Annotated in this window: 52 protein-coding genes (2 of these 52 running past the window's edge); 23 read left to right on the top strand and 29 right to left on the bottom strand. The window is 56.9% G+C overall.

Going from position 1 to position 57,671, the window contains the following annotated elements; translation table 11 throughout:
• Positions 1 to 1,752, bottom strand: the 5' end (the start) of a protein-coding gene (treS, locus tag NC979_RS13515) for a maltose alpha-D-glucosyltransferase (RefSeq protein WP_190522146.1). 1,821 nt of this gene lie to the left of the window's left edge; only the first 1,752 of its 3,573 coding nucleotides appear in the window; its start codon is at positions 1,750 to 1,752; its stop codon lies beyond the left edge, outside the window.
• Positions 1,753 to 2,122: 370 nt separating this feature from the next.
• On the opposite strand from treS, the gene malQ reads away from it, so the two are divergent.
• Both malQ and NC979_RS13505 read left to right on the top strand, forming a co-directional pair.
• Complete coding sequence (gene malQ / locus NC979_RS13510) at positions 2,123 to 3,631, top strand: 4-alpha-glucanotransferase (RefSeq protein ID WP_190522144.1); 1,509 nt, start codon at positions 2,123 to 2,125, stop codon at positions 3,629 to 3,631.
• A 4-nt stretch (positions 3,632 to 3,635) separates the two neighbouring features.
• Positions 3,636 to 4,877: a sensor histidine kinase gene (locus NC979_RS13505; protein WP_199308961.1), complete on the top strand. Its 1,242-nt coding sequence runs from the start codon at positions 3,636 to 3,638 to the stop codon at positions 4,875 to 4,877.
• Here the strand turns inward: NC979_RS13505 and NC979_RS13500 are convergent.
• Positions 4,851 to 5,999: a glycosyltransferase gene (locus tag NC979_RS13500; protein WP_190522142.1), complete on the bottom strand. Its 1,149-nt coding sequence runs from the start codon at positions 5,997 to 5,999 to the stop codon at positions 4,851 to 4,853. The two genes, NC979_RS13505 and NC979_RS13500, sit on opposite strands and share 27 nt — an antisense overlap.
• A gap of 250 nt (positions 6,000 to 6,249) precedes the next feature.
• Here NC979_RS13500 and NC979_RS13495 point away from each other — a divergent pair, with 250 nt between their 5' ends.
• From NC979_RS13495 to NC979_RS13485, 3 genes are all read left to right on the top strand, one after another.
• Positions 6,250 to 6,660 carry an ACT domain-containing protein gene (locus NC979_RS13495; RefSeq protein ID WP_190522140.1) on the top strand — a complete coding sequence of 137 codons (411 nt, stop codon included), beginning with the start codon at positions 6,250 to 6,252 and terminating at the stop codon, positions 6,658 to 6,660.
• Positions 6,661 to 6,739: 79 nt separating this feature from the next.
• The gene (locus NC979_RS13490) at positions 6,740 to 7,537 is read left to right on the top strand and encodes a DODA-type extradiol aromatic ring-opening family dioxygenase (protein WP_190522138.1); all 798 of its coding nucleotides are present in this window, start codon (positions 6,740 to 6,742) and stop codon (positions 7,535 to 7,537) included.
• Positions 7,538 to 7,631: 94 nt separating this feature from the next.
• Positions 7,632 to 8,597, top strand: coding sequence for a glutathione S-transferase family protein (locus NC979_RS13485; protein ID WP_190522136.1), 966 nt, complete (start codon positions 7,632 to 7,634; stop codon positions 8,595 to 8,597).
• Here the strand turns inward: NC979_RS13485 and NC979_RS25370 are convergent.
• The 4 genes from NC979_RS25370 to cysH all read right to left on the bottom strand — a co-directional run bounded on the left by NC979_RS25370 (position 8,594) and on the right by cysH (position 11,044).
• Positions 8,594 to 8,836 (bottom strand): Rossmann-fold NAD(P)-binding domain-containing protein, encoded by a 243-nt coding sequence (locus tag NC979_RS25370; RefSeq protein WP_242024136.1) that lies wholly within the window; start codon positions 8,834 to 8,836, stop codon positions 8,594 to 8,596. The genes NC979_RS13485 and NC979_RS25370 overlap by 4 nt on opposite strands.
• 12 nt (positions 8,837 to 8,848) lie before the next feature.
• Positions 8,849 to 9,361: an SDR family NAD(P)-dependent oxidoreductase gene (locus NC979_RS13480; protein WP_242024135.1), complete on the bottom strand. Its 513-nt coding sequence runs from the start codon at positions 9,359 to 9,361 to the stop codon at positions 8,849 to 8,851.
• 162 nt (positions 9,362 to 9,523) lie between these two features.
• A complete protein-coding gene (locus NC979_RS13475) occupies positions 9,524 to 10,168 on the bottom strand; it encodes a glutathione binding-like protein (protein ID WP_190522134.1) in 645 nt (214 codons plus the stop codon).
• Between the two features lie 105 nt (positions 10,169 to 10,273).
• A complete protein-coding gene (cysH, locus tag NC979_RS13470) occupies positions 10,274 to 11,044 on the bottom strand; it encodes a phosphoadenosine phosphosulfate reductase (protein ID WP_190522132.1) in 771 nt (256 codons plus the stop codon).
• Between the two features lie 314 nt (positions 11,045 to 11,358).
• On the opposite strand from cysH, the gene NC979_RS13465 reads away from it, so the two are divergent.
• Positions 11,359 to 11,946: a TetR/AcrR family transcriptional regulator gene (locus NC979_RS13465; RefSeq protein ID WP_190522130.1), complete on the top strand. Its 588-nt coding sequence runs from the start codon at positions 11,359 to 11,361 to the stop codon at positions 11,944 to 11,946.
• On the opposite strand, the gene NC979_RS13460 is transcribed toward NC979_RS13465, so the two are convergent.
• Positions 11,943 to 12,767 carry a TlyA family RNA methyltransferase gene (locus tag NC979_RS13460; RefSeq protein ID WP_190522128.1) on the bottom strand — a complete coding sequence of 275 codons (825 nt, stop codon included), beginning with the start codon at positions 12,765 to 12,767 and terminating at the stop codon, positions 11,943 to 11,945. The two genes, NC979_RS13465 and NC979_RS13460, sit on opposite strands and share 4 nt — an antisense overlap.
• An 11-nt stretch (positions 12,768 to 12,778) precedes the next feature.
• Entirely contained in the window at positions 12,779 to 13,216 is a 438-nt protein-coding gene (locus tag NC979_RS13455; RefSeq protein WP_190522126.1) for a hypothetical protein, read from the bottom strand.
• Between the two features lie 174 nt (positions 13,217 to 13,390).
• Between NC979_RS13455 and NC979_RS13450 the strand changes: the two genes are divergently transcribed.
• The 5 genes from NC979_RS13450 to NC979_RS13430 all read left to right on the top strand — a co-directional run bounded on the left by NC979_RS13450 (position 13,391) and on the right by NC979_RS13430 (position 22,639).
• The gene (locus NC979_RS13450; protein WP_190522124.1) at positions 13,391 to 14,221 is read left to right on the top strand and encodes a FecR domain-containing protein; all 831 of its coding nucleotides are present in this window, start codon (positions 13,391 to 13,393) and stop codon (positions 14,219 to 14,221) included.
• Between the two features lie 513 nt (positions 14,222 to 14,734).
• Positions 14,735 to 15,091, top strand: a complete 357-nt coding sequence (locus NC979_RS13445; protein ID WP_190522122.1) for a hypothetical protein — start codon at positions 14,735 to 14,737, stop codon at positions 15,089 to 15,091.
• A gap of 517 nt (positions 15,092 to 15,608) precedes the next feature.
• On the top strand, positions 15,609 to 17,996 hold the full coding sequence (locus tag NC979_RS13440; protein WP_190522120.1) for an alpha/beta hydrolase family protein: 2,388 nt from the start codon (positions 15,609 to 15,611) through the stop codon (positions 17,994 to 17,996).
• A 62-nt stretch (positions 17,997 to 18,058) separates the two neighbouring features.
• Positions 18,059 to 18,967: an alpha/beta fold hydrolase gene (locus NC979_RS13435; RefSeq protein WP_190522118.1), complete on the top strand. Its 909-nt coding sequence runs from the start codon at positions 18,059 to 18,061 to the stop codon at positions 18,965 to 18,967.
• Positions 18,968 to 19,378: 411 nt separating this feature from the next.
• Positions 19,379 to 22,639 (top strand): glycoside hydrolase family 15 protein, encoded by a 3,261-nt coding sequence (locus tag NC979_RS13430; protein ID WP_190522116.1) that lies wholly within the window; start codon positions 19,379 to 19,381, stop codon positions 22,637 to 22,639.
• Positions 22,640 to 22,749: 110 nt separating this feature from the next.
• Here the strand turns inward: NC979_RS13430 and NC979_RS13425 are convergent, their stop codons facing one another.
• From NC979_RS13425 to NC979_RS13415, 3 genes are all read right to left on the bottom strand, one after another.
• On the bottom strand, positions 22,750 to 23,160 hold the full coding sequence (locus NC979_RS13425) for a type II toxin-antitoxin system VapC family toxin (RefSeq protein WP_190522114.1): 411 nt from the start codon (positions 23,158 to 23,160) through the stop codon (positions 22,750 to 22,752).
• Between the two features lie 12 nt (positions 23,161 to 23,172).
• Complete coding sequence (locus tag NC979_RS13420; protein WP_190522111.1) at positions 23,173 to 23,448, bottom strand: hypothetical protein; 276 nt, start codon at positions 23,446 to 23,448, stop codon at positions 23,173 to 23,175.
• A gap of 61 nt (positions 23,449 to 23,509) precedes the next feature.
• Positions 23,510 to 24,724 (bottom strand): MFS transporter, encoded by a 1,215-nt coding sequence (locus NC979_RS13415; RefSeq protein ID WP_190522109.1) that lies wholly within the window; start codon positions 24,722 to 24,724, stop codon positions 23,510 to 23,512.
• 11 nt (positions 24,725 to 24,735) lie between these two features.
• Here NC979_RS13415 and NC979_RS13410 point away from each other — a divergent pair, with 11 nt between their 5' ends.
• Complete coding sequence (locus tag NC979_RS13410; protein ID WP_190522107.1) at positions 24,736 to 25,728, top strand: endonuclease/exonuclease/phosphatase family protein; 993 nt, start codon at positions 24,736 to 24,738, stop codon at positions 25,726 to 25,728.
• A 182-nt stretch (positions 25,729 to 25,910) separates the two neighbouring features.
• Positions 25,911 to 26,933 carry an MBL fold metallo-hydrolase gene (locus NC979_RS13405; RefSeq protein WP_190522105.1) on the top strand — a complete coding sequence of 341 codons (1,023 nt, stop codon included), beginning with the start codon at positions 25,911 to 25,913 and terminating at the stop codon, positions 26,931 to 26,933.
• A gap of 21 nt (positions 26,934 to 26,954) precedes the next feature.
• On the opposite strand, the gene NC979_RS13400 is transcribed toward NC979_RS13405, so the two are convergent.
• From NC979_RS13400 to NC979_RS13390, 3 genes are all read right to left on the bottom strand, one after another.
• Positions 26,955 to 27,623, bottom strand: coding sequence for an endonuclease III (locus NC979_RS13400; protein ID WP_190522103.1), 669 nt, complete (start codon positions 27,621 to 27,623; stop codon positions 26,955 to 26,957).
• Positions 27,624 to 27,798: 175 nt separating this feature from the next.
• The gene (gene cysK / locus NC979_RS13395; RefSeq protein ID WP_190522101.1) at positions 27,799 to 28,761 is read right to left on the bottom strand and encodes a cysteine synthase A; all 963 of its coding nucleotides are present in this window, start codon (positions 28,759 to 28,761) and stop codon (positions 27,799 to 27,801) included.
• Between the two features lie 9 nt (positions 28,762 to 28,770).
• Positions 28,771 to 29,205 (bottom strand): RrF2 family transcriptional regulator, encoded by a 435-nt coding sequence (locus tag NC979_RS13390; protein WP_190522099.1) that lies wholly within the window; start codon positions 29,203 to 29,205, stop codon positions 28,771 to 28,773.
• A gap of 261 nt (positions 29,206 to 29,466) precedes the next feature.
• Between NC979_RS13390 and NC979_RS13385 the strand changes: the two genes are divergently transcribed.
• Positions 29,467 to 30,588: a peptidase M42 gene (locus tag NC979_RS13385; protein ID WP_190522097.1), complete on the top strand. Its 1,122-nt coding sequence runs from the start codon at positions 29,467 to 29,469 to the stop codon at positions 30,586 to 30,588.
• A gap of 32 nt (positions 30,589 to 30,620) precedes the next feature.
• Here the strand turns inward: NC979_RS13385 and rsmI are convergent, their stop codons facing one another.
• On the bottom strand, positions 30,621 to 31,499 hold the full coding sequence (gene rsmI / locus NC979_RS13380; protein ID WP_190522095.1) for a 16S rRNA (cytidine(1402)-2'-O)-methyltransferase: 879 nt from the start codon (positions 31,497 to 31,499) through the stop codon (positions 30,621 to 30,623).
• 195 nt (positions 31,500 to 31,694) lie between these two features.
• Between rsmI and NC979_RS13375 the strand changes: the two genes are divergently transcribed.
• The 4 genes from NC979_RS13375 to thyX all read left to right on the top strand — a co-directional run bounded on the left by NC979_RS13375 (position 31,695) and on the right by thyX (position 36,848).
• Complete coding sequence (locus NC979_RS13375) at positions 31,695 to 32,279, top strand: hypothetical protein (RefSeq protein ID WP_190522093.1); 585 nt, start codon at positions 31,695 to 31,697, stop codon at positions 32,277 to 32,279.
• A 196-nt stretch (positions 32,280 to 32,475) separates the two neighbouring features.
• On the top strand, positions 32,476 to 33,561 hold the full coding sequence (locus NC979_RS13370; protein WP_190522091.1) for a DUF6765 family protein: 1,086 nt from the start codon (positions 32,476 to 32,478) through the stop codon (positions 33,559 to 33,561).
• A gap of 161 nt (positions 33,562 to 33,722) precedes the next feature.
• Positions 33,723 to 34,775 (top strand): hypothetical protein, encoded by a 1,053-nt coding sequence (locus tag NC979_RS13365; RefSeq protein WP_190522089.1) that lies wholly within the window; start codon positions 33,723 to 33,725, stop codon positions 34,773 to 34,775.
• An 18-nt stretch (positions 34,776 to 34,793) separates the two neighbouring features.
• On the top strand, positions 34,794 to 36,848 hold the full coding sequence (gene thyX / locus NC979_RS13360; RefSeq protein ID WP_190522087.1) for an FAD-dependent thymidylate synthase: 2,055 nt from the start codon (positions 34,794 to 34,796) through the stop codon (positions 36,846 to 36,848).
• 91 nt (positions 36,849 to 36,939) lie between these two features.
• On the opposite strand, the gene NC979_RS13355 is transcribed toward thyX, so the two are convergent.
• The 4 genes from NC979_RS13355 to NC979_RS13340 form a co-directional block, all read right to left on the bottom strand.
• Positions 36,940 to 38,163, bottom strand: a complete 1,224-nt coding sequence (locus tag NC979_RS13355) for a hypothetical protein (protein WP_190522085.1) — start codon at positions 38,161 to 38,163, stop codon at positions 36,940 to 36,942.
• A gap of 351 nt (positions 38,164 to 38,514) precedes the next feature.
• Positions 38,515 to 40,143 (bottom strand): mechanosensitive ion channel family protein, encoded by a 1,629-nt coding sequence (locus NC979_RS13350; RefSeq protein ID WP_242024134.1) that lies wholly within the window; start codon positions 40,141 to 40,143, stop codon positions 38,515 to 38,517.
• Positions 40,144 to 40,296: 153 nt separating this feature from the next.
• Positions 40,297 to 41,007, bottom strand: coding sequence for a TVP38/TMEM64 family protein (locus tag NC979_RS13345; RefSeq protein WP_348253688.1), 711 nt, complete (start codon positions 41,005 to 41,007; stop codon positions 40,297 to 40,299).
• A 370-nt stretch (positions 41,008 to 41,377) separates the two neighbouring features.
• A complete protein-coding gene (locus tag NC979_RS13340) occupies positions 41,378 to 41,506 on the bottom strand; it encodes a hypothetical protein (protein ID WP_255524857.1) in 129 nt (42 codons plus the stop codon).
• A 198-nt stretch (positions 41,507 to 41,704) separates the two neighbouring features.
• Between NC979_RS13340 and NC979_RS13335 the strand changes: the two genes are divergently transcribed.
• Complete coding sequence (locus NC979_RS13335) at positions 41,705 to 42,493, top strand: ABC-2 family transporter protein (RefSeq protein ID WP_190522081.1); 789 nt, start codon at positions 41,705 to 41,707, stop codon at positions 42,491 to 42,493.
• On the top strand, positions 42,493 to 43,275 hold the full coding sequence (locus NC979_RS13330) for an ABC transporter permease (protein ID WP_190522079.1): 783 nt from the start codon (positions 42,493 to 42,495) through the stop codon (positions 43,273 to 43,275). Before NC979_RS13335 ends, NC979_RS13330 begins: the two co-directional genes overlap by 1 nt.
• A 5-nt stretch (positions 43,276 to 43,280) precedes the next feature.
• Here NC979_RS13330 and NC979_RS13325 read toward each other — a convergent pair whose 3' ends face one another.
• The 7 genes from NC979_RS13325 to NC979_RS13295 form a co-directional block, all read right to left on the bottom strand.
• Complete coding sequence (locus NC979_RS13325; RefSeq protein ID WP_190522077.1) at positions 43,281 to 44,024, bottom strand: toll/interleukin-1 receptor domain-containing protein; 744 nt, start codon at positions 44,022 to 44,024, stop codon at positions 43,281 to 43,283.
• Between the two features lie 243 nt (positions 44,025 to 44,267).
• Positions 44,268 to 45,623, bottom strand: a complete 1,356-nt coding sequence (locus NC979_RS13320) for a leucine-rich repeat-containing protein kinase family protein (RefSeq protein ID WP_348253685.1) — start codon at positions 45,621 to 45,623, stop codon at positions 44,268 to 44,270.
• Between the two features lie 107 nt (positions 45,624 to 45,730).
• Positions 45,731 to 46,387, bottom strand: coding sequence for a hypothetical protein (locus tag NC979_RS13315; protein ID WP_190522075.1), 657 nt, complete (start codon positions 46,385 to 46,387; stop codon positions 45,731 to 45,733).
• Positions 46,388 to 46,405: 18 nt separating this feature from the next.
• Positions 46,406 to 46,693 (bottom strand): hypothetical protein, encoded by a 288-nt coding sequence (locus NC979_RS13310; RefSeq protein ID WP_190522073.1) that lies wholly within the window; start codon positions 46,691 to 46,693, stop codon positions 46,406 to 46,408.
• A gap of 72 nt (positions 46,694 to 46,765) precedes the next feature.
• Positions 46,766 to 47,011: a hypothetical protein gene (locus NC979_RS13305; protein ID WP_190522071.1), complete on the bottom strand. Its 246-nt coding sequence runs from the start codon at positions 47,009 to 47,011 to the stop codon at positions 46,766 to 46,768.
• A 54-nt stretch (positions 47,012 to 47,065) separates the two neighbouring features.
• Complete coding sequence (gene hemJ, locus NC979_RS13300) at positions 47,066 to 47,656, bottom strand: protoporphyrinogen oxidase HemJ (RefSeq protein ID WP_190522069.1); 591 nt, start codon at positions 47,654 to 47,656, stop codon at positions 47,066 to 47,068.
• A gap of 200 nt (positions 47,657 to 47,856) precedes the next feature.
• Positions 47,857 to 50,109: a tetratricopeptide repeat protein gene (locus NC979_RS13295; RefSeq protein WP_190522067.1), complete on the bottom strand. Its 2,253-nt coding sequence runs from the start codon at positions 50,107 to 50,109 to the stop codon at positions 47,857 to 47,859.
• Between the two features lie 152 nt (positions 50,110 to 50,261).
• On the opposite strand from NC979_RS13295, the gene NC979_RS13290 reads away from it, so the two are divergent.
• Together NC979_RS13290 and dnaK are read left to right on the top strand one after the other, a co-directional pair.
• Positions 50,262 to 50,717: a hypothetical protein gene (locus tag NC979_RS13290; protein WP_190522065.1), complete on the top strand. Its 456-nt coding sequence runs from the start codon at positions 50,262 to 50,264 to the stop codon at positions 50,715 to 50,717.
• A 303-nt stretch (positions 50,718 to 51,020) separates the two neighbouring features.
• Positions 51,021 to 52,928: a molecular chaperone DnaK gene (gene dnaK / locus NC979_RS13285; RefSeq protein ID WP_190522063.1), complete on the top strand. Its 1,908-nt coding sequence runs from the start codon at positions 51,021 to 51,023 to the stop codon at positions 52,926 to 52,928.
• A gap of 143 nt (positions 52,929 to 53,071) precedes the next feature.
• On the opposite strand, the gene NC979_RS13280 is transcribed toward dnaK, so the two are convergent.
• A complete protein-coding gene (locus NC979_RS13280; RefSeq protein ID WP_347403963.1) occupies positions 53,072 to 53,950 on the bottom strand; it encodes a hypothetical protein in 879 nt (292 codons plus the stop codon).
• 157 nt (positions 53,951 to 54,107) lie between these two features.
• Positions 54,108 to 55,184 carry a magnesium-protoporphyrin IX monomethyl ester (oxidative) cyclase gene (acsF, locus tag NC979_RS13275; protein ID WP_190522265.1) on the bottom strand — a complete coding sequence of 359 codons (1,077 nt, stop codon included), beginning with the start codon at positions 55,182 to 55,184 and terminating at the stop codon, positions 54,108 to 54,110.
• A 314-nt stretch (positions 55,185 to 55,498) separates the two neighbouring features.
• Here acsF and NC979_RS13270 point away from each other — a divergent pair, with 314 nt between their 5' ends.
• On the top strand, positions 55,499 to 56,296 hold the full coding sequence (locus NC979_RS13270) for an E3 ubiquitin ligase family protein (RefSeq protein WP_190522061.1): 798 nt from the start codon (positions 55,499 to 55,501) through the stop codon (positions 56,294 to 56,296).
• Positions 56,297 to 56,412: 116 nt separating this feature from the next.
• Here the strand turns inward: NC979_RS13270 and NC979_RS13265 are convergent, their stop codons facing one another.
• On the bottom strand, positions 56,413 to 57,671 hold the 3' portion of the coding sequence (locus NC979_RS13265; protein ID WP_190522059.1) for a M48 family metalloprotease. Its footprint extends 502 nt past the window's final position; only the last 1,259 of its 1,761 coding nucleotides appear in the window; its start codon lies off the right edge, out of view — the gene reads right to left on this strand; its stop codon occupies positions 56,413 to 56,415.

Raw genomic sequence — 57,671 nt, 5'->3', positions numbered from 1 at the left:
CTGCAGCATCGGCAGCTCTACCTTGGGTTTGACCTCGGGTAGGGGCACAACCTGGGGCTTGAGCATAAACCAGTAGACCGCGTAGGCCCCAATGCTCAAGAAGTAGGGCGACTCATCAATGGGGGGAAACTCGGTGCGCCCAAAGATTTCGACCGGCACCCACCCCTTCAACCCCGGTAGATCGAGCTCAACGGTTTGCACAAAGCGAGATAGGTTTGCCACCACCAAAATTCGCTCGTCTTCGTAGGTGCGGGTAAAGGCCAGCACCTTGCGGTTGTCGGGATGCAGAATTTGAAAATCGCCGCTGCCCAAAGCACGAAAGTGATTGCGCATGGAGATCAGCCGCTTGGTCGCGTTGAGCAGCGAGCTGGGGTTGGCCCGCTGGGCCTCAACGTTGACCGTGGCGTAGTGGTACTCAGCCTCGACAATCAGAGGCAAAAACAGCCGCTGGGGGCTAGCGTTGCTAAAGCCGGCGTTGCGGTCAAAATTCCACTGCATGGGGGTGCGCACGCCGTTGCGATCGCCCACATAGACGTTGTCGCCCATGCCAATTTCGTCGCCGTAGTAGAGCACGGGCGTGCCCGGCAGCGACAGCAGCAGGCTGTTGAGCAGCTCGATCTGGCGGCGATCGTTGCCCAGCAGCGGTGCCAGCCGCCGCCGAATGCCCAAGTTCACCCGCATTTCGGGGTCTTGAGCATAGACGCGATACATAAAGTCGCGGTCTTCATCAGTGACCATTTCCAGCGTCAGCTCGTCGTGGTTGCGCAGAAACAGGCCCCACTGGCAGTTGTCGGGAATGGCGGGGGTCTGCTGCAAAATATCGGCGATCGGAAAGCTGTCCTCCATGCGCAGGGCCATAAACAGGCGCGGCATTAGGGGAAAGTGAAAATTCATGTGGCACTCGTCGCCGTCGCCATAGTAGGCGGCGGCATCTTCAGGCCACTGGTTGGCCTCAGCCAACAGCATGCGGTTGGGAAATTTTTCGTCGACGTGCTTGCGCAGCTTTTTCAAGAAAGCGTGGGTTTCGGGCAGGTTTTCGCAGTTAGTGCCGTCGCGTTCGTAGAGGTAGGGCACAGCATCCATGCGCAGCCCGTCAACGCCCATTTCTAGCCAAAAATCCATGACGTCAAAGACGGCCTGCTGCACCGCCGGGTTGTCATAGTTCAAGTCGGGCTGGTGGGAATAAAAGCGGTGCCAAAAATAGGCGTTGGCCACCGAGTCCCAGGTCCAGTTGGAGGTTTCAAAATCCTGGAAGATGATCCGCGCTTCCTGATACTTCTCGTAGGTATCGCTCCAGACGTAGAAGTCGCGCTCGGGGCTGCCCTTGGGCGATCGCCGCGCCCGCTGAAACCAGGGGTGCTGGTCGGAGGTGTGGTTAACGATCAGCTCAATAATGACGCGAATGCCCCGCTGGTGCGCCGCCTGGAGCAGATCCTTGAAGTCGTCCAGGGTGCCGTAGATCGGGTTGACATTCACATAGTCGGCAATGTCGTAGCCGTCGTCTCGCAGCGGCGACGGAAAGAAAGGCAGCAGCCAAATGGCGGTGACACCCAGGTCTTGAAGGTAGTCTAGCTTGCCAGTCAGGCCGCGAAAGTCGCCAATGCCGTCGCCGTTGCTGTCGGCGAAGGCCCGCACAGGCACTTCGTAGATGATGGCATTCTTAAACCACAGGGGCTCATTCTTCAAGGTCAACCTACCCGCTAGCAACGCAATGTCCGCCCCCACGGTAGCGGAATTCGCCAGGAGCGTCATCGTCCCCAAGTAAGAGCGATCCCGCGATCGCACCCCAGGCTATGGCGTTGGTTTGAACCTATAACTGATCGCCGAAAGCTTTGAATCTTCAACAGAGTGAGCACAGCACCATTTCCCGCTGCGGCGCATAAGACTGCGCAGCGACACGTTCACAGAATTCACAGGAAGGCCAAGAACGTAAATAGAAGGCTAAGAATGCGCGCTCATCCAAGTATTCGGGAACCAACCACCCCCACCCCTTAGGAGGATGCGTGTGACAGACATTTGCTTCTATCAATAGCATTGCTGATGGTGTGGCAACACACTGTTTCAGCTTGGCTGCTCAATGCAGCCTAAATTACTCTTTTGCAAGTGCGATCGCCGAACCCCTATGAGCTTTCAACGTGCCAGTGGCGTTTTACTGCATCCCACCTCGTTTCCCAGCCGCTACGGCATTGGGGATTTGGGCCCAGCCGCCTATACCTTTGTCGATTTTTTGGCGAAGAGTGGCCAAACGCTGTGGCAAATTTTGCCCCTAGGGCCCACTGGCTACGAGCATTCGCCCTACATCATGAACTTCAGCACCTTTGCCGGCAACCCGCTGCTGATCAATCTAGATCAGCTGGCCGACGAAGGTTTGCTGAAAGAGGACGAACTGGAGCCCCTGACCGATGTCGATCCAGAGAAGGTCGATTTTGAGAAGGTGATTGCCCACAAAACGCAGTTTCTCAAGCAAGCCCACGAGCGCTTTTTGACGACGCGATCGCCCGAGCAGCAGGCCAAGTTTGACCAGTTCTGCCAGGAGCAAGCCTCCTGGCTGGATGACTTTGTGCTGTTTATGGCCCTGCTGGAGGCCCACGAGGGCAAAAGCTGGAATTTTTGGGATCCGGCGATCGCCTGCCGCGAACCGGAGGCACTGCAAGCTCAGCGGGAGAGGCTGAAAGCCCAGATTCAATACCATCAGTTTGTGCAGTTCAAATTCTTTGAGCAGTGGCAGAATCTGCGCCAGTATGCCAACGACAAGAACATTAAAATTGTTGGCGATATTTCAATTTACGTGTGCCACAACAGCTCCGACGTTTGGGCCGCCCCCGAGCTGTTTAAGCTCGACCCCGACACCTTTGAACCCGCCTTTATCGCTGGCGTGCCGCCCGACTATTTCAGCGAGACCGGCCAGCTCTGGGGCAACCCGGTCTACAACTGGGATAAGGCCGAAAAAACCAATTTTGCCTGGTGGATTAAGCGCTTTCAGGTAACGTTGCAGTACGTCGATATTGTGCGGGTCGACCACTTTCGCGGCTTTGAAGCCTATTGGCAAGTGCCAGCGGGCGAAGAAACCGCCATCAACGGCGAATGGATTGAAGCCCCCGGCGAAAAGTTTTTTACCGCCCTCGGCAAAGCTCTAGGGACGCTGCCGATTATGGCGGAAGACCTGGGCATCATTACGCCCGAGGTTGAGGCGCTGCGCGATCGCTTCGACTTTCCCGGCATGCGCATTTTAATGTTTGCCTTTGGCGATGACCCTGACAACGCCTACCTGCCCCACAACTACACCCGCAACACGGTGGTTTATCCCGGCACCCACGACAACGACACGGCGATCGGGTGGTGGCAGCAGGCCAGCGACACCGAGAAACAGTTTGTGGCTCGCTACTCAGGCTACAGCTCGCCCGAGGCGATCGAAGATATTAACTGGCTACTGATTCGCACGGCGCTAGCTTCGGTGGCCGATCTGGCGATTATTCCGCTGCAAGACCTGCTGGATTTAGACGGGCGATCGCGCATGAATGACCCCAGCCGCAACGACGGCAACTGGCGCTGGCGCTACCGCAGTTCGGCGTTGCTGACTAATGCTTTGAGCGATCGCCTCCGGACCCTGACTCAGCTCTATAGTCGCTAATGCTGTGAAAATTGATTTCAGCACCATTTTGAATCAAAAACGCGACACGATTATTGAGTTGTGGATCAACGCGGTTTTTAACGATCAGCAAATTGAAGCCACCAATGAATTAACTTTCAATGCGGTCCGCGACAGTTTGCCCAGGGTGCTCGAATCTCTCGCCGCCATGATGGCCGACAGCGAGGCAGAAAATTTTGAGACTATCGATGATGCCAGTCTAGAACACGGGCTGATTCGCGCTGAGCAAGGGTTTGAACCGGCAGAAATTGCGCGCGAGTATCGTCTGCTGCGATCGGTGATTTTTTCAGAGCTAGAAGCCGATTTGGTGCAGGCCGAACCCAAGGATGTGCTGTGGGCGATTCGGCTGATTGATGCGGTAATTGACGAGGCGATCGCCCGCTGTTTTGACAGCTATACCCAAACCCGCATGGAGGAGCTAGACCAGCTCCGAGCTCAAATGCAGCTCACCAATCAAGAGCTGACGCGTTTAGTGCGGGCCAGCCACGACAACATGTCAAAACTGACCCACGAGCTTAAAACTCCGCTGACCTCAATTATTGGCTATGCCGACTTATTTCTGCGCCAGCAGCAGCAGACCGAAATCAAAGATTCCTATGCTCATCTAGAAAGTATTGAGCGCGTATTGCGCAGCGGTCGGCTTTTGCTGCGGTTGATCAACGACACTCTCCAACTTCAGAAAGGTGATGGCCAAATTAAGCTCAAGCTCGTCACGATCGACCCTCACGAGCTGATTCAGTCGGTCATCGAGATTATTGAACCGCTAGTGCGCAACAAGGGGTTGGAGCTGAAGGTGGCGTGCGATCGCATTCCCCCAGTGGTGCAAACTGACCCCCTGCGCCTACAGCAGATCATTACCAACCTGCTGAGCAACGCGATTCGTTATACTGAGACTGGCCATGTCTCTATTGCGGCCGAAACCCTGAGCGATGGCCGCTGGTCAATTACCGTCACCGACAGCGGCATCGGCATCACTGAGGCTGAGCAAAAACATATTTTTGAACCCTACTACCGGGTTAGCCATCGCCCTACACCTGATACCGAACAAGGCACAGGCTTGGGCCTAGCCATTGTGGCCCAGCTGGTGAATTTGATGCAGGGTGAAATTTTGGTGTCATCACAATCAGGCCAAGGCTCCACCTTTACAGTGATCTTCCCAATCGAACAGCATGGGCTTAAGCAGGGGGAGCCGCCCGCTCCGTCAGTCGCGGGGGCGGGGAACCCGTAGCCGGGGCGATCGCGGTGAGGCCAGCAGCTGTCGCCAAATCTGTTCGTAGCGCTGGGCCATCGCCTGAGCCGTAAACTGCGCCACCGCCACCGCTCGACCCCGCTGACCCATCTGCTCACACAGGGCAGCATCATTTTTGAGGCGACGCAGGGCGTTGACTAGCCCCATGACATCATTTTTCTCAATCAGTAGCCCTGTTTCCTGCTCAATGACGGCTTCTGCTACACTGCCCACGCGCGTGGCAATCACGGGTCGGGCCGCCAGCATGGCTTCCACAATGGCTAAGGGAAAGCCCTCAGAGCGCGACGGCAAGACAAAAATATCGACGTTGGGCAAATGGGCGCGGGGGTTGTCGACCCATCCCGGCAGAGAAACGCGATCGCTAATGCCCAGATCATGAGCCAGCTGTTCCAAGGCTTGGCGTTCTGCCCCATCGCCCCACACGACCACGTGGGTATCGTCAACTTGAGCGATCGCGCGCAGCAGAATATCATGGGCCTTCATCGCATCTAAGCGGCCCACGCTGCCCACCACCAGCATGGGCTCTTTTAAGACTGGGCCTGGGGCAGGCTCAACTTCGATGTCGGGCACGCCGTTGGGCACAGAGATGACCGTGTTGCGACCCAGGGCATAGAAATCCTCCATTCGCCGGGCCGAGGCCTCGCCCACTGCGACGTGGGCATCGACCCGCAGCGACAGCGATCGAGTCCGCCATAGGGCGATCGCATCCGTGGTGCGCAACGGTAGCTGATCGACCCGCACAACCCGCGCTTGGGGCAGGGTCAGGGCCGCCGCCAGCCCCGTGGCTCCGGCCCAGGGCGTACACAGATTGAGATGCACAATGTCGGGTCGCAGCCGATGCAGAGTAGCGAGATGGGCGGCGATAGAGGCAAACCCTGTAGGGGGTAAGACAATTTTTTCGGCACCGGGCCGCTGGCTGGCGATCGCATCGACCACGGTAGCCGAGACCCCCATCACCGTAATGGCAATATCCCCCGACATCGCTGCCACCAAATGACCCAGGCTAAACTCCGCTCCCCCCATTCCTAAAGAATCTGTGTAGACCACAACTCGCGGAGCAGGTTGAGCATCACGGTCTAACGACGAGTCTGCATTGATCATTCATTCATGGCATCCCTACGCTATTTATTCAGCAGCGTTTCGCTGGCTGCGTCCTCTCCACTGGGGCAGAAAACTCCAGACAGCGCGGAGTCAATATTCCGTCGGCAACATTGTTTCCAAATTCTCAGGCGTTGCTGAATAGCGTATGATTTGCCAAAATTGACCCTCTCCCTAGCCCTCTCCCGAGAGGAGAGGGGACAAGAGTTTGGCTCCCTACTCTTCAGGAAGAACCAGCAGCAGGTAACAACAGATGGTCGGCGAAACCAACCTCACGCGGCTGTTATCGTCTATGCAGCCCACTCTTCGCGAGGGGGAATATGTGTTTTGTACCGTTGCAGCTCCAAGCGGTCTCAACCTCGACCCCATAGGGTTTTTTAGAGAAGAGGAGGGGGCCACGCTGATCTTGTTGCGGCATCAGGCCGAGGCGGTGGGCCTGCCTTACTCAGCCACCTTTGCCATGGTTACGCTCTCGGTGTATTCCAGTTTGGAGGCGGTGGGGTTTTTGGCGGCGATCGCCACCAAACTCGCCAGCCACGGCATTAGCGTCAACCCCGTCTCAGCCTTTTACCACGACCACCTGTTTGTGCCCGTGGCTCAGGCTGAAGCCGCGATCGCCCTACTCCACGAGCTTGCAGCAGAAAGCGACACCAGCAGCCCTTAAGCATCGGCTTGTCGGTTTCAAGACGGAAGTGCTAGTCTTACATCAGATAGTTCTAGTTAAAACTATCTAAATTAAAACTATGGCTTCTCTACCCAGTCTGTTTGTTTCCCATGGGGCACCCGACCTACCTCTGCGTAGTGGCCCAACCCAAGACTTTCTGCGATCGCTCTTGCAGACCCTGCCAAAGCCAGAGGCGATTCTAGCGATCTCGGCCCACTGGCTCACGGCGCAGCCCACCGTCAGCGCTACCGAGCAGCCCAAGACAATCTACGACTTCGGCGGCTTTTCCCAGGCACTCTACGAGCTGAACTACCCCGCTCCAGGCAATCCAAAACTGGCAGAGCAGGTGGCATCTAGACTCGATGAAGCTGGGTTCTCGGCTCGTGTGGATCGCGATCGCGGCTTCGACCACGGCGTTTGGACGCCGCTGCTTCTGGCAGCCCCAAAGGCCACCATCCCCGTCGTGCAGCTCTCTTTGCAACCCCACGAAACGCCGCTGTACCACTACCAACTCGGCAAAGCCCTCGCCCCCCTGCGCGATGAAGGCGTACTGATTTTTGCCAGCGGTGCCGCCACCCACAACCTAGGGGCCTTTGACGGCAACTACGATGCCCCACCGCCCGCTTGGGCCGTAGCCTTTGATGACTGGCTGGCAGAGGCGATTACCCAGGCGGGTAGGTCTTCAACCAACGCCGCCAACGATATCCAAGCCCTGCTCGACTACCGTCAGCACACCCCCTACGCCGCCAAAAACCACCCCAGCGAAGAGCACCTGCTGCCCCTGTTCGTGGCCCTCGGCGCTGGCGGCCCCGGCAAACAAATTCACCACGGCTTCACCTACGGAGCCTTCAGCATGGCCGCCTACCAATTCAATTAGTTTTGAGTTCTAAGTTTTGAGTGTTGAATTCACTCCACAACTTAGAACTCAAAATTCAAAATTCAAACCTTTCCCCTCACCCCAGGACATCCCTATGGCACTCGGCAGATTGATCAACGGCAAATGGTCCACAGAATGGACAGAGCGCAGCGAATCGGGCGAATTTCAGCGCATGCCGACCCTGTTTCACGACTGGGTCACGGCGGATGGCTCTAGCGGCTTTAAGGCCGAGCCGGGGCGCTACCACTTATATGTATCGCTGAGCTGTCCCTGGGCGCACCGTACGGTGCTACTGCGATCACTCAAAGGGCTGCAAGGGGCGATCGGTCTCTCCATTGTTGACCCGGTCATCAGTGACCAGGGCTGGAAATTTTCTGAGCGCTTTGGCAGCATTCCCGACAGCCTCTACGGGGCCGAATACCTGTGGCAACTCTACACCCGCGCTAAGGCCGACTACACCGGACGCGTCACCGTGCCTGTCCTGTGGGATACGCAGACCCAAACCATCGTCAACAACGAATCGCGTCAAATCATTCAAATGCTGAACTCGGCATTCAACGAGTTTGCAGAATTTCCTCAGCGCGACTTTTACCCCGAAGAGCTGCGTCCCCAAATTGACGCGGTGATGGATGCTATCTATCAGCCAATCAACAACGGCGTGTATCGCAGCGGCTTTGCGGCTTCCCAGGCGGCCTACAATGACGCGGTAACGGAACTGTTCGAAGCGCTGGATCACTGGGAGGAGGTGCTGGGGCAGCAGCGCTATCTGGTGGGTGACCAAATCACCCTGGCTGACTGGTGCATGTTCACAACCTTGTTTCGCTTTGATTTGGCCTACTACGGGCTGTTCAAAACTAACCTTAAGCGCCTGGTGGACTATCCCAACCTGTGGGACTACTGCCGCGAGCTTTATCAGCAGCCGGGGGTGGCCGAATGGTGCAGCGCGGAGCACGTCAAGCAGCTCTACTACGCGGGCCTGCCCGAGCTTAACCCCAGCGGCATTGTGCCTGCTGGGCCAGCGATCGATTACGGGCAACCCCACGATCGCGATCGAATTTAGCCTTCCACCAGTCTGACCTCGACCACGTTGGTGGCAAAGCTGGCGTAGGCAGCGCCAACTTGCTTGGCCATGGTGTCGGGGAAGAGGTGAAATTTGCCATCCTTTAGCGCCGTGACAATGCCTTCGCCTACGAGAGCCGGTGACTCAGCGATTTCTCCTAAGCCGGCACTATCGGCCATATCGGTGGCAACGGGGCCGGGGTGTACGCTGACCACGGCGGTGCCCTGAGCGCCCAGCACCTCCCGCAGCGCCTAAGTGATTGAGTAGGCCGCCGCCTTTGATGCCGCATAAGTAGCAAAGTCAGCAAAGCTCTTGAGCGAGGCTACTGAGTTGAGCTGCACAAAAGCACCACCACCGTTGGCTTTGAGCACCGGGGCAAAGGCCTGGGCCATCCGCATCAGGCCAAACACGTTCATGTCAATCTCGTACTGCAGCGCCGCGATCGCATCTCCAGCCAGCGGCCCGGCATTGCGCAGCACCCCGGCATTGTTGACCACTAGCGCTACATCGGTGGCAGTTTGGGCGGCCTCGGCAATGGTCTCGGGCTGGGCTAAGTCAAAGCGCAGGGGAATGACGCGATTCGCGGAGCGATCCGTTCCGGAATCGCCATAGGTCGCAACCAGCGGAGCGGCGGAATCGAGGTTCCGCACCGCGGCGTAGACCTTGGTGGCTCCGTGCTGCAGGAGAGAGGCTGCGATCGCTTTACCAATGCCGCGATTGGCACCCGTGACCAAAGCTACTTTGCCGTTGATATCAAAATACATGGAAATAACTCCAGAAAGGAATATCAGAACAAGCGACCAGGAAAAACTAAAGCCAGGAACTGAGATTGGGCTTAGAAATGTCAAACGAAGCTGACAATTTGCCGGTGGGGTGCAGGGCTAAAAAAGAGCTGGCAGCCACTCTGGGGTCCGCCAGCAAGCCCCTTAGGCCACGACGCCCAACTGGCTCTCAAAGGTTGGCTGCAACACATCCATGCCAGCTTTCACGGCCGGACGCGCCGCGATCGCCTCAACCCAGCGCTGCACATGGGGAAACTCATCGAAGGACAGCTCCATGTAGGGGCTTTGAGCCGCCGCTACCCAGGGATAGGTGGCGATATCGGCAATGGAGTAGTCGCCTGCTAGAAAGGGGGTTTTAGCTAGCTGCCCTTCCATCACGCCCAGCAGCCGCAGGGTTTCTTTTTCGTAGCGGTTGATGGCGTAGGGCAGCTTTTCTGGAGCAAAGTTGCGAAAGTGGCCAAATTGGCCAAACATGGGGCCAACACTCGCCATTTGAAACATCAGCCACTCGATCGCCTTGATGCGCTCCCCAGTTTCTGTAGGCAGCAGCTTACCCGCTTTTTCCGCCAGGTAAATCAAAATGGCCCCCGACTCAAAGATCGCCAGGTCGGTATCGCGATCGACAATGGCCGGAATTTTGCTGTTGGGGCTAATGGTCACAAACTCGGGGGCAAACTGCTCGCCCTTGCCAATGTTGACCGAGTGAATGGTGTAAGGCATCTCCAACTCTTCAAGCAGAATAGCGGGCTTGCGACCGTTGGGAGTCGTAAAGGTGTACAGGTCAATCATTGAGGTTAGCTCCAGGTATAGTGTCTTTCCTAGGGCAAACGGTCGTTTGCTCTAGCCAAACTGATGCTGAAATTTAGAAGAATCTAGATCTCCAACCAGGCGCCACTACGCCAGGTGAATGCCGCACTCTTGCTTCAGCCCCTGGAAGCGGGTGTCGCGCTCATCCAAATCGCTGGCCATAAGCGGACGGCTAGAGTGCCAATCGCCGACGGTGACGTAGCCCTGGTCAAAGAACGGGTGGTAGGGCAGATCGTGGGCTTGCAGGTACTCGTAAACATCCTTGGAGTTCCAGTGCAAAATGGGCAAAATTTTGTGAATGCCGTGCTGCTGACCCACCACATCGAGTGTTTTGCGGTGGTCAGTTTGCTGCGATCGCAGCCCCGCTAACCAGGCCGTTGCCCCCAGATCCCGCAGTGCCCGCCCCATGGGTTCGACCTTGCGAATCTGGTCGTACTGATTTAGGGCCTCAACGCTGCCTGTGGCCCACAGTTTGCCGTAGAGGGCCTCCATGTGGGCGGGGCTGAGGGGCGACTGGTAGAACTTGAGGTTTAGATTTAGCCGCTGGGTGAGCTGGTCAGCAAAGCGGTAGGTTTCCTCGGGAAGGTAGCCCGTATCGACCCAGATAACAGGAATATTGGGGATAACCTCAGTGACCAGGTGCAGCATCACCGCCGCCTGAATACCAAAGCTAGTGCTCATCACCAGCCCAGAGCCAAAGGCATCGGCGGCCCATTCGACAATGGCGGCAGAGGTCGCAGGAGTTGCCGCTGCGCTTGGCAAACTGGGCCAGGCTGGCGAGGAAGTAACGGAGCGCAACCCTTTGGCCAAGGCGGTCAAACGTTCTGCGCTGGCAGTTAGAGCAAGGGTAGCAGTCATGCAAACGCCTCCTTAAAAGGCTGAGATTCGGGTTGCAGGGTGAAACAACCTGAGTAGAACGGTCTGTATACTTTTGATTATGTAGACAGGTCTGTATATTGTCAAGCTGCTGAGAACATTCTTGTTTAAGAGCCTGGCTAAACATTGTTAGAAGAGTAGCCAAAAGCCTTGGGGCAAAAGCAGCCCATCCGTCTTGCTGCACTAGCTGGAGAAATTCTGTAGGCAGACAAACAAGGCTTGGCCCGGTAACGGCGTTTAGGCAAAAAGCTGTCACCCAGGTTATTATACAGACAGACCTGTATATTGTGCACTTCATGGCTCGCTCATCTGCTTCGCGCCCCTGCGCCCGCGATCGCATCATGGCGGCGGCCTCTGAGCTGTTCTACAAAGAGGGCGTCCACAGCGTCGGCATCGATCGCATCATTGCCGAGTCGGGGGTGGCTAAAATGTCGCTCTACAACCACTTCAAATCAAAAGACGCTCTGATCGCCGCTTGGCTCGATGAGCAGCACCACAGCTGGCGTGAGTGCTTCCAAAACGCGATCGCTCGCCACGCTGCTGCCTCTGGCGAATCACCGCTGCTGGCTATTTTTGACGTCTTGCGGGAGGGGATTGAGAAACCCAACTTTCGCGGCTGCGCCTTCATCAACTCAGCGGTAGAACTGGTCGATGCCGAGCATCCTGGCTACCAGATTACCCTCGCCCACGAGCAGGCCGTCGCCGACTACATTCTCAACCTGGTCAAAGAAGCTAACCTGCCCAACCCCGAAGCTCTGGCCCAGCAGCTGCTGATTTTGATCCAGGGAACCACCATCGTTGCCATGATGCACGGCTGCCCCAATGCTGCTAGCCAGGCCAAAGCCGCTGCGACCACTCTCATTAAGGCCGCAGCCCAAGGCTAATTTTCCAGGCTGAGGCGGGCGTTGATCGCCAGGGTCTTCAGGTCATCGAGGCTAGGTACCGGGCGGCTCTCTTCCGTCTGTGGCTGGCTCAGCCACAGCAGGTATTCGATGTTGCCAGCGGGGCCGAGCAGGGGCGACCAAGTGAGACCCTGGTATAGCCAGCCCAAGGATTGGGCAGAAGCCAGCACGCTGGCGATCGCATCGGCCTGATCCCCAGCGTCGCGCACGACGCCCTTTTTGCCGACGCGATCGCGCCCCACCTCAAACTGCGGCTTCACCAGCAGCACCACCTCGCGTGGCGGCACTAGCAGCGCCCAAAAAGCGGGCAGCACCTTGGTCAGCGAAATAAACGACACATCCATCACCCCCAGGTCAGGCCGAGGATCATTCTCGCCATAGAGCTGCTCGGGGGTAAGGTGGCGCAGGTTGGTGCGCTCGCGCAGCACTACACGCGGATCCTGGCGCAGCGCCCAGGCCACCTGGCCGTAGCCCACATCAATGCCGTAGACCTGCTCGGCCCCGGCTTGCAGCAGACAGTCGGTAAAACCGCCGGTCGAAATCCCCCCATCCAGCGCAATCCTTCCCTTAGGCTCAATTGGGAACTCACTTAGGGCTTTGGCCAGCTTCTCGCCACCGCGCGAGACAAAGGGCGATCGCGCCTTCACCAGCAATTCCACATCCTCGGCAAAGGCCGTGCCCGGCTTATCCACAACGGCGTGGTTCACCTGCACCTCCCCAGCTCTAATTAACCGCTGGGCCTGCTGCCGCGATTCGCACAAGCCCCGATCTACCAGCAGGGCATCTAGACGCTGTTTAGCCATCGGTAAATCCCCTAAGCAGCGGTGCTGGGTTTGAGGCCCCGGCGGCTGGCGATTTGTTCGAGCTGCTGCTTGACCAGATCGAGTCGGGGCTTGGTGCTTTGGCGATCGTATAGCTCGCTGGCTTTGAGTAACGCCTGCACAGCCTGCCCATCGGTACCCATGTTGGCGTAGGCCAGTCCACCGTTGTGGAAGGCTTCGGCACAGTTGGGCTCGGCCACCATCACGGCGGTGAACTGGTCGATAGCAGCCGGGTAACGGCCCTTAGCAAAGGCCGCACAGGCCGCCTCAAATTGAGTTCTAGCATCGTCACCAATGGGAATAGATAGTTCCATCACCGGGGCCGGAAAGAGGGCGCTGTTGCCTAGAGGGCGGCGATAAGCCCGCACCATCACCCCCATGCCAAAGCCCAGCACAGCCAGCACCACCGATAGCCAAATCACCAGTTCCACGGGGTTCAACCTCCAATAAGTAGACCAACAACCGTTTTGACGCCTTTGCCAAAGGCCGAGGTCGCACCAACAATATCACCGACTCGCTGCCTCACCCTGCCGGAAAATCAGCGTCTCAAACTGAATAACCTAAAGGTACGACTTAGCCCTCTCACACTTAGCCCCACCCTAACTATGCAACATGTTTTAAGAGGAATCGCGTTGGCCCTGCGGGGCCGCTCTTTAACCGTCGCCCTCAAGGGGCAATCTTTAACCATTGCCCTTGTAATTGCCGGGGGCATGGCCCTAGCGGGATGCGATTCGCAGAGCGATCCGTTCCGGAATCGCGCCTCCACCCCTGAGACACCGGTTGAGTCAGCCCAAGAATCACAACCGGCAACCGGCTCGGAGGAGCAGACTGAGGCAATCGCTACCATTCAAGCCATTGTCGCCAACCCCGTCTCGGTCACCCTTGGCCAGGGAGAGCCTGAGTCAGCCCAAATCAACCAGACCATGGCCTACGGCGACCAAATTCGCACCGCCGATCAGGCTCTAGCAGAGGTGGGTTTAGTCAATGGAGCGATGTTTCGCATCGGCGGCAATGCGGCCCTTACGCTGCAACCCAGCCAGCTCCGGCTCGACGCCGGACAAATGATTACCTGGGTTGAAGGCGCATTGGCAGAGCCCATAGAGATCGTTACCCCGGCAGGCATTGCCGGCATTCGGGGCACCACAGTGTTTGTCAACATCGAAGACGATCCCAATGCCCCGGTCGAAATCTTTTCCTGGGAAGGAGAGGTAGCCTTTCGGCTCGCTGACGGCGAGAACGAGGTAGTTTTAACCAGTGGCGAACAGCTGTTTATATACCCAGGCGAGCGAGACATCGAAGCGCTAAGTCAGCAAGTGCAGCCGCTCGATCGGGCCGCAGCGCAGGAGCGCTTGGAGGAAAGCCCGCTGATCAACGGCTTTAGCAGCCCGCTACCGACGCGACCTGAGATCGAAGCCACCGTTGATGCTCTGGAATAATCAGCCCAACATCAATGAAAGTTGTCACCCACAACCGGGTTTCTTTTGCAAAATAGAAGACCATCACCCTAGCGCAGCAGCTTGGCTTCGCTCTAGTCAGTGGCGTCGATCGCATTCATCGCCCCGCTCATAGAGTTCATCGGCATGATCTAAAGGAAGATGCCGGTGTTTATTGTGAATAGGTTCTTGTTGATTGAATTCATGGGGATGACTATGGAATTCATCATCTCATTCATAAGGATCACTTTCATGACCCAAACAAAAATGAAAGTGTTTATTATGAATGGGTTCTTATTTATGAAATTCATTTGCCTATTTTCAACGAACGTCCTCTTTTTATCAGAAAACACCGTCCTCATTAGCTGAAATGCTGGCCCTCTTCTTCAAAAATGACGGCAAAATTACTGAGCCTTTTGGCCTAGCAAGCACATGTCAACTCCCGCAGAACCATCAGTTTCAGGACATTAGCTACTGTGCCATTTTGAAAGGGCCAACCCTATGGAGGTGCATCTCATGCCTCGACAGAAAAGAAGCTCACCCGTGCTCGAAAAGGGCGTTCGCCGCGCCGCTGCGCTCAAATCAATCAGCGCCAGCCTAAACTTGGGCGACGGGCTGACCCTAGACAACTATCAGCTAGAGCTAGATAAGCTGCAATCGCAGCTAGCTACCTATAACGAATCGCTATCGTTTGTAGACCGCGCCCTTAGCGTCGTGCGCGACACCGAAAAAGACATTAGAGTGCTTTCAGAACGCATGCTGATTGCTGTGGCGGCTAAGTATGGCAAAGACAGCTATGAGTATGAAATGGCGGGCGGCACTCGCAAGAGCGATCGCAAGCGCCCCACCCGCAGGGTAGACAGCGTAGCCTGACCCGATTGCCTATTAAACTTCCAGCATCCCCTCGGCAGGCCTAACCTACCGAGGGGTTTTGCATTCGGTCCACTATTTGGCCTACTTGAAGAGACAGTGCAAGCCTGCTAACGAATTGGTAGACCCCAAGTACGGCTTCGAGCCTCATCAACAATCTTCATGCAGAGGCGAGAGGCACTTCGATCTCGCCAAGCCGCACAGGACAAGGTCGTATAGATATCCTCTAACTCCAAGTAGGGCTAGGTTTGAAGACTAGTATCTATGGCTCGCCCCTCTCCAGCAGGCCAACAGCGGTTACCAACAGTAATCCTCAGTTCGTTGAAATAAATGGGGCTATGTGACGGCTGACTCTAAAATGGGGCTAACCTTGAGCAATCTGCTTACCCTGCTCTCAACGTAGGTTGAGTGAAGTGCCAACAGAACCCCAACAAAATTCTGTGACTGTTGGGGTTTACTTCATTTCACCTAACCTACCTCTGCCCCCGTTAAATCTCCTAAACGCCGCCAGAAACTAACCATGAGTGCATCGTTACTTTTCATTCAAAAACTTAAGCATTCAGAGAAATTTCCAGGTTATTTTGTAGCCAGCACCGCCCCCCACAACGTCGAAGACGACCCCCTCGATTACAGCACCTCATCCAATGCCCCTATCTCTGCAACCCCCGAATCCTACGTTGAAGAGATGGCCAGATATCTCAAAGAACACAGGGGCAATGCAGAAATTCTGGTTGTGATCCACGGCTACAACACCAACAAAGACTCTGTCAAAGAATGGTTTGACAGCATTCAAGAACACATTGCCCTCCACCACCCACGCCGATCTAAAGGCTTCGTGTTAATTGGCTATCGCTGGCCTTCTGAGCAGATTGTCCCCAGCGAGTTAACAAAATCAGGGCAGAATAAGTTAAAGGTTTTAAGCAGACAGCTAAAAAACTATAGAAACGCGTTACCTTTTTTGCCTGGGTTGCTGCTTTTAGTGGGCTTTGTAGGGTTGCTAATTAGCTTAGTATCCTGGTTTTTTGGTCTTTTTTCAACTGCTGCTCAGATTCCGGGTACAGTCCTATCTTTGATTATTGCTGGCTTAGCAACGGCTGTTGCACTCTTATTCTTTGCTCCTATATTTACCATTATCCTACTGCGGTTCGTTGTTTACTTTCGAGACAACTATCGGGCTAACAACTTTGGCACTCCAGATCTTGTGGAGCTGATGCGCCAGATTGACAATACCCTAACCAAAGATGTCCCCGAGCCAGAAAAAGACTGGGGCAAAAGCCGCATCAAGCTATCATTTATCGGCCACAGCATGGGGGGCTTTGTGGTCACCAATACCGTGCGAATCCTTTCGGATGTGTTCGACTCAAGATCTGTCGGCACTATGAGCACAGCCGACCCTCAGAAAAAACCCTCGCCCGCTGTTGGCAATGTGTTTTGCCTCAGCCGTTTGGTGCTGGTTTCACCGGATATCCCTGCCGAAACCATTATCTCTGGAAGGGCTAACTTTCTTCAGTCCTCCCTACGCCGGTTTGAAGAGGCCTATCTGTTTAGTAATGAAGGCGATATGGCACTGCGTTTGGCCTCTACAGCAGCCAACTATTTCAGCTATCCTTCGAGAACTCAAGACGGCGGCTATCGCCTCGGCAATGTTACCGTTAGAAGCTCTGGAATAGAGACAAAAGAAGAGGGAAAAGAACAGTCTGAAGACTACGGCATTCTGGCGAGACTTCCCAATGGGCTATTAGTTAAACTACAGGATACGCTGACCAGCCAAGGGCACGTAAAAAGCGCTATCTGTGGCGGACAGCTAGCAAAAGTTGAGGGCAGTGCGATCGCCAACCTGCAAGGTGAGATGCTCACTTACTCTGAGCAGGGGGAAACGGCCCCTCTCTACGAGGTGCTGCACGATTTTCTTGAGCCTTACAATCTTCAGGCTAGCAAGATCGACTGTTTGCAGCAGGGGCAGATTGTTAAGCTCCCCAGTGGAGAAGTTGTTTCGCTTCAGAACAAAGCCAATAGCTACTGGTATTTTGAAGCAGTTCAAGAAAATCATCTTTGCCGAGTTCAGGGTGACAAACTATTTGACTTTGACGACGATCAGTTCGTCATATTTGAGCGTGGGCATATCGCCAGAATCAAAGGCGAAAAACTAGAAATTCTTGACAAAGCCGAGGATCAATCCTGGGCCTCAGCCTATGGAGAACCCCTCAAGGTCAGCGGTGATCAGCTTGCCATATTTAAAGGCGGGAAATTTGTCAAATACCAACACCAAGAGGAGCCTGCTGGAGAACCCTTAGCTATTGGGGGCAGGGTCTCTATCACCTGGCGTTTTCCCCTCGACTACCTCTACATCCGTGACAAAACCCCGCTATCTGAGCGGCAAAGAAGTGTTGCTTTAGCGCCTGGAGAGACCCCCATCGGTGAGCTGTTTAGCTTCTTTGATTGCACAGACTACATCGAGCCCAACGCAGATAGAAAACTCGTAGGCGTACTCAGCCACGCAAAACGGAAAAAATCTTTGAGTATCGGAGATTATTTTTCGTTGACCAAAGACTACTTTGGCGGACGCATCGATACCCACGGTGGATACTTCAATAACCTTGATCAACAGCGTCCCTACAAACCTGAGGCGATCTCCTCTAAGTTCGTTATCTATGGATTGGCCTGCGTAGGGTTTGAGAAGCTTTTAGATGAACTGGGTGAGCAGACCGCCGTCCAGCAAGATCCACATCTGACCACTCTTTACGCCCAAACTTTGAGTGATTTGACAGAGCAGAGCCCCAACTCCTCAGCAGAACAACGCAGGAGAATTGCCCTAACTCAAGTACTGTCTAGCATTTGTCAGAAAAAGCAAATTCAAGTGCTGCTATCGAGAAAATGCTACGAGGAAAACGTTTTGGGACTTGAATGAAAACCAGTAAACCTAGGACGGCTGTATTATGAGTACAGTCACACTTCGTTACATCTCTGACTATGGTTGCCGAACTGGTTTCCCTCTCGTTGGCGTCAATCGAAAAGCACACCTGGACCTGGCGGGGCTATGCGATCGCCTACACCGTCGCAGGCGAAGGAACACCCATTGTTCTCATCCACGGGTTTGGGGCCTCCCTTGGTCACTGGCGCAAAAACATTCCCGCTCTGGCAACAGCAGGGCATCGGGTTTATGCGATCGATCTGCTGGGGTTTGGCGATTCAGATCAACCCGAAATACCCTACACCCTCGACCTCTGGCAAGACCTGCTGGCCGACTTCTGGGCTGAATTCATCCAAACTCCCGCTGTTTACGTCGGCAACTCCATCGGCGGGCTGCTGACCCTGATGATGCTGGCCAACCACCCCGACAAAGCCAGGGCCGGGGCTGTGCTCAACTGTGCCGGCGGCCTCAACCACCGCCCTGAAGAACTCTACCCGCCGCTGAACTGGGTGATGGGAGCCTTTACCTGGCTGGTGAGTTCGCCCCGAGTTGGGCCACTGGTGTTTAACCAGGTGCGCCGCAAGGGTCGCATTCGCAACTCGCTCAAGCAGGTGTACCGCAACTCCGCCGCCATCACCGACGAACTGATCGAGATGATCTACACCCCCGCCTGCAAGCCCACAGCGCAGAAGGTGTTCGCCGCCATTGTCACCGCACCGCCGGGGCCAAAACCCGAGGAACTGCTGCCCAAGATTGCCCAACCGCTCCTGGTGCTCTGGGGCGAAAACGATCCCTGGACGCCGATCAAAGGCGCTGAGGTCTACCGTAAGCTGGCCGAAGATATAGCTCGCCCCAGCCTAGTTACTTTCCACGGCATTGCCGACACTGGTCACTGCCCGCACGACGAGCGCCCCGAGGTGGTCAATCCGCTGCTGCTAAACTGGCTAAATACACTGCCCAAAGGTTAGCTGCAAAGCAAATCGTAGGTTCAGTAGATCGTAAGGTCCCGGCTAGCCCACCCTATGGGGAGCAAGCTACATTCCCCAGCACCTCTCCCAGGGAGGAGAGGGGAGCCGGAAACCTTTCAAAGTCCCTATCCCAGATTGGGAGAAGTATTTGGGGTGCGGGCTAGAGCTTGTCAGGAAGGATTGTTTCCGAGCCACTAAGGTTGGGTAAAACGAAATGAAATCCAACAACGGACTAGGGTTTGTTGGGTTCTGCTAGTGCGCCATCTAACCCACACCTGCCTTGCAATGCACCATGCTCAATCATCAGAATTCTGTAATCTCCATGACTATTACTTGACCGATCGCCCCTACAGTGGGTTAAAACTCGATTAACTCTCACTGTCCGCCGTCGTTTCCTTATCGTCACTGTCTATGTCCTCAGCTTCCCTTCAGGAGCGGCTCGATCGCTACTACCAGCAGGTCAAAACCGTGATTTTGTCGCGGCAGCACCCGGTTAGCGGCCTCTTGCCTGCCAGCACGGCAGTGAACGTCCACGGCAACTACACCGATGCCTGGGTGCGCGACAACGTCTACAGCATTTTGGCGGTGTGGGGGGTAGGCCTAGCCTACCGCCACCTCGACGACGACCGGGGCCGCACGGTGGAGCTAGAGCAGAGCGTCGTCAAGCTCATGCGCGGCCTACTCACGGCCATGCTGCGCCAGGCTAGAAAAGTTGAGCACTTTAAAGAACGACAGGATCCGCTTCAGGCGCTGCACGCCAAGTACGACACGGGCACTGGGCTCCCAGTAGTGGGAGACGACGAGTGGGGTCATCTGCAAATCGACGCCACCTCGGTGTTTTTGCTCATGCTGGCTCAGATGACGGCCTCGGGGCTGCAAATTATCTACACCCAGGATGAAGTCAACTTTGTGCAGAACCTGGTCTACTACATCGGCCGCGCCTACCGTACCCCCGACTACGGCATCTGGGAACGGGGCAACAAAATGAACCACGGCAAGCCTGAGCTCAACGCCAGCTCTGTGGGCATGGCCAAGGCGGCTTTGGAAGCGCTGCGGGGATTTAACCTGTTTGGCATGCGTGGGGGGCAGTCCTCAACTATTCACGTGCTCACCGACGAGATTGCCCGCGCCCGCATTACCCTAGAGTCGCTGCTGCCCCGTGAGTCGGGGTCTAAGGAAATTGATGCGGCGCTGCTGAGCGTAGTGGGCTACCCAGCCTTTGCCATCGACGATGAGCAGCTGGCCCAAAAAACTCGGCAAAAAATTATTGACAAACTTCAAGGCCCCTACGGCTGCAAGCGGTTTCTGCGCGACGGTCACCAGACCGTGATTGAAGACACCAACCGACTGCACTACGAACCCGAGGAACTGCGGCAGTTTGAGCACATTGAGTGCGAGTGGCCGCTGTTTTTTACCTACCTGTGGCTAGACAGTCTGTTTGAGGGCGATCGCGACCAAATCCTCTTCTACCAAGAGCGCTTGGCGGCTCTCACCGTCGATCGCGACGGCCATGGCCTACTGCCTGAGCTATATTATGTGCCCGAAGCTAGCCTGGCAGCAGAGCGCCAGAAGCCCGGCAGCCAGCTCCGTCTCCCCAACGACAACCTGCCTCTGGTTTGGGCCCAGAGCCTCTACCTACTGGGGCAGCTGCTTCAAGACGGGCTGCTCAAACCCAGCGATATTGACCCCCTCGGGCGGCACCGCGCCTTGGGCGATCACCGCTATCCCGTGGTGCAGGTGGCGCTGCTAGCCGAAGACAAGGCGCTGCAAACGGAGCTAGCCACCTACGGCCTGCCTACCCAAACCCTAGAAGAGATTGACCCGGTGCAGGTGTTTCCAGCCACCGAGCTGTCGTCGACCTACGCCGAAATTGGCAAAAACGACAAGCTCGACCTTAGCGGTCGCCCAGTGCGGCGGCTGCGCAGCCTGACCACCTCGCGAATTTTTCGCATCAAGGGCAAGTCGGTGGTGTTTTTGCCGTCGTTCTTAGATCAGCAGCGGTTTTATCTCACCCTCGACTACCACTTTCTGGTAGCCCAAATTCGCAGTGAGCTAGCCTACATCTACGACCACTGGCGCGAGCCAGGCCGGCCCACGGTGACACTGCTGCTGACCCACGCCATGTTTGAGCTGGGTCACAAACCGATCTATGAGTCGCCGCTGATGGCGCTGATGCAGGAGCTGCAGGACGATCGCTGCGATCATGTCCCCGTCAAACTTGGCCCCCTGCATCAGCTGATGATGACCACCAGCCTAGAGCGGGTTGAAAACGTCAACGGCTACCAGCTGGGCAGCACCTCCGTGGGCTACACACCTCTGTGGACGGCCTACTTGGGCTTTGAGCCCGATCGCGACGGCCCCCTATCACTGCTCGAAGAATACACCCTAGAGAACGAAACCGACCTCGACAGTCTGCTCACCCAGCTGCGCCAGTCAAACAACATCTATGAGCAAATTGAGCTGCTCAGCACCCTCAAGCATTTGCACGGCAGCGGCTTTAACACGGGCTTTGGCGGCCCCAACCACGCGATCACTGTCGCAGACCTGCTAGATGAAGTCTACGCCAAGGCCAGCCAGCTAGAGCAGTGGGGCATCTTGCGCCGCGCCGCCGGTCTGCTAGAGAAAGCCGACATCACCCTATCCGATGCGGTGACCGAGCTGCTGGTGCGCCAAAAGCAAATCTCCGTGGGCAAATCCTACAGCGAAGAATCGCTGATTAGTGAGCCCATGGGGCACAGCGAGATCGTCGATAAGATCCGCACCTTTTGTGGCGACGACGTGCGCGACCACGTGCTCACCCAGGAGGTGCTGATCGACCTCAGCATTCTGATCAAAGCCGAGCCTTCCCTCTTCAAAGGGCTGATGACCCTGCGGGTAGGCTACCTACTGCTGCTCATTACCAGCGAGCTAGCCCGCGAGCGCGGCATTACCCAAGATGAGGCCTACGGTCAACTCATCGACCTCAGTCCCTTTGAGCTGAAGACTCGCCTGCGCCAGGTATTGGCCGGGTTCGACGGGCTCAACCAGGCGATCTTTCGGCGGGAGTCGCTGCACGTTAAGCCCCACAACCCCATCAACTGGCAGGTGGTGCCCGACGACATTGAACCAGCCGCCGAAGAAGCCGAAGCGCCCACTTCCCACGACTGGTGGCGCAAGCGGGTGATTGACGGCGAAATCGCCCGCATCTCGGAGGAGTTTTACACCCAGGTCTGGGAGGTGCTGAAGCACTCCAAGGGCATTGTGATCGGCAATAAGTTTGACCGCAAGAACAGGTTGGATAGCGATCGCATTCTCTCCGAAATGACCCCTGGCGAGCAAAACTTTGAGCGCCGCATCACCCACTTGCTAAACAAAATCCAGGCTCCCGAATACCGCCATGTCAACCTTGAAGCCCTGCGCGAAATGGGCGAAATCTTCAAGGTCAACCCCGACCTCTACTTTGAAGACCACATCTATCTCGATGTGCTGATCGGCCACGCCGTACGCCTCGGCTGGCTCGACCACCAGCCCGATCGCATCGCCGCCTACGAGTCTGACAAAGCCGCTGCCTGGCAGGCCTTCTACCAGCTACCACCAACCCAGTGCGCCACCTACATCGCCATGGCGCTACAGTTCCTCACCGTGCTGGGCGAAGCTGAGTCGGGGGTTGAAGTGCTGGAAGAAGTCGCCTAAAGTTACTGCCTGCCCTATCCCGCAGGGTTCAGGCACTAAACCTAGAAACCACCAGAGATGACCATAGAACTCTGGTGGTTTCTCTCCCTCAAAACAGAACCTTTAGGCGGTTAGGGAAAGAGAATCGTAAAGCCTTCTTGAACGAAGTGCCGATCATGGCTGAGCACTTCCTTAATGCCTAAGGTTTGCATAGTTTGCATTGAGATGCAGTCGGTCAAGCTGTAGCCTTTATCCAAGCGCTGTCCATAGAGATCTAGCCCCCTCAAGAGGGTATCCCGGCTTTGGGGAACGACTTGAACCATGGGACTTTGCAGTAACAGGCTGGCTCGCTGAACTGCACCTTTCTTAACAAACGGTTCGAAGCTCGAAAAGAAATTCAAGAATTCAGCCAACACTTCATCTGTAGTGACTAACTCTACTGCCCCTAGCGTTTGATTGAATTGCCTGACCACTTGATGCCAATGATCCCTGGGGTTGAGCATTGCAGCCCAATAAAATGTATCGGCGAATAAGGTTCTCATCTAAAGCTCGGGTTAGTCGCTCTTGGGGGAGCCGTAGAGATAGTGATCTAGTTGGGCTGCGCCATCGGCAGGTAGAGTAGTAGCCATAGCCTCAGGCAGTGAATCGGCAAATTCTTCAAAAGCAGCCCAGATAGGCTTGGGGGGTTCGTCAGCAGCTCCGTCAGATTTGTCTGAATTGGGCGATCGTTGCCGCCGTGTCTTAGCAAACAGTAAAAAATCCAGCACTTCTTCTAGCAAAAAGTCTGGGGCACTGTCGATCTCAAGCAGGAGTTGTTCGCGGGCAGTCACCGAGTTTTCCTCCAGGGACAATAGATCTAAGGATAGTGGATCGACTTAGGCGAAAACCTCTCTATACCTTCGCCGTACCGCGCCCCGATAGCGTCATGGCAAACCAGGCGGTCAGCAGCGTTAGCGCTCCGGCAATCCAAAACGGGAAGCTGTAGCTAACGCTGACCAGCAGCCCCGCTGTCGCCGGGCCGATCGCGTTGGAAATGCTCAGGTACGAGGCGTTCAGCCCCATCACTTCTCCCTGTTCGCGCGGGCCGCTGTTGAGCGACAGCAGCGCATCGATCAGCGGCATGGGGAACGAGTTGACAGCGCTAAAGACGACCGCGATCGCCACAAACGCCACGATGTTGGGAAACGCGGGCATCAGCAAAAACAAAATTCCCCGCGCAGCCAATGCCCCCGCCAAAATCTGCACCAGACGAAACCGTCGCCGCAGCGGCTCTAGGGCAAATACCTGAGTCACAAAGCCAATCATCCCCACCGCCGCAAACATGATCGCCAGGTTGCGGGCGTCTTGCCCCAGCACCTTAAGAAAGAAGGGCTGAAACGCAAAGGTAAAAATCGTAAAGGTAAAGCCGCTAAAGAAGGTCAGCCAAAAGATGCGGCCAAAGCGTTTATCGGTGGCCGATCTGACCAGTCGACCAAAGCCGAAGTCCTGCCAAGAAAACTGAAACTTGCTGGAGCCGGTTGCCAGTGTTTCTGGCAGCAGCACCAGGCAGAGCGCGGTGGCGAATAGGGCGATCGCCGCCGAAAACAAAAATCCCGTGCCTAGGCTGGTAAACCCCGGCGGCGGCGGCACCAGCTGTGCCACGTAGCTCAGCGGTGGCCCCACTACAAACCCCAGCCGAAACACCGCCCCAAAAATGCCGTAGGCCCGCGCCCGCTGCTCTGGCGTGGTGATATCGCTGACAATCGCTTGGGCGATGGAGGTATTGCCGCCCGTGATGCCGTCGAGCAGTCGCGCCGCAAACAGCACCCAGGCCACTGAGGCCAGCCCCGCCATTAAATTCGCCGCCACCGTGCCCAGCAAGCTGACAATCAGCAGGGGCTTGCGGCCCATGCGATCGGAGAGCCGCCCCAAAATAGGGGTGGCAATAAACTGGGCTGCCGCATAAGCCGTAGTCAGTAAACTGGCTTGAAAATCGCTGAGGCCAAACTCCACCGCATAGGGGTAGATGAGCGGAATAATTAGCGTGAACCCCACTGCGTTAATAAACGCCACCAACGCGGCAATCCAAAACCGCAGCGGCAGGCGCGAGGGGTCAGCTGAGGCCATAAAATTAGTCCATGAAAAACATTATTTTGGGGGTGGCGATCGCCTTGGGGCTGCCGGTAGTGGCCCTGGCGGGCACCTTCGCCTACATCAGCTCGCCCAACTGGAATGAGGCAGACTACGACGACCTGGTCACCTACGAGGCCGACCCTCCCGGCACTGCCAACCCTGAGCAGCTTAGCGTAGTCAGCTACAACATTGGCTACCTGTCGGGGTTGACTAATCAGCAGGCGGTCGAGCGCGACAAAGCGCTCTTTGATGACAACCAGGCCACAGCGATCGCTGCCCTAGAAACTCTCCAGCCCGACATTCTGGCGCTGCAAGAAATTGACTTTGACGCCTACCGATCGTTCAACCTCAACCAGCAGTATGCGGTTTCGGCGGCGCTGGAGATGGCCTTTGGGGCGATCGCCGTCAACTGGGACAAACGCTACGTGCCCTTCCCCTACTGGCCACCCCAGGCCCACTACAAACAGGTAATCTCCGGGCAGGCCGTGCTCAGCCGTTATCCTGTTCGCCGCAACGAGCGCCTAGTGCTAGAAAAGGTGCCGACGAATCCGTTCTACTACAATGCGCTTTACCTCGATCGCGTTGCCCAAGTCACCGAAATCGACGTGTCCGGCCAAACCCTAATCGTGATCAACGTTCACCTTGAAGCGTTTGACGCGCCTACCCGAATCCGCCAAACCCAGGTGGTGCGGGATTTAGCTGAGGGCTACGCCAAGGACTACCCCGTTCTACTGTTGGGCGACTTCAATAGCAGCCTCAACCGCAATGAGAGCGACGATCCGCGATCGATTGGCATACTGCTCGACTCCCCGGTGCTGGCATCGGCACTGCCCACGGCTCCGTCGTCGTTCACCTTTCCGTCTGACCAGCCCCAGTACGTCCTCGACTACATCTTCTACACCCCAGAAACCCTAGAGATGGTGTCTGCCGAAGTCGTTGCCGAGGCGGCTCAGGCATCGGACCATCTGCCCATCCAGGCTGAGGTGCGGTTGCGCTGATTCCATAAAAGAGGGTTCAGAAAGGATTCGATACTGCTAGATGAAGGTGACTCTAGCCTATGGCATTGCTTGACCACCTAGCCAGAATTTCTAAAGTTCGATATTGTGGAACAACTGTAGTTTGAAACGTGTTCACTTTAGGGTGACAAACCGCAAATCGTATTTTTCCAGGACTTTAAGCAATGAAACAGCTACAGCAATGGGTATTAGGGCTGCTACTGGTGACGCTGACGGCAGTGGGTCTGATTACTTTGCAACCTCGTGCTACGGCCCAAGATACCCCTACCCCCGCCACCTTAGAGTCAGCCGGGCTCACCCTAGAGGAACTGAGCGATGGCGTTTATGGGCTGATCGCTAGCGTAGACTTTCCGCCCGCCGACCCGGGCATGGCAATCTGCAATGGCGGCATCGTCATCGGCAGCGACGGGGTGCTGGTGGTCGATCCGTTTCAAACTGAAGCTTTAGGCGACCTGCTGTTTGAAACCGTGGCCACCCTCACCGATCGGCCGGTAAGGTACGTGGTCAACACCCACTACCACTTCGACCACACAGGGGGCAATCCAGCTGCTGCTAGCCGTCAGCTGCCGATTCTTGGGCGTGGTCCGATTCGCGAGTTCATGCTTACTCGCAACGGCGAGAATGACCCCAACCCCACACCGCCCGACGTGAGCATCAGCGGCACCTGGGATCTGTGGTTGAGCGATGAGCAAGAACCAGCAGAAAACCAGCGCAGTGTCCAAATTCGCGAGTTTGAAGGCCACTCTGGCGGCACCGATGTTGTCGTCTACGTGCCCGATGCCGACGTGCTAATCGCGGGCGATTTGCTGTTCAACGAGAGCGTTCCCTACGTGTCCGACGGTAATATTCGCGCCTGGCAGGCTACTCTAGAGCAGCTCACGATTGACTACCCCACAGCTACGCTGCTGCCAGGGCATGGTGCCGTCACAGATATCGAGGGTTTAGTTGCCTTCAAGAGCTACCTGGACAATCTAGTTACTCTGGCCGAGGGCTGGAAAGCCGTAGGCATCAGTAAGGAAGACGCATTAGCCACCCCCTTACCCACCCAGTACAGCAGCTTCCGGTTCCAGGCGCTATTTTCCGGCAATCTGGAAGCAGCCTACAACCAGATCACCTTGGGTCAGGACGATGCTGCCTCAATTCAGCAATACTTAGCGACGCAGCCAGAGGCTGTGAAGGCGCTTTAGGCCTGAATTCCTAAGGGAGTACTAGGGAGTCGCCGCTGCGACTCCCACTTGAGCACACATATCGGCTAGGGGGCAACGCCCGCACTTAGGTCGGTTGCCCGTGCAGATATGTTTGCCAAAGGGCACCAGCAGCCGATTGATTTCAACCCAGTAGGGTTGTGGCAGTTTGGCTTCCAGAGCCGTCATTGTCTTTTCGGGCGATTTGGTTTGCACGTAGCCCCAGCGGTTAGTAACCCGATGCACATGCACATCGACGCTGATGCAGGGGTGACCCAGCGCCACCCCCAGCGCTAAGTGGGCACACTTCGGCCCCACCCCGTTAAACTGCATCAGCACTTCCGGGTCAGCAGGTAGATCGCCGCCGAATTCATCCAAAATTTGCTGAGAAATTTGGTGGATTTGTGGGGCCTTGTTCTCGGCAAAGGTAGACCCGTCAATGAGGGTCAGAATCTCTTCTACCTCTAGCCCTACCATTTGCTCCGGCGATCGCGCCCGAGCAAACAACCGCTGCGCCACCGGCACGCTCATCTCGTCGTAGGTGCGAATGGAGATGATGCAGGCGACGAGCTGCTCGTAGAGCGTGTTGAACCCCTCTTCCGCCAGTTGAAACATGGCGGCTTTGGGAAACGGGGCCACGGCCTCACGCAGCAGCGGGATCGCCTGGTCGATGTCAAATTCCTTGGCAGTCACTAGGCTACAGGTTGCAGGACTAATTGACAGAATCTTAGAGAAACTGTACTTAAGTAAGCTAACTGTGACAGGCTCAAATAGCTAGGGTTCAGGGTCTATGGTGTATGGTTCAAGTCTAGTCGTGAACCTTGAACCCTGTACCTCGCTAACCCATCACCTTTGGCTTGGCAGACTACTAGCTCATCACCAGAGGGGCCATCAGCTCGGGGTCTTGAAACAGCGGCGTGCTCAGGTAGCGCTCGCCAAAGCTGGGTTGGATGATCACAATCAGCTTGCCGTCGTTTTCGGGGCGCATGCCTACCTCCACGGCGGCCTTGACGGCGGCTCCAGTGGAAATGCCCGAGAGCAGGCCCTCTTCACGGGCGAGGCGGCGACCGTAGGCGATCGCATCCTCATCGGCCACCTGCACCACTTCGTCAATCAGGCTGACGTTCAGTACTTCAGGGACGAAACCCGCCCCAATGCCCTGGATTTTGTGGGAGCCGGGTCGCCCGCCTGAGAGTACTGGGCTGTTGATGGGTTCGACGGCGATCGCCTTGAATCCCGGCTTGCGCTGCTTCAGCACATCGGCCACGCCGGTAATCGTGCCGCCCGTACCCACCCCAGCCACTAGGATGTCGACCTGGCCATCGGTGTCAGCCCAGATTTCTTCTGCGGTGGTGCGGCGGTGAATGTCGGGGTTAGCCGGGTTGCGAAACTGTTGCAGCATGTAGGCATCAGGCAGGCTGTCGAGAATATCCTGCGCCCGCTGAATGCAGCCCGACATTCCGGCTACGCCGGGGGTGAGCTCTAGTTCGGCCCCGTAGGCCCGCAGCATGGCCCGCCGCTCGGAACTCATGGTTTCAGGCATGGTGAGAATCAGGCGGTAGCCCTTGGCCGCCGCCGCCATAGCTAAGGCAATGCCGGTGTTGCCCGAAGTGGGCTCGACCAGGGTGGTTTTGCCGGGGGTAATCAGCCCTTCGGCTTCAGCGGCTTCAATCATGTTGATGCCAATGCGGTCTTTGACCGAGGCGGAGGGGTTCATGCCCTCCAGCTTGATCACGAGCCGGGCCAAACAGCCTTCCTCTTGAGGAATGCGGTTGAGCTGCACCAACGGGGTGCGGCCAATGAGTTGAGTCACGTTTTCGGCAATTCGCATGGGCCTGGCCTAGATGTAATACATAATGTCGACTTGCTGTTGGGCGTTGCGCTTTTCGACCATGTCTTGCAAGGTGTACTTTTGCAGCACTCCCTCGGCGGCTTGGCGCACCTCTCCCCACACGCCTTGAATAACCTGCGCTTCTGGCGTGTTAGACACCTGGGTGGGGTCGGCCTGGGGCTCAAACCCTTCTATGCAGCTCACCACATCATAGAGGGTAATCTTCCACGGATCACGGGCCAGCAGGTAGCCCCCGCGCGCCCCACGCTGGCTCTTGACTAGCCCTGCCCGGCGGAGGGTGGCCAGCAGTTGCTCTAGATAGCGATCGGGAATATTCTGCTGGCTAGCAATCTGCCGAATTTGCAGCGGCTCGCCGCTGGCATAGTGGGGGCTCAGCTCTAGCAGCGCTAGCAGAGCGTATTCACTTTTAGAAGACAAATCCACAGGGAAGCGGGGTAAAGAGCGATAGGTTCCATTATACTCCGGTTCTCCACTGGGGTTTGCAGGATTATGCGATCGCGAAAAAACTGCGGAATTTGTATTGGGCTTCACTAAACGTCACAGGGCTTCGGGGTACTGTTCTGGGAGGCGGAAGGTGTTCTGGGATACATAGATATAGCGGCGATCGCCAACGCGATCGCTTCAAATTCATCCTCCCAGTCACGTTTTCAGCACCGCAGGCAAACCTCTGGCAGGCCCTTTCCCATGAGCCCACTGAACCTGGTTGTGGATCAACTCGTTGGCCCCGCGGCTTCTGCCCAGGCTTCGTTAGCCTCTGCCCCAGCGCCCTTAGAAGGCCTAGCCGATTTTCTTGAAATTCTGCAATTTCTAATTCGCGAACCCTCGGTGGTCGGCAGCGAAGACTCGTTCTTTCGAGTGCTGCGGCGCGAGCTAGACGAGGTCGGGGCTGAGGTCAGCTACTATCACGGCGTGCTGGTGGCCCAGGGCCACCGCCCCCACGACCTGATGCTGTCAGCCCACATCGATCGCCATGGCCTGCTCTGCACCGGCCCCAACGAGTTTCAGTACGCCGCCTTTATTGCGGGCAACCAGAGCGAGTTGACCGGCGACTCGGTGTCTGAACAAATGCTGCACACCATTGAGAATCGCTTTCAGGGGCAGCGGGTGCAGGCTCACCTACCCTACACCGGCACCTACATCGGCCAGGGGATCATTACCAACTCCTACATTTGCCCCGAGCGCAAGAACCTAATCTTTGAGGTCGATGGGCTCGACTACCTTCAGCCCGGTACCCCAATTTCATTCTTAGATCGTCTGCAATTCAAGGATGGCTACATTTCGGCTCAGCTCGACAATGTCATCAGCGCCGCCATCATTATCTTTTTGTTTCGCTGCGGGTTTGAGGGCACCGCCCTATTCACCGCCCAGGAAGAGTCGGGCCGCAGCTGGCGCTATGCCCTATCGTGGTTTCAGCGGCAGCGCATTGCGACCCAGCGGTTGGTGGCCCTCGATACCAGTCCCTACCACAGCCGCGAGGCCGCTGACCAGCAGCTCGTTACCCTGCGCCGTAAAGACGCCAGCGCCGATTTTGCCGCCGACATCACCCAAGAGCTAGCCGATCGCTGCACCCAGCTTGACATTCCCTACAGCTATAAAGACGACTACATTGCCGCCCAAAACCTGAGCCGCTCCAAGCCTTACTCCCTGGGCCGCACCGAGATGGGTCGCCTCACCGCCGCTACAGAAGGATCGGTGACCGGTACCACGCTGCAAATTCCCACCACTGAGTACCATACCGCCACGGAAACGGCATCGCTGGCCTCAGTAGCAGCGGTAATTCGCCTGTTGCAGACCTATCTGGACTGATGCTATCGGCAGAGGGCAATGAGGCTAGACCGCTAGTTGGCGAGATTTCCGGTATCAATACCAAGGGAAAGTTGATAGATGTTTTTCTTCGATTGCCCTGTCGCTTTAGCCAATTGACGGCTGGCATCGGCGCGAGACATGCCTGTATTTAGCAGACGTTCTAGCTCGGCTTTGATGGCTTGCTCAGACAGCACCGGAACTGCACGGGTCGCCCCCTGGATAACAACGGTAAATTCGCCCTTGGGGGCTTCGCTCTGATAGTGGGCTAGGGCGCTGCCTAGGGTGCCGCGCCAAAATTCTTCAAAGCGTTTGGTCAGCTCGCGGCCTAGGGTGACGGAGCGATCGCCCCCTAAGGTCGCCACCAAATCCTCCAGGGTTTTGAGCAGCTTGTGGGGCGCTTCATAGAGCACGATGGTGCGATCTTCTTGGCCAATGGCATCTAACCGCGCGGTTCTCTCCTTACCCTTGAGGGGCAAAAAGCCCTCGAAGACGAAGCGATCGCTGGGCAACCCCGCCACACAGAGCGCCGTAATCGCCGCCGTCGGACCCGGAATTGGCACCACGGGAATGTTGGCCTCCACGCAGGCCGCGATCAGTTCATAACCAGGGTCAGAAATGCCTGGCATTCCTGCATCTGACACTAGGGCGACAGCGTGCTGCCGGGCTTGCAGGTGGTGCAGCACCTCATTGATGCGGCTGTGGCGGTTGTGCTCGTGGTAGCTAATCTGCGGCGTAGTGATTTGAAAATGCTGGAGCAGCTTGCCTGTGTGGCGAGTGTCTTCGGCGGCAATTAAATCAACCGACTGCAACATTCGCACCGCTCGGAAAGTCATATCTTCGAGGTTGCCCAAAGGCGTGCCCACCACGTAGAGATGGCCAGGTTTGGGGTCAGAGTCGGGAGCCGGGGGCATGGGCAAGGAGAGGTGGGGTCTAAAAGGTTAGTGTAGCGTTGGCGGGAGAGCAGGTTCCTGCATACACCCACCAGCAGAGCGATGTTTGAAGAGCCGCCCACAAGCGATGGTGACCTGCCCGCAAGGCGATCGCCCTATCCTATCGATGGGCCATACTAAACAGCAGTGGTTGAGTCAGTACAAAGAAGAGTCGTGATGGGACAACTTAAAATCTGGGCCTTAATACTAGGAGCAGCGGCCCTGACCGTTGGCCTATCTCCTGCCCTGGCGCAGGCTCCAGACCAACTGGTAGCGGCTGAGGCCGCCCCCGCCGCTGAAGCTCCCCCGGTTTTAGAAACCTCCAGCTACGCAGATTTATTCTCCATTGCATTTCCGGCCGGGTGGCAGGTGAGTGAGCAGGCTGATGCCCCCCAACTCGTCGCTGACAGCATCGGGGCCAGCGGCAGCCTGCCCGCCATGCGCACTGAGGTCACCTGGCAGGAGGCACCTCCCCGCGAGGTTGTGGGCGAGTCGCTAGAGTCTCTGCGTGCCAATGGCTACACCGTCACCCGCTACGATGCCGTCACCATTGACGGAGTCACCGCCGTACGCCTCTGGATTAGCGGCATTCCTGATGCGTTGCCCAACGCATTTATCACCTATGTGGGCTACCCCACCGCCACCGCCACCATTACCAGCTACTACGGCGACACCACCGACGATATCGACCCGGTGTTGAATGCAATTCACCAGTCGTTTGCGCGATCGCAAGCCACCAGCGCGACTCCTCAAGACAACTAAAAGGAGAGGATAAAAGGTTCAGGGTGCAAGGTATAAGGTTCAGGGCGCAACCTCGATCGCAACTCTTACTCCCTGAACCCTAAACCTGAAACCCTTAAACCCCACATCACAATGCTTAACGCTAGCAGGGCACACTAACCCATACCCTGGGTTTTGGGATGTATTGCCCTTCGATCGCCGCTAGCCGTGCAGTGTTATGCAAATTGATTTTCACCACGGGGTGACCTATGTGTGCGCCCGGTTGGCCGGTTTTGAGCACCGAGAGGCCGACATTGTGGCCCACAGCGCTCAGTATGTCGACGACTCCACCCAGGCGGGGCTGATTCGCTTCGACAACGGCGCGATGTTCGATCGCATCAGCTCGGCCCACAAAATGCTCGACTACCGCAACTTCAAAGAGCTGGCTAACTGCAAGGTTTGGATCCCTTTTCATTTTTTGCCGGGTAACGGTGGCCTGCCCGCTGGTCAGGATCCGCCCGGCACCTTTATTGAAAAATTGATCTGTCGCCCCAATAGCCCCGTCGCCCAAACCATGGTGCGTGAGTGTATTGAGCAGCGCTACCGCAGCTATGGTTTGCACCGCCTGGGCATTACCCTGCACGTGTTTGCCGATACCTGGGCTCACCAAGGCTTTGCGGGGGTCAGCCACGAAATCAACAGCGCCCGTGACCTGGTTGACAGCAACGACAGGCCCGACCAAAGCCTGATGAATCGACTCAAGGGCTTTTTCATTGGCGGAGCGCTCCCCCTGGGCCACGGCACGGTGCTGAGCAACCCTGACAAACCCTACTTGCGCTGGGGCTACACGAACGGTCGGGGCGAAAAAATCAGCCGCGACAACCCCAAAGACTATTTAGCAGCAGCTGATGAACTCTGCAAAGCCATGCAGCGCTACAGATTGGAGGATGCCGATGCCGATGTTCCAGGGCTGCCAGCGGCCGACAAGGACAAAATCGCGATGCTGTTTGAAACCACTCTAGGAGAGGGCGACTGCCGCCACCGCCAGTGGATAGACCACATCGCCCAGGGTTCCTTTAGCTTTGGCCCTGCCCAGGTGAGCTATATCGCCAATGGCTACGGGTCTTGGAAACATAAGGCTTTGGGTATTGTCGGCGAGGGCGATGGTCAAAGACCGGCTTTGGGCCATCGCATAGACTCGCGCCTGCCCTACTCGCCCCAGTTTTTAACCAGCAACTGGAAGCTCTTCCACGACGCCCTACGAGCCCACCACTTTTATGTCATCCATGATTTGCTGCCTCAGTACGGTATCTGTGTGGCTTAGATGTGGGGGAGTGAAGGGAGATGAGGAGGGAGAGGGTTAGCTGTCGGCAATTATTAGACAATTTCGAGGGCTAGAGCCTTTAGTTTTCCTGCAAAAAGGAGCCTAAGATAGGGGGGCAGGCTATGCTAAGCCTTGGTTCATAACGCCTACAAAAGCTTCCCGTGGTTTCTCCCGTCATTTCTCGACCCACTCTGGATGTTTCACCGCCGCCGTCGCCGCGCCCTAAGTCAGCGCTTCTGCGTCAGGGGTGGCGGCTGTCGCTGCCGTGGCCGAAAAACAGCGCTGAGGGGCGATCGCTGCTGCTTAAGCATCCTCAGATGTGGGGCTTGGGCTTGGGTAGCCTAGCCCTGGGCTTGGTCAACGGTGCCCTGGTGATCTCGGCGGGGATTGGGCTGGTGGCCTATCAGCAGATTTTGCAGCTCTCGCCGCGCCAGCGCAAGGGGTTAACGCAGCGTCTTCAGCAGGGGCTGCCGTTGCCGGCTACCCCACAGCAGCAGGCGTTGATGTTGGGTTTGGTCACGGGAGTTAGCACCTATACCTTTACCGCCCTGTGGCACAATACCCACTCGCTGCTGATGGCGCTGCTGCTCACCGGGCAGGGAGCGCTGGCGCTGTTTGCGGTGGGGGCACTGCTGCGATCGTCTCGTTCGACCCAGCGCAGCGATGATCTGTGGGATGCTGCCCCCGTAGCTCAGGTGGATCACAATTTGGGTCTGCTGAGCCACCCTGACCCGCTAAAGCGGCTGGTGGCCGTGCGGCGGTTGGTGCGCTTGGCCCAGGGCAATGAAGAGTATCTGGCGGGAATGTCGGTGCGATCGCACCTACTCGACTGCTTTCAAATTAGGCTGGGCCAAGAGAGCGATGCGATCGTGCGATCGGCCTTGGAAGAGGGGCAAAGCTTACTGCGATCGGCCAAGCCACTACCGCCAAGTTCCGCCACAGCCTTCGTTGTAGACTCTGCACCCGACGCTGCCGTGCTGCAACAGTCAGAATTAGAGCCTCAATTTGTTGCAGCACCAGGCATTTCAGAATCCCTCAAGTTTTCAGAATTGGAGCATTTGGAAGCATCACCAGAGCAAATCGGCCTAGAGGAGCATTCAAGCAGCGCCTTGGAAAAAACGCCAGAAGCATCTACCACCACACCGACTCGTGCGTCTGAACCTGCTCCCAAGGGACGGCGCGCGGTCGAATATGTTGAATACTTAGATGTTTAAACCTTAGAAATCTGCGCTATGGATCGCTTCACCGTTGAGGTCATTTCTCAGACCCCAAACCCTCAACAGACCATGTACGCCGCCATGCACCAAGACTACGCCGAGGGCTTTGTGGCGCACGATCGCGCCCAATGGCCCAGTGAAGAGCGCTGCGGCGAAATCTTAGTCACCAGTCTCCTTAAGGGCGGACGGGGTCACTACGGCCCGCTAGAGCACCCGCAAATTGTGTTTAACGTCGGCTGGTTTCCCCACAGCACCATGCAGCAGATCCGTACTCATCGGGTCGGCGTTTCCTTCGATGTGCAGTGCCTGGCAGGCGATACTGAGGTGACGTTCGTTCACGCCTCTGGTGGTTTGAGAAAAACCAAAATCGCTGAGCTATACGATTTGTGGACTAACGGAGAGAAGGCTAGCCGAGAGCGCAAGATTCGTGGGCGCAACGGCGAACCCCCCGGTACCTATCGCCGCGACTTCAAAACCCGCCTCAAGAAAATGCGGCTGCGGGTTTTGAACGAAGAAACAGGCTTTTTTGAAGTTGGTCACATTCAAGATGTCATGTGTAGCGGCTTGCAGCCGGTCTATCGCCTCACCCTAGCCGATGGTAAAACCCTCGACTGCACGACCAACCATCGCCTCTATACATCCCAAGGGTGGCAGCGCATGGGAGATGCGTTGGGATTAGTTGCCGATGCCAACCATCAAGTGCTGGCGATTACTAAAACTTGTGAACTGATGACCAACGGCGTTGTGCGCCCCGATGCCCTCTACAGCCAGGAATCTTGGCTAAAAGCCCAAGTCAATCAGGGTTTAACGGCACAACAAATTGCTGAGCAGTGTGGGTGTTCTGCTGAGGTTATTCGCCATTGGGCCAAACAATTTCAGCTCAAGTTGCCCTCAGGACGACGGCGCGGGCTTAAGACTGTCGCAGGCAACGGCCTTTACCGTGACAAAGCTTGGCTCCAAACTCAGCTTGCTCAAGGGCTCTACGTAGATGACATAGCTGCCCTCGCAGAATGCTCTATCGAGTCTGTCAAAAAGTGGGTATATGCCCACGGGTTAGAACTTAATAAACGCTCACCTGGCACCGATAATCCTTGGAATAAGGGCGTCAAGGGCTATAAGTTGGCTCTGTCAAAAGCAAACCTAGAACAGCGCCGAATCAATGCCAAGACCTTTACAAAACGGGGGCCGGACTCTAACTTTTGGAAGGGCGGCACATCAACAGAGCGAGAGTTAATTGGTGCCTGGACACGCCAGATTGCACCCCAAGTACACGCCAAGTTCAACTATATTTGTCAGCGCTGCGGTAACCAGGGCGGCAACCTCCACGCTCATCATTTAGTCCCTGTGTTTGCCGATGAGTCACTGGCTTACGAGTTTAATAATCTTATCTCTGTCTGCCAGCCTTGCCACGAGCACCTACACCAAAACCATTTAGAGGGTGAGTTTGCGACGAACTTCCAGCCCATTTTGGAGCCGAAATTTTGGGCGGCTAAGCCAATACCAGCAGGCCGAAAGCTCAAAGCTCACCCTGTTGGAGTGGTTGCAGTTGAATATCTAGGCCTACAAACCACCTATGACCTCGAGGTGGAAGGTCCGTGGCATAACTTTGTCGCCAACGGTGTGGTTGTTCACAACTCCTTCCGATATACCGGGCAGCGCATTCTTGATGTAGTAGACGGCAAGCGCGAGGTGGAAGAAGTCTTTTACCTGCGGCCCCTGGGCTACTACACCGATCGCCAGGGCAAGAAGTACGAATACACCGCCGAAGCTCGCCAGCAGGATATTGACTGGTGCCTAGAAGCCAGCCGCCGCTACAAAACCCGCATCGATCAGGGATTTGCCGAAGAGCACGCCCGAGGGCTGATTCCTTTTGATATTCGTCAGCACTGGGTGATGTCGGCCAACGTGCGATCGGTGATGCACCTGCTCGACCTGCGCTGGAAGGCCGATGCTCAGCTCGAAGCTCAGAAGATGTGCGAAGAAATTTGGCCCCACTTTGCCGCTTGGGTGCCTGCGATCGCCGCCTGGTACGAAGAGAACCGCCTCAAAAAAGCCCGCTTGGCTCCGTAAAGTCCATGAGGCAAGAAAGGGGGAGACAGCTCTGTCTCCCCCTTTCTTGCCTGTTTTTTGACTTCTGGCCGAGAACTCCGGCTACTCAGCTCTAGCGATACCTAAAGTTGCGGTAGACCAAGCGAGAGTTGAGCCCGCGACCCCGCAAGAAATTGACCACCGCACTGGCGTCGTTGCGATCGCTGCACTCCGCCGCACTGATAAATCGACCCTGGGGCGCATCCTCAAAGCGAGGGTTGATGACGCAGGTCAAACCACCTACACCCTGGCTGCTGCCACTAGGTAGCACCTGGCGCACCCGCTGGAGTTCATTGTCACCACCAAAGACGGCAGCCACAAAAGGCTCTAGGCCAGCCCCATCGGGCACGGTGGCGCCGCTGCCAAAACAAGCGGGGCGATCGGCCTGGGGAATATTAGTGATCAGAGGCGCAGAGTTGACTCTAGGTTCTGACAGTAGCACCCCGCCGTTGGCGGCAATCACCTCCAGCCGTGCCTGTCCATCACCGCTGACTCGAACGAAGTAGCGGGCCGCAGCACCGCCATAACTTTGACCGCCAAAGTAGTTGACCCAGCATCGGTAGGGGGCAATCTCAGTGGCTTCTGCGGTGGCAGTCAGACCATTGACCAGCGGCTGACCAGAGACTCTGTTGTAGACATTCAGCTTGGTTACGCCGTTGTCGTTAAACACCCGAACCGAGTGATTTTGGGTATCAAAGCCCACAAGCGTGCGGTTGAGCAGGTCGCCCTGTCCAGGGTTAGGGTTAGGGCCAGGGTTAGGGTTAGCTCCGGGAAGGAAGAAGTCTCGAACGCTGGTGCTGTTTTGGCTCAGCAATATGGCACTGGTGGAGACCTCAACGATTTCGAGGCGGGCCTGGTTGTTTCTTAGGTTGCCACTAGCCCGGTAGACAACGTTGCGGCCTCCGCGCGAGCCAAAGCTGTCATAGCTTATCCAGTCGCTACTGATAATTCCGTCGCGGCGGGTAACAGGAGCATTGAGTTGTTCAGACTGCCGAGTTTCTCTGTTGTAGACATTCATCCGCAGGGTTTGAGAATTCCTGGGAAAGACGCTAATGGTAAAGGTAGAGGTTTCAAAGTAGAGGGTGGCGTTGCCCGAGGTGTTCGGTTCCTGGGCCATCAACACTTCCAATCCAGCTTCGGCATCAGTGTTGGGCGTTAGCGCTGTGGGCTGAGCCGCACCGTACCCTGGCACCGATAGGCCAGTGACCAGAAAGACCGAGGTAATAAACAGCGCAAGCGACTTAAACAGCCGCTTTGACCAGCGGCTAAGGGGGACGTTGGGCCAGACTGGTTTCATGGAAATTAGCTCCCTATACTCCTCACTCGAGAAACCCGTTAGGCGACCAATTCGGGAACGTGTGGGTATAGAACCCCGGTTTCTCTGCAAATACGGCTGTAATTTTAGCTAACTTTCCCTAAAGCGCTCCTTATTTTTTGCTGCCCTCCAAAGCGCTGTGGTTCGCCCTGATCAGGCTAGGTCTAAATTCAATTGTCTCAGCTTAAAAAGAGGTCGCCTCTACCAGAAAAACCGTTATTTTTCCTACTCCACTAAGGATCGCCAACCAGCATTCAGCATTAGGTCTCTATTGTCATAACCACCAGGAGAACGATCCGCCTCAGTCTGGCCTTACAGAAATCAACGGTGTTGCTAGGCCTCTTCTGACCCACGGGCTGACTCGTTGCCCGCCTGGTCCAAATATTCCTGTGCTTCCGATGGGCGGGACATGGGCAGGTACCCCGAACGAATGTGCAGATCGCGCTGGGGAAACGGCACCTCAATGTCGTGGTGGCGTAGGCTGGCCTCAATCACAAAGTACAGATCGCTTTTGATCACCAGCTGGCGGCTAGGCTGAGCAATCCATACCAGTAGCTCAAAGTTGAGGGCGCTGTCACCAAAGCCTAGGAAAAATACCTGGGGGGCAGGAGCCGTCAAAATTTCCTGATTTTTTTGGCTGGCTTCGAGCAGGGCAATTTTGACTTGCTGAGGGTCAGCGCTGTAAGACACCCCCACCGGCAGGCGAATGCGCGATACGGGGTTGCCGTGGCTCCAGTTGATCACCTCTGAATCTAAAAAACGGGAGTTGGGCACGATGATCGAGACATGGTCAAGGGTGCGAATTTCGGTGCTGCGCGAGCCAATGCGGGCAACAGTGCCTTTGACCTGACCAAAATCAACAAAGTCACCCACCTGCATCGGGCGCTCAAACACGAGCACGAGACCACTGACAAAGTCTTTAACTAGCCCTTGCAGGCCCAGGCCCACTCCAATACCAAGACCACTAGCGATCAGGGCAATGGAGCTGAGATCGATGCCCCAAAGCTGAAGCACCACCACGGTGCCCAGCAAAATTAGGGTGTATTTCGAGAGCACCGAGATCGCTTCTTGGGCGGCCAGGCTAATGCCGGTGACCTGCAGAACGCGCGATCGCATCAGATTAGTCAGGGTGCTGGCGATCACCACCAATGCCAGCAGGGTGGCCATGACCATCAGCAAATCAAACAGTGAGTAAGAGCGGCTGCCCAGCAGCACGCTGCGGTCAAACAGGCCCTCCTGCAAACTGCTCGATACTCGATAGCTCACTCGGCGTGTGAGGGGAAACAGCTTTGCAATGTAACCCACCGCCGTAAACCACACCGCCCCGCGCACTAGCACCAGCGTCAGCCGAAACAACAGCTTCAGCCCCGTGCTGTGGTGCTCTGAGTCGGTGGGCCAAAAAGATAGGCGTTCAAGCAGCGGCTTGAGCCAGCGGTGCCACAGCCATCCGGTCAGCAGATGCAGCACCAGAGCGGCGGCCAGGGCGGCCAGAGCTTTGACCAGCGCTTGGGTCAAAAAGCCTGACTGACGCTCGGCACGCGCCTGAGTGAGGGCAACAGCCAGGGCATCTGCCCAACGATCAGCCTGCACCTGGGGTGTGCTGGCTCCGCCCACACCGACATCGGCGCTGGTGACCGTCATGATGTAGCGATCGCCCGCGAAAATGACTGTGTTACTCCCCCCTATTTCTCCAGTGCTGCGGGTTTCGGTGCGCACCAGCACCGGATTGGCATCTTCGATCAGCGACTCCAGGTTGATCTCAATGGCCAGCGCCCGCTCCACAGCGGTGAGGTCTCCGGCGGCGGGTACCTCAAATAAGAAAAGGCCGTCCAGAAATACCGGCTCGGTGTCGACGGTCTGGGCCAATCCTGGCCCTACCATGGCCCCATGCAGCGCCAGGGCTAACACAATTCCCCAGACCAGACGGCCTAGCCAACTCATCGGGTTGATTGCCGTGGGCATGCGTCTAGACCCGAAACACCGTAGACCAGCATAGCGGACAGGGGGGTGGGGAGTGGGAGGGTAAGGGGTGGGGAGTGGGAGGGTAAGGGGTGGGGAGATAAGGGGATGGCTTAGGGTTGGGGGTAGGGCGAAGAGTGGCGCATAATGGATCAACTAAGGGTTTTCTGGAGAGGGGGAGTCTTCGGGAATGGCTTCGTTGAGGGCACGGCGAGCGATGCGAGTGATGTAGAGCGTCACCGCTACCGTGGCCACTAGGCCCACAATGCGAAGGATCCATTGCACTGTAGCGGCTGCGGGGGGTTGGCTGCTGTCGGCGCCTAAGGTGGCCAGGTTGCCCACCAGCGATCCCAGATAGACATACATCACCGTGCCGGGCAAAATGCCCACTGTGCCCATTACGTAGTCTTTGAGAGAAATTTGACTTACCCCTAGGGAATAGTTGAGCAGGTTGAAGGGAAACACCGGCGATAGCCGCAGCAGCAAGATGACTTTGCGGCCATCCCTAGCGATCGCATCGTCGACGGCCCGAAAGCGAGGGTTATTGGCGATTTTGCTGGCTACCCAGCCCCGCGCTACGTAGCGGCCTACCAAAAACGCTGCCGTGGCCCCCAACATAGCCCCCACGAACACCAAGGCCGAGCCTTTGAGCACCCCAAACACCACGCCAGCCCCCAGGGTCACAATCGAGGCGGGCACAAAGGCAACGGTAATCACGATGTATAGCAGGATGAAGGCTAGGGGTGCGATCGCTCCCAGACTGTCAATCCAGGCCAGTGCCTGCACCAGCTGCTGCTGAAGCGACGCAAAAAACGACGGGTCTGCCCCGGAGCCCAGGGCTAGGGCAGAGGCTGTTGGAGCATTCACTAAGGCAACACTCAACCAGAACATAAAACAAAGCACTTTCACTAACAGCGGGCGCGAATTAGGTCTAGAAGACTTGATCTTAAGGGAGATAAGGAAACGTCGTGCGGCTGATGCCGCCTGGAGGTGAAACCCAGATCTGTGATTTCAAGCAGTTTTAAGCATAAAAAAGACCCAGCGATCGCTGAGCCTAGATGTGAGTCAGGTGCGAACCGCATTGCAGAAATGCAGGGTTGGTTCACTTTCATCATGGTTGTGGGGGCGATCGCTGGGGTTAATGAGCGATTAAGTTAGCCCAAGTCTCTACTGAGTGATACCGGACCAAGTAGTCAACCTACTCAATAACCCAGCTATCGAAGCTGGCGATTTCAGCCTAGGCCTGAGGGTTCTCGGAAGGCAAAACTTCGTGAGTAGAACGTCCTAGCATGTTGGCTCGGCGATGCTGCTGCTGCTGACGGGTACGGGCCAATAGCTGCCGAGCCTGCTCTTGAGTAGATAACATAGCGAACACTCCAAAAATTCTGTATCTAAAGTTACCGAATACAATTCCAAGCATATCTTTTCTTCTGGGCAAAAAGTTAAAGCTACCCGCAGAAAACATCAAACTTTGGAAAATATCTGCCCATCGACAGACCGTCGCACCTCAGCCCTCCAACCAGCGGTAGCATCCTAGTATGAGAAGGCTAACGAGGAGCCCCAGGTGAAACAAGCACTAAAAATTTCCCGCGTCATGCTGTCGGTGTACTACGCCTATATGGTGGAATACCGGGCTGAGCTAGTGTTTTGGGTGCTGTCTGGCACCTTTCCGCTGATTCTCATGGGCCTATGGGTCGAAGCGGCCCAAGGCAACCAATTCGACCTCAGCCCAACCGAGCTGGTGCAATATTTCTTGGCAGTGTTCTTGGTCCGGCAGTTCACCGTGGTCTGGGTAATCTGGGAATTTGAGCGGGAGGTGGTGGAAGGGCGGCTGTCGCCCTACCTGTTGCAGCCCATCGACCCGGCCTGGCGGCACTTTTTTGGTCACGTGTCGGAACGCTTTGCCCGGCTGCCCTTTGCCTTTTTGCTGGTGGGGTTCTTTTTGCTGCTCTACCCCTACGCAGCCTGGCTGCCTAGTTTGGGCAATCTGCTGCTGGGGTTGCTGGCGATCGCCCTGGCCTTTTGCCTGCGGTTTCTCATGCAGTACACCTTTGCCCTGGCAGCATTTTGGACGGAGCGGGCCAGCGCCCTAGAGCAGTTTTGGTTTTTGCTCTACACCTTCCTGTCAGGCATGATTGCCCCTCTCTCCCTCTTTCCCGACGCGGTGCGCGAAGTGGTGCTGTGGACGCCCTTTCCGTACCTAATTTATTTTCCGGCCAGTATTTTAATTAACCGCCCGGAGCATGTGGCCCAAGGGTTTGCGGCGATGGTGCTCTGGTCGGCGCTGTTTTGGGGGCTCAACCGCTGGCTGTGGCGGCAGGGGCTGAAGCAATATTCTGGCATGGGGGCCTAATGGAGCGCTATTGGAAGGTGCTGCGGCTGTTTTGGGGCACGGCGATCGCCGCCGAGCTAGAGTATCGCCTCAACTTTTTGGTCACCGCTCTAATCAGCCTGGGCGGGCTGGTGGGCAGCTTATTTGGCCTGTTTTTGTTTTATCGCACCGGCTACGAGTTTGCCGGATGGAGCTGGGAAGCCGCCTTGCTGGTGCTGGGGCTGTTTACCGTGCTGCAAGGCTTTGCCGCCACGGTGCTCATTCCCAACCTCAACAAAATCGTTAGCCAGGTGCAGCAGGGCACCCTCGACTTTGTGCTGCTTAAGCCGATCAGCTCGCAGTTTTGGCTCTCAACCCGGGTGGTCTCGCCCTGGGGCCTGCCCGACGTGCTATTTGGCCTAGTGATGATTGGCTACGGCGGCACGCGCCTAGGCCTGGGCTGGGCCGACTATGCCCTGGCCATCTTGCCCCTGCTGTTTGGGGCGCTGACCCTCTACAGTCTGTGGTTTATGCTGGGGGCCACCAGCATTTGGTTTGTCAAAATCTACAACGTCACCGAGGTACTGCGGGGACTGCTAGAGGCGGGGCGATTCCCGATCGCAGCCTACCCGGTGGCCTACCGAGCGTTTTTTACCTTTGTGGTGCCGGTGGCGTTTTTGACCACCGTACCGGCCCAGACCATGCTCAACCAGGGCGGGCGCGGCTGGCTGTTGGCTTCGGCGCTGCTGGCGACGGTGCTCATGGTGGTGGCAAATCGGTTTTGGCGGTTTGCCCTGCGCTTTTACACCAGCGCATCGAGCTAGGTCAGCTAAAGCCAGCGCCGGATCCAGCCCATGCCTAGAGCTACGGCACTACCCTGGCTGGTCTGGTGGCGGGCGCTTTCAGCAACATATAGGGCTTGCAGCTGAATGGGTCGATGGTGCGATCGCCCGTTAGCCTGCACCAGCCAGCGCTGGTATTGATCTAGCTCGTCACCCTGAAGCAGTAGATCTGGGTGGCGCTGCTGTCGTTCCCATTCCAAAGCTCTCAACAAAAGTCGGGTGTGGGCATGATGGTAATCAGCAGCGTGGTGCAGAGTCTGCAAAAGCTGACGGCCCCCGTCAGTCTGTGCCAAGGGTGCCGACCTGTCTCGCAAATCGACAGTCTCAAGGGTTTGCAAGGGCTCAGGCAGGTGATGGGCAGAGACAGTTTCAATCAGCACCGGCACAATGCGTTTGTTCAGGCTGAGGGCAAACAGCAGCCCCTGTAGACAAAAAACATCGGCCAGGGTGTAGGGCGACAGCACCAGCACATAGTTGTCGCAGGCCTCGGCCGCCCGCGAGATGATCGCCTCAGGGTCAGCGTCAGCAGGCCAGGGACAGGGGCATTGCCGGTAAGTAATCTGAGCCTGGGTCAGCAGCTGGCGCAATTCCTCTACCACCTCGGCTCCCCCTGGCCCGGCGATCGCTTCCCCAGGGGCGCGGCAACCGTCTTCGGCCGCGTAGGCTAAAAATACCTGAGCCGTTGGGTCAGTGGCAGACTGGCGATGGCCAGCAACATTGGCGTTGTTCAAAAGCTATACCTATGCTTGCAATGCACTCAAACCCTGTGCCCAGACTGGCCAATGAGCCATGCGTTGCCTGGGGTTGCTGCTCCAACTGCCCGCGCCTTGAGAATACCCAATTTTTTAAATTGGCTTGCTATCCTCGGATACACCTGCCTACTGAATCTGCACCGTCTCCTAATCAAGTTCAAGGTTAGGCCAGGGCTTGGGACTGTGCTCATTGAAGGGCTGCGCCTCTGCTCAAGAACGGCCTCAGGCAGCCAAGGCCACCAGCTCATCTAGCACGTCCTCAAAGGCTGGGCGAGCCAGCACCTCAGGCTGCATGCAGGCAAACTGTAGCTGGCGCAGTCGCAGCGCTGTCTCAGAAGAGGCGGGGCAGCGATCGAGCAAATCCTCCAGCAGACAGCCAAAGGCTCGTACCTCTAAACGCTCAAGGGCCAGAGCGGCCTGCCCTGCCCGATCGTAAAAGCTGGCCGCCCCAAAGTCGCTCAAGCGGGCGTCTCCTGCCTCGGTAACCAGGGTGTTGTGAGGATACAGGTCGCCGTGGAGAATGCCGCGCCGATGCAGGTGAGCGGCGGCAGCGGCTACCCCAACCGCAATGCCTATAGCTGCCTCCAAGGAAAAAGTAGCCTCTGGAGGATAGGTATCGCGGGTACAGCTCTCTAGGCTAGGAGGTCCGCCCATCACCTGGTAGCTGGGGTCAACCAGCGGCAGCACCAGCCCATGGTTCTGCTCGGGATGGGCGACAATTTGCCCTAGGGGAGCAACCAAGTTGGGATGTGCCCCCGCCGCCAAGCAGGCCCGCATTTCGTCTTCGGGCAGACCGTCGCTGGTGATCGCGCCTTTAAACAGCTTGAGGGCAACGGGCATTTCGTCCTGACCCTGCCGCCAGGTGCCGCGCGAAATTACGCCGGAGGCTCCCTCCCCGAGGACATCGCCCACCGTTAGGTCATCCCAAGGGATTTGGGGTAGTGGCAGGGGTTCACTGCCCCAGCCCTGACAGAGAGGGTTGCCGGCGTAGGCCAGCCAGCTTAGGCGGGGCAAAGTGAGCAGCTGAGGGGGCAAGGCCTCGAGCTGGTTGGCGGCGAGGCGCACTAGCTCTAAATTTTGGCAGTTGGCTAGACTCTTTGGCAAAGCCCGCAGCTGGTTCCCGGCCAGCATCAGCTTTTGCAGCCTGTTGAGCTGGCCAATGGACTCAGGCAGCGACTCGATGCGGTTGTCGGTCAAGATCAGCCAGCGGGTGGCTTGGGATAGCGCCCCAGCGGGCACGGTGGTGATTTGGTTGGCCTTAAACCCAATCATCGACAGCTTGGGACAGTGGGCCAGCACCTCGGGCAACACCTCAAAGGCGTTGTTGCTAAAGAATGCCACTCGCAGATTGCGCAGCTGGGCAAAGCTGTCGGGCAGGGTAGTCAGGGCGTTGTTCGATAGGTCGAGCACTTCGAGGCTGTCTGACAGCTCAAGAATCTCTTCTGGAAAGGTCGTGAGCCCTGCCGCCAGGTTGAGCCGACGAGTGCCGGGGCGCAAATGCAACGGTTCGGGGCCGACACTCAGGGGTCGCCGCATTTCCAGATTGTGCATCAGTGTAGCCTCGGATCGAGTGTCCACGCCTAATGTGGCATTTCTCCAAAGTTTCACGTATGAAAATTTGGTGTAGTTTATTGCCGAGGTTGGCGATTAGACGAACTGAGTAGCTCCAAGCTGGAGGCAGTGCCCTAGCGATCGCGGCCAATTCGACGCCAGATCAAGTAAACAGCCAGCCCGGCCCCCACGGTCAGCAGACTGCCCAAAACTAAAAACAGCAGACCCAACCAGCGAGCAGTCGCCTGGTCTTGCTCTAGGGATGCCAGGTAGGCCGCTTTGGTCTCATATCCGATCTTGGCTTCGACGACTACGGGGCGATCGCCCGCGACGCTCAAAGTGCCCAACACCAAAACTGGATCGTTGACCTCAAAGCCTTCATAACTGCGATTGCGCCCCTCTTGCACCTGAGAAGTCGTCGATTGCAGACTATAGCCGGCCTCGATCTCCACCTCTTTCCCTGGAATCTGTACCCAGAGCGTGGGGTTGTAGCTGCGCTCGTACTCCCATTTCCACTCGTCGTCGCGGCGCACCCGATGGTATTCGTTGTAGGCCACCAGGGGCGGGCGATCGCTGATGGGGTTGCGATCGTCCACACGGCCTTCTAGCAGCACCGGGGCACCGCGCTCGTTGAGGGTCGCCGCCGTGGCTACGGGCAGCCGCGCCACCTCCTTGGCATGGTTGGCAACCGATCTGGGCACCACGGCCCAAAGCACTCCCCCAGTAATCAGAAAGGGAACGCCTACGGCGGCCAACACCCCCGGCACCAACCAGCGATCCCATTTGCCCATCGCTCCTCCCACGGAAAGTCAGAAAGGACTGCGCCGCCTAGACCCGTGGGCCGTCACCCCTGCCCCCAGGGTCATCAAGCCACCCAAGACGAGCCAAAACAGGCTATACCAGCGGTGCTGCTGGCTCTCACGTTCTACCGACACTACATAAGCCTCTTTAGTCTCAAATGCGATCTCCGCCTCGCTTACTACGGGGCGATCGCCAGCGGCGCTCAAGGTGCCCAATACCAAAACGGGATCGTTAACTTCAAAGCCTCCATAGCTGCGATTGATACCTCCATCTGCCCGAGAAGGCGTAGATCGCATTTGATATCCCGCCGTCACCTCAACTTTTTTCCCTGGAATTTGTACCCAAAGGGTAGGGGAGTAGGTGCCCTTCTAACCGCCCCAATGATATTCGTTATAGGCAACCAGGGGCGGGCGATCGCTAAAGGCCATGCGATCGCCCACGCGGCCCTCTAGCAACACGCGAGTGCCCTGCTCATTGAGGGTATTGGCAGTGGCTACTCGCAATTGCGCTACCTCCTGAGCGTGGTCAGCGATGTCCTGGGACGATGATAGCCACACTATACCGATGATCGAAAAGCAGAATCCACCGTAGATCAGCGTCCCCGGTAAGCTCATTGCTCCTCCTGTGGTCTGTCAGCCAAAGTTCGCCTGCTCGGGTGGGACACCAACTCAGGAGTTCTGCAAAGCTTGGGGTTCAGGAATCGCATCGAGGGCAGCTTTTTCCTTATCTAGCCGTCGCTTGCGGGCGTAGAGCTGAATGGTGGCAGCCATGAACACCACCAGCCCCACCATCAACCAGGTGGTTGCCCCCGTGGGGAAGTTGTTCTTAAAGATCACTAGCATGACGATCGCCACCAGCAGCAGAGTAGGGGCTTCGTTGAGCGCCCGCAGCTGTTGCCCCGACCACTTGCATTCGCCTCGGTGCAGCTGACGCATCAGCCGAGCGCAGTAGTGGTGATAGGCCAGCAGCACCGCCACCAGCCCCAGCTTGGCGTGCATCCAGCCATCCTTGAGGTATTCAGGCATCAGCACCAGTAACCCCACAGCCATAGCAACCGCAACCACCATGCCGGGGGTGGTAATGATGCCGTAGAGGCGCTTTTCCATAATGGTGTACTGGTTCTTGAGAATGCTGCGGGCCGGTTCTGGCTCGGCCTCGGCTTCGACGTGGTAAATAAACAGGCGCACCAAGTAAAACAACCCGGCGAACCACACCACCACGCCGACAATGTGAAACGCTTTGAACCAGTAGTAGGCCATAGTTATTCCTTTAGCCCGGCAGGAGCCCTGCTCTAGCGGGATGTTGCAAACCGTTAAGTACGCCTTTCATTGTCCTGCAAGGGTTTGCCCTTGAGAAGGCGAGTGCGACGGTTCTTAACGATTTGGGTGCTTGGCTTTGGGTCTTAGAGTTTGTACCCATCCACCCATCCACCCACCTACTCAACTACCCATCCCCACTCCTACAGCCGCCGCAACACCTGAGCCAACAGCTCCCCCGGCAGCTTAGAGAGCACCGCCTGCTGACCGGGGATGCCGAGGATTTCAAAGTTGAGGTGGGCGTTGTAGACCAGGGCTGTGATCAGTACTTCCATTTGCTGGGGATTGTCGTACCAGCCTTGGTAGGTCAGCAGGTATTGGCTGAGGGCCGTTTCTAGATGGTGCTGACGGGCTTCAGACTGAGTTTCTGGCAGCGCTTGAGCCAGCTGATCGTGAACCACGCCGGCGCTGTGACAGGTGGCCCATAGGTCAAAACCAAGGGCAGGGGGTGGCGTTTCTTGCAGGGCAATTTGGGCGGCGGCCAGAGCGGTTTCGTAGGCGGCAACGGCTTGTTGCAGGGTAGCAATGCGCCGTTCGCCTGCCACAGCCGCCTGCTGCGCCAGATCCCAGTAGGCAGTGCCCAAGTTATTGGCGGTGGCCGCACAGCCAGCCGGGGAAACGGCCACGGTGCGGTGTTTGAGGGCGGCCTGGTAGGCAGCGATCGCCCGTTCGAGCAAAAATACCGGCTGTTGGTGCTGGGCCAAACTCCAGTAGGCAATGCCCAGGTTGTTTTGCACCATGGCATATTCCAGCAGCGCATCTTGGGCAGTGCGGTGGGCCAGAGCTTCACCGTAGGCGGCAATGGCCTGGGCCAGATGGTGCTGAGGCTGCTCATATTGGGACAGCCGCCAGTGAATCGCCCCCAAGCTGTTTTGCAGATTGGCGTAGTCGATGGGCGATCGCGCCGCCGGGCTGTGTACTAAAGCCTGCTGATACGCCGCCACCGCCTTTTCTAGACAGGGGGCTGGATCGTCCAGGTTCGCCAGTAGCCCATAGACAGTGCCCAGGTTGCCGTAGATGCGCCCCAAGGTGTCGGCGGGGATCGCTTTGGCGCCGCCCTGGAGGGCTTTTTCGTAGGTGCTGACGCTGCGGCGCAGCCAAGGGGCGGGGTCAGGGGTGCTCTCTTGTTGACCCTGGAGCCAGTAGAGGCTGGCTAGGTCGTTGAGGGCATCGCACCAGTCAGTACTGCCCTCGGGCAAACCGGCGATCGCCCGGTCGTACACTGCCGTCGCAAAGTCCAGCACGCTGGCGGCAGGGGCTTCGACCGAGAGGCGATCGCGCCCCATCTGGCCCAGAGCTAGGTACGTCCGCGCTAAAGTTAGCGGCCCCGCCTGCTGCTCAACCAATCCCTGAATGTAGCGCCATAGATTCGCCAGCTCCACATCTTGGGCTAGATCGGGGGGGAGCTGTAGATCTCCTGTAGGGTGCAGCGATGTTGGGCTGGATACAGGGACAGGAACCGGCTCAACAGTTGGCAGCATAGGTTCAGCCCGCTGTAAGGCTGCCAGGGTCTCCGCCGCTGTTGAGCCCATCGGCGGCATGACAATACTCGAAAACGTTCCTTGCTCTACAACGGTGTAGTTCTGAGGATTCTGCGGCAGATCATGAGCCTTGTCGGGTACAGCCTGAGAATTTGGGCTGAGCAGAGTTGGCAGCTCTACGGTCGGCGGCACCTCTCGCTGTGCCACCGCCGCATCCTTAGGAGTACGATCCGTTGACGCAGGCGCAGGCTGCTCAAAGGTCGAAAGATCGTCCCGCAGCACCCGCCAGAGATCGGGGGGATTAGCTGAGGGGCTCGTTGGCGCTGGCGCCACCACTGGTTCAGCCGAAGTCGAGGGGGACGCACCGGGTTCACCCATAAACTCAAACAGACCGCTGCGCGATCGCCAAAACCCCGGCACCGACTGGCGAATTTTGCCCAGCCAGGGGCGTGGCACCCACACCACCAGTCGACAGTCGAGCTGGGTCAGCAGCGCATCGACCCGAATCAGCGAAGCCAAAAACCGGTTTTGCACCGTAGGCGACTGGCGGGTGAGCTGGTCGATACCCACAATTTGAAACACGGGTGTGGTCGGCGAGTTGCTCTGGAGCCGACGCTCCTGTTTCAGCCACAGCAACACCTCGCGCACCAAATCGGGGCGATCGCCGCTCAGCCGCAGCGTCACCAGCGTGAATTGACGCGCCCGTACCTCCGCTGCTAAGGGCACTGTCTCGGGCAGGGGGCTAAAGTTAGCCTCCAGGCGCTGGGCTAATTGCTCTTGCAGAGTCAGGTCATCGCACACCGCAATCAGCAATTGCCGCCGCAGGTTGAGTTGCAGGGCCAGTCGCAGCTCCTGATAGGCTTCCTGGTTGTGCCCCAGGTAGGTTTGAGAATTCAAAGACACGGCAGCGGTCACGGTGGTTAAGATGCAAGCGGCATGATAAAACTAGTTGCTATGAACTAGCGCGATGGCCAGAGACTAGCCCCAAGCGCGATCGCCCCGCCCCCTTCCATTACACTTCACCCCACGCTAATCGTTTCAGGACGACACCATCATTTTCAGTCCTCATGAGCGCAACCCAGACCACCCCTCTGGCTCCAAATCCTCTTGAGTTAGCTATTCTGAGCCAGCTCAAGGCCGCTGGCGGCACCTGCGATTCCCTCACCGTGCTGCCCGTCGAGAGAAAAAGTTCTATGCGCCAGCGGGTCAAAGCCTGTCAACAACTTCAGGCCAGGGGCTGGCTGACCTACGACCACGACATCGCCCAATTTGGCCTCACCCTCACCAGCAAAACTCTGCTCAAGCTCGATCTGTCGGTGTGGCCCGTCACCCCCGACGAGCTGCTGATTCTGCGATCGTGCTTGGGCGGCAGAATTCGCCCCGGACAGATTCATCGGCGGGTGTCGGTGGGCGATCGCCAGCGATTGCTAGAGAGACTGGCAGCACAGGGGTTGATTGTGGTGTATGAGCGGGCTGTGGTCAATCTGCACCTCACTCCCGAGGGCGATCGCTATTTGAAATAAATTGCGATCAACTGGGTTGATCACTGTCAGCAAGGTTAGAGCCAAATTAGGCTGCGCCGTAGACGTAGGACTCAAAGCCCATATCCGGGAACCCGTCACTAAGGATGCTGTTGTGTCTTCTAGAAACTGGCTGCTTCACATTCACGAAATCTTGTAAGGGACACCCTACTCATCTTCCCCAGCCCCCTCATCCACTCCTACACCCCACACCCCGCCTTCCACGGTTCGGTATCCCCTCCTTCAGAGAAATGGCTTGAGCAAGCACTATAGATGATATAGCTGTCAAGCCGGAGCAAAGACAATATGGGTAAAGTAGTTGGAATCGACCTAGGCACCACTAACTCTGTGGTTGCTGTTATGGAAGGGGGAAAGCCCACTGTTATCGCTAACGCCGAAGGCTTTCGCACTACCCCCTCGGTCGTCGCTTACGCTAAGAATGGCGATCGCCTCGTTGGCCAAATCGCCAAGCGCCAAGCGGTCATGAATACCGAGAACACCTTTTACTCGGTCAAGCGCTTCATCGGTCGTCGCTTTGACGAAGTCACCACCGAGTCCACCGAAGTTGCCTACAAGGTGATGAACGTAGGCAACAACGTCAAAATTGACTGCCCTCAAGCAGGCCAGCAATTTTCACCCGAAGAAATTTCGGCTCAAATTCTGCGCAAACTGGCCGACGATGCCGGCAAGTATCTGGGTGAAAAAGTCACCCAGGCCGTGATCACCGTGCCGGCCTACTTCAACGACTCCCAGCGCCAAGCTACTAAAGACGCCGGTAAAATTGCCGGTCTAGAGGTACTGCGCATCATCAACGAGCCGACTGCCGCTTCGCTGGCCTACGGTCTCGATCGCAAGAGCAACGAAACCATCCTGGTCTTCGACCTTGGCGGTGGTACCTTCGACGTCTCCATTCTCGAAGTGGGCGACGGTGTATTTGAAGTGCTGGCTACCTCGGGCGACACCCACCTGGGCGGCGACGACTTCGATAAGAAGATCGTTGACTACCTAGCCGGTGAGTTCCAAAAGATGGAAGGCATCGAGCTGCGCAAAGACAAGCAGGCCCTGCAGCGCCTGACTGAAGCTGCTGAAAAAGCCAAAATTGAGCTGTCAAGCGTTACCCAGGCTGAAATCAACCTGCCCTTCATCACCGCGACCCAGGATGGCCCCAAGCACCTGGAAATGACCCTCACTCGAGCCAAGTTTGAGGAGCTGTGCGCCGATCTGATCGATCGCTGCCGCATCCCCGTCGAGCAGGCTCTTAAGGATGCCAAGATTGCCAAGACCGCCATTGACGAAGTGGTGCTGGTGGGCGGTTCCACCCGCATTCCTGCCATCAAGGACGTAGTCAAGCGCACCCTCGACAAAGAGCCCAACGAAACCGTCAACCCTGACGAGGTCGTGGCCGTAGGTGCTGCTATTCAAGGTGGCGTGCTGGCTGGGGAAGTCAAAGACATCCTGCTGCTCGATGTTACCCCCCTGTCTCTCGGTGTGGAAACCCTGGGCGGCGTGATGACCAAACTCATCCCCCGCAACACCACCATTCCCACCAAGAAGTCGGAGGTGTTCTCCACCGCCCAAGACGGGCAAACCAACGTGGAGATCAAAGTGCTCCAGGGCGAGCGCGAAATGGCCACTGACAACAAGAGCCTTGGTACCTTCCAGCTCTCTGGCATTCCCCCTGCGCCCCGTGGCGTGCCCCAGATCGAGGTGATCTTTGACATCGATGCCAACGGCATTCTCAATGTCACCGCCAAAGACAAGGGCACCGGCAAAGAGCAGACCATCACCATCTCCGGTGCCTCAAGGCTGGATGAGTCTGAGATCGAGCGCATGGTGAAGGATGCCGAAGCCAACTCTGCCGCTGACAAAGAGCGTCGCGAGCGCATCGACCTCAAGAACCAGGCTGACTCACTCTCCTACCAGGCTGAGAAGCAGCTGGCTGATATGGGCGACAAAGTGCCCGCCGCTGATAAGGAAAAAGCAGAGGAGCAAATCAAGGCCCTCAGAACCGCCATTGAAGCCGAGGACTTTGACACCATCAAAACCCTCACGGGCGAACTGCAACAGACCCTCTATGGCATCAGCACCAACCTGTATCAACAGGCCGGTGACGATGCGGCTGGCGCAGCCCCTGGCCCCGACGCTACCCCTGGCGATGGCTCCGGTGGCGATGATGTGATCGATGCCGAGTTCTCTGAACCGGGCTCGAACTAACCGGGCACCCTGCCCTAGCCCACAGCCTTGCTTCGGCTAGCTAAAAGGTGGAGAGCGATCGCTCTCCACCTTTTTTTGCTTTAAACCAGCGCACCTTGAGGGCTTTGTAAACAACCAGAAGTAACGCTCTGCGACAACAACGACTACAGCAGCAGTTCTAAAGAAACTCCTACGCGGCTGTCTTGGCCAAAACGGGAGTTTTGCCGCTGAAAATCAGTGCCCAGCCGCAGCTGCCGGGTTACGGCATAACCGATCGCCAGGCTCGTAATCCCTACTTCCTCCTCGCTGCCCGGTGCCACCCATCGCTGGCTTAGAGCCAAGTCAGCTCCACCGCCCCGCGACGGCACTAGCATCAGGCGCAGGCCCACATCTAGCCCATCTGTTTGGTAGGCCGGAGTGCTGAGAGATCGATAACCCACCGTGGGCGCAATATTAAAATAGCCACCTAGAGGCAGCAGATAATAACGCGCCTCACCCCCGTAAGATTCGCGCTGGCCATTCCAGCTACGGCTGTAGTCAATACTGGCGGAGAGGCCTGTGCCCGGCACAAAGACGTCTTCTACCGCTACCCCAAAGCCACCAACCTGCCCTGTAGAGGGAAACTGGGCGTAGCCGACCCGCAGCCTAGTGCGAAAGCTGGGCCGATGACGAATCTCGTTGGCTACATCGGGCACATCCTCTAGCCAGCGCTGGAGCGTCGGGCTGCCTTCGATCACAGCCGGGTCGAGGTCAAGGGGAGGGGCCGCTGCCTCGGGCTCAAGGGCTAACGTCTCTGGGATAGCACTAACCGTTGACAGCGTTGCCTCAAAGGAAACCGTACAAGATTTTACAAACTCGACGGTTTCAGGGCAAATGGCTAAGCCAGAGGCTGGCGAGTTGTGGAGAGTTTCAACGCTAGGCGTTGTGGGCGCAACCTCTTCAGCGACATTGGCTCGCTCCTCAAGGGCCATGGCGCTCTGCCCAGCCCCAAGCACGGCTAGACAGCCCCCCAGTTGCAACAGTCGAATTGTTGTTGACACCACTTGGCGGCTCCTAGCTCACACAATAAACCCTATGCATCTTACCGCCTTCGTCCTGCTGAACTGCTACCCGGTGGACAGGCAAAAAAAGCGGCCTCACTCAAAGAGCAAAACCGCTGGGGGAAACGAGGATAGCGTTCCGGTAAATGGCGAATGTCCTCTAGCGCACCTGACCGCGGACGGCAATGGTATCGATGGGCTTGAGGAAGTAAAGCTGCACCAGCTGCCAACCAATGGTGGCAATGTGGGGTAGCTTTTGCAGCAGCTGCACAGGCTTGGGCTGGTTAGAGGCCGAAACTTTAGCCAGTTTGTCGTTCGCTGCCGCTGCCACATCCAACCGCTTAAAGAAGCTGGGGTGGTTGACGTTTAGCGTCACTGGGAAGACGCGCCCAGCGGTTTCGTTGGTCTTCTCAATCACCTCAATGTCGTAATCACGAGCATTGAGCCCTAGGGAGGCGTAGAAGCCGCTGCGCTGGAGGTCGTTGAGGTACATGGTGGCAAACACCGACAGCAGGAAGAAGCGGCACCACAGCTTGGCCTTCCAGTCGTTGAGGATTTCGGGCTGAGCCTTCATCAGGGCCGAGAAGAAGTCGCCGTGGCGGTTTTCGTCCTGGCACCAGTTCTCAAAGAAGCGGAAGATGGGGTAAATCTCGTTCTCGGGGTGAGACTCGAGGTGGCGGAAGATGGTGATGTAGCGCCAGTAGCCAATCTTCTCAGACAGGTAAGTGGCGTAGAAGATGAACTTGGGCTTAAAGAAGGTGTAGTCTTTGCTCTTGGTCAAAAAGCCCAGGTCTAACTGTAGGTTGAAGTCAGACATGGCCTTGTTGAGAAAGCCCGCGTGGCGCGCTTCATCGCGCGACATCAGCTCAAAGCACTCGGCCAGCACAGGATTCTTGCCCTTGAGGCGGCGGCCCAGTTCTTTGTAGAGCAAAAAGCCCGAGAACTCAGCGGTGCAGGAGCGCTCTAGAAATTCCACAAACATTTGCCGGGTCTCGCCACTGATCGAGTCCCAGGACTTGTCAAAGACATCACTGCGCACGAAGTGGTGGCGGTTGTAGTCAGCCCGAAATTCTTCGAGGATGGCGAGTAGCTCGTCTTCGTTGACCGAGATGTCCATGGCGGCCATCTCGTCAAAGTCGGTGGTGTAAAACCGAGGGGTGAGAATGGTGTCTTTGGCGGGAGACTTTACCCCTGGGCGAATCTCTTGAAATTCAGGCTTTTTAAGGGAATCTACCATGAGTCCTTCAATGGCGCGGTGAACGTGGGCCGGTCTATCTCCCGGCAGCGATGCTAGGGGAAGCAGTCGTTGAAACTCTAGATGCTCTGGACTAATCACATCCTGAGAGCAGAGACTGTCCAACGAATCGCTAAATGTCAGTGTATCAGGGCTTTCAGGACAGTCGGCAACGCTTTAAGTTTTGCAACAAAACCTTTCGGTAAATAACGCCAGTGGGAAAGCCTTTCGTGCAAATTCGTTAAGGGGCAGGGTTTCTAGCGCTGCGTCTGGGCAAGCTGATAGCCAGAGCTGACAGTCATTGACGGGAGAGCAGTATGGCGATCGCAGGCATTATTTTCATTATCGCTGGGGCCGTGCTCGGGTGGGTGCAAAACCGCCAGCAGGGCCGCTGTCGTCAGCTCAAACTGGCTCATGCCTGTCAGGCGGCAGACCTAGAGGCTACCGCTACTGCCGTTTCTAAGGAAATTGGCGGCGGCGACTGGCGCGACTATGTGTGGCTGTGGGGCACCGTCAAAACGGCCACACCTCTCACTTCAGAATTTAAAGAGGTTCCCTGCGTTTGCTACACCAGCACCGTGGTGCGCGAGTACGAAGAAACCGTACGCGAAAAAGACAGTGACGGCAAAGTTACGACTCGCACCCAGCGGAGCTCAGAAACCATCAGCGAGCACAGTCAGCGTATTCCCTTCGACCTGGTAGATCCGTCGGGGCAGGTGCGCGTGGATCCTGAAGATGCCAAGATCGAGGCGGTGGAGGTGCTGGACGAATTTCGACCGGGCAACCCTGCTGGAGGCATGCTCTCCTTTGGACCATTCTCGCTGGCTCTAGGGGAAGACAGTATCAGCGGCCCTCGCCGCACCCTGGGCTACCGCTATCGGGAGACCGTTATGCCGCTCGATCGGCCTTTGCTGGTGGTGGGCATGGCGAGCGATCGCACCGGCACTATCGCCATTGAAAAGCCTGCCCAGGACGACCAACCCTACATCATCACGCTGAAATCCCACGAGGCCATTACCAAGAGCGTCGATCAAAGCGCCAAAATTGCCTTTTGGTCAATGGTGGGGTGCTTTGGGGTGGGGGTGGTGCTGCTGCTGGCAGAGGTCGTGGGGTGAACGTCCTAAGGGGCGTTTGATACGGTTCTGCGCTTAGTTGAATAGCTCAGTTATCTTGACCGTCGCCACAATGCCCAAACCTACAACAGGTGCGCTAATCCTTGGGAAAGCTTGGCTTAGCGCCGCCTATCCTGAATCGGTTCATCTTCTGGAATGCCTTGCTCCAGCTTGTACTGGGTGATTAGCTGGTTCATTTTGTAGCGCATCTTTAGGTGAGTTTCGACCCCTTCGTAGGCGTAGCGGTTGAAGCCGCCCTGGTCGACCAGCTGCTTGAGGTAGCTAACGCGATCGCCCGGATTGGGGTGCGAGGCAAACCAGGTCACGCCCTGGTTGCCGAACTCGTTTTCGAGGGTAATCATCAGATTGTGCAGCCCATCAGCGGCGTAGCGGCTGGTGGCCAGCAGCTTGGTGCCCAAAATGTCTGACTGGCGCTCCATGTCGCGGGAGTAGCTCGACACCACCAGCCCAGCAGCGATGTTGGCCACCTCAGGAATGGGAATAAAAGAGGCCAAGCTGGCGGTAAGGTTGCCCTGGGTCACCATCTGAAAACTGTGGGAGAGCACCGCATGGGCCAGTTCATGGCCAACCAAACCGGCCAGTTCGGCTTCGGAGTGGCTTTTGGTGATCGCTCCAGCATTCAAGAAAATTTTGCCGCCAGGCAGGGCAAAGGCGTTGAGGCTGTCATCCATGATGACCTCAAACGTATAATCAAACTCGTCGCGGCCGGCCAGGGCGGCTAGCCGCTGGCCCATGTTATTCACGTAGGCACGAATCTCAGGGTCATCGACAATGGGCAGCTGTCGCTTCACCTGCTCGGCCACCTGATTGCCCAGACCGCTTTCGCCCTGCATGAGCAAAATGCCGGAATTGAGCGCGCTAAACGGCCCTAGCAGCCCTCCGGTGAGAATGTAACCGGCCGCCCCAGTGACAATGTTTGATATCAAATTGTGGGTCAGGGTCTGGTTCGTCTCGCCACGGAAGCGATCGAGGTTCTGCCGGGCCAGGGTGCTCATGGCTTCAGCTTCGGGGTGCTCGGGGTTGAGAACGGCGAACTGGTTGGCGGTAATGGCAGCTTCAATCCACTGTTCGCGGGCCATCTGCACCTCGGCCTGGGCCTTAAGCAAGTCGGGGTTGTAGGGATAGCGGGCGATCGCCCCATCCAATACCCGAGCCGCCTCGTCAGCCCGATCATGCTGCACCAGGTAGCGGGCGTAGAGGGCCTGCCCCGGCAAAAACTCGGGGTAGTTTTCCACCAGTAGCTCTAGGGGAACCAGCACCCGATTGGGGAACTCGGACGCGGCTCCGGCCTGGGCCTCACGCCAGTAGACCTGCCCGGCGGGCGGTAGCTCAGCGGGGTCGGTGAGGGGAGCGATCG

It is taken from the genome of Leptolyngbya subtilissima AS-A7 (assembly GCF_039962255.1).
Lineage (GTDB): Bacteria > Cyanobacteriota > Cyanobacteriia > Phormidesmidales > Phormidesmidaceae > Nodosilinea.
The sequence above is the reverse complement of the archived record's forward strand: the minus strand, read 5'-3'. Positions and strand labels throughout refer to the sequence as shown.

Bases quoted from the DNA above. Each gene is read 5' to 3' on its own strand.
- NC979_RS13430 (WP_190522116.1), top strand. From the start codon at position 19,379: ATGTCCTCAGCTTCCCTTCAGGAGCGGCTCGATCGCTACTACCAGCAG.
- rsmI (WP_190522095.1), bottom strand. From the start codon at position 31,499: ATGCCCCCGGCTCCCGACTCTGACCCCAAACCTGGCCATCTCTACGTG.
- NC979_RS13370 (WP_190522091.1), top strand. From the start codon at position 32,476: ATGCAAATTGATTTTCACCACGGGGTGACCTATGTGTGCGCCCGGTTG.
- NC979_RS13450 (WP_190522124.1), top strand. From the start codon at position 13,391: ATGCAACATGTTTTAAGAGGAATCGCGTTGGCCCTGCGGGGCCGCTCT.
- NC979_RS13480 (WP_242024135.1), bottom strand. From the start codon at position 9,361: ATGTATTTTGATATCAACGGCAAAGTAGCTTTGGTCACGGGTGCCAAT.
- NC979_RS13305 (WP_190522071.1), bottom strand. From the start codon at position 47,011: ATGAGCTTACCGGGGACGCTGATCTACGGTGGATTCTGCTTTTCGATC.
- NC979_RS13475 (WP_190522134.1), bottom strand. From the start codon at position 10,168: ATGATTGACCTGTACACCTTTACGACTCCCAACGGTCGCAAGCCCGCT.
- NC979_RS13490 (WP_190522138.1), top strand. From the start codon at position 6,740: ATGGCTTCTCTACCCAGTCTGTTTGTTTCCCATGGGGCACCCGACCTA.
- cysH (WP_190522132.1), bottom strand. From the start codon at position 11,044: ATGACTGCTACCCTTGCTCTAACTGCCAGCGCAGAACGTTTGACCGCC.
- NC979_RS13495 (WP_190522140.1), top strand. From the start codon at position 6,250: ATGGTCGGCGAAACCAACCTCACGCGGCTGTTATCGTCTATGCAGCCC.
- NC979_RS13375 (WP_190522093.1), top strand. From the start codon at position 31,695: ATGGGACAACTTAAAATCTGGGCCTTAATACTAGGAGCAGCGGCCCTG.
- NC979_RS13415 (WP_190522109.1), bottom strand. From the start codon at position 24,724: ATGGCCTCAGCTGACCCCTCGCGCCTGCCGCTGCGGTTTTGGATTGCC.
- NC979_RS13330 (WP_190522079.1), top strand. From the start codon at position 42,493: ATGGAGCGCTATTGGAAGGTGCTGCGGCTGTTTTGGGGCACGGCGATC.
- dnaK (WP_190522063.1), top strand. From the start codon at position 51,021: ATGGGTAAAGTAGTTGGAATCGACCTAGGCACCACTAACTCTGTGGTT.
- NC979_RS13290 (WP_190522065.1), top strand. From the start codon at position 50,262: ATGAGCGCAACCCAGACCACCCCTCTGGCTCCAAATCCTCTTGAGTTA.
- NC979_RS13465 (WP_190522130.1), top strand. From the start codon at position 11,359: ATGGCTCGCTCATCTGCTTCGCGCCCCTGCGCCCGCGATCGCATCATG.
- thyX (WP_190522087.1), top strand. From the start codon at position 34,794: ATGGATCGCTTCACCGTTGAGGTCATTTCTCAGACCCCAAACCCTCAA.
- NC979_RS13500 (WP_190522142.1), bottom strand. From the start codon at position 5,999: ATGATCAATGCAGACTCGTCGTTAGACCGTGATGCTCAACCTGCTCCG.
- NC979_RS13410 (WP_190522107.1), top strand. From the start codon at position 24,736: ATGAAAAACATTATTTTGGGGGTGGCGATCGCCTTGGGGCTGCCGGTA.
- cysK (WP_190522101.1), bottom strand. From the start codon at position 28,761: ATGCGAATTGCCGAAAACGTGACTCAACTCATTGGCCGCACCCCGTTG.
- hemJ (WP_190522069.1), bottom strand. From the start codon at position 47,656: ATGGCCTACTACTGGTTCAAAGCGTTTCACATTGTCGGCGTGGTGGTG.
- malQ (WP_190522144.1), top strand. From the start codon at position 2,123: ATGAGCTTTCAACGTGCCAGTGGCGTTTTACTGCATCCCACCTCGTTT.
- NC979_RS13340 (WP_255524857.1), bottom strand. From the start codon at position 41,506: ATGTTATCTACTCAAGAGCAGGCTCGGCAGCTATTGGCCCGTACCCGT.
- acsF (WP_190522265.1), bottom strand. From the start codon at position 55,184: ATGGTAGATTCCCTTAAAAAGCCTGAATTTCAAGAGATTCGCCCAGGG.
- NC979_RS13350 (WP_242024134.1), bottom strand. From the start codon at position 40,143: ATGCCCACGGCAATCAACCCGATGAGTTGGCTAGGCCGTCTGGTCTGG.
- NC979_RS13485 (WP_190522136.1), top strand. From the start codon at position 7,632: ATGGCACTCGGCAGATTGATCAACGGCAAATGGTCCACAGAATGGACA.
- NC979_RS13425 (WP_190522114.1), bottom strand. From the start codon at position 23,160: ATGAGAACCTTATTCGCCGATACATTTTATTGGGCTGCAATGCTCAAC.
- NC979_RS13460 (WP_190522128.1), bottom strand. From the start codon at position 12,767: ATGGCTAAACAGCGTCTAGATGCCCTGCTGGTAGATCGGGGCTTGTGC.
- NC979_RS13435 (WP_190522118.1), top strand. From the start codon at position 18,059: ATGGTTGCCGAACTGGTTTCCCTCTCGTTGGCGTCAATCGAAAAGCAC.
- NC979_RS13445 (WP_190522122.1), top strand. From the start codon at position 14,735: ATGCCTCGACAGAAAAGAAGCTCACCCGTGCTCGAAAAGGGCGTTCGC.
- NC979_RS13440 (WP_190522120.1), top strand. From the start codon at position 15,609: ATGAGTGCATCGTTACTTTTCATTCAAAAACTTAAGCATTCAGAGAAA.
- NC979_RS13405 (WP_190522105.1), top strand. From the start codon at position 25,911: ATGAAACAGCTACAGCAATGGGTATTAGGGCTGCTACTGGTGACGCTG.
- NC979_RS13315 (WP_190522075.1), bottom strand. From the start codon at position 46,387: ATGGGCAAATGGGATCGCTGGTTGGTGCCGGGGGTGTTGGCCGCCGTA.
- NC979_RS13270 (WP_190522061.1), top strand. From the start codon at position 55,499: ATGGCGATCGCAGGCATTATTTTCATTATCGCTGGGGCCGTGCTCGGG.
- NC979_RS13385 (WP_190522097.1), top strand. From the start codon at position 29,467: ATGAGCCCACTGAACCTGGTTGTGGATCAACTCGTTGGCCCCGCGGCT.
- NC979_RS13355 (WP_190522085.1), bottom strand. From the start codon at position 38,163: ATGAAACCAGTCTGGCCCAACGTCCCCCTTAGCCGCTGGTCAAAGCGG.
- NC979_RS13310 (WP_190522073.1), bottom strand. From the start codon at position 46,693: ATGCGATCTACGCCTTCTCGGGCAGATGGAGGTATCAATCGCAGCTAT.